This is a genomic window from Burkholderia cepacia (assembly GCF_001039005.1).
Lineage (GTDB): Bacteria > Pseudomonadota > Gammaproteobacteria > Burkholderiales > Burkholderiaceae > Burkholderia > Burkholderia theae.
Map to the genome: position 1 here is coordinate 1 of NZ_LDWR01000015.1, position 55,131 is coordinate 55,131.

Genomic DNA, 55,131 nt, shown 5'->3' on the forward strand with positions numbered 1-55,131 from the left:
ACGGTGATGGCAACGGCCACGGCAACGCCAGCGGCCATGGCGACGGTAATGGCAACGGCCACGGTAACGCCGGCAGCCATGGCGATGGTAATGGCAACGGCCACGGTAACGCCGGCAGCCATGGCGATGGTGATGGCCACGGCAACGCCGGCAGCCACGGCAAAGGCGACGGTAGTGGCCACGGTGACAGCGGTGGCAACAGCAACGGCGGTCACGGTAACGGCAGTGGTGCCGGCGGTAACGGCGGTGGCAACGGCAATGGCAACGGCGCTGGCCACGGCAATGGCGGCGGCCACGGCAACAGCGGATCGTCCGGAGGCAACCACTGACCTGGCGCGTTGCCAGGTGGCGAGCGGTCAGAGCATCTCGAGCGCGCGCTTGCTGCGCGGCGGACGGAAGTACGCGTCCAGCTGCGCGCGCTCGTCATCGCTCAACACGAAATCGAGCGCGGCGCGGTTGTCGCGCACATGTTCGATTCGCGACGCCTTCGGGATCGCGAAGACACCCGGTTGCGCAAGCACCCACGCAAGCGCGACGCGCATCACCGACACGCCGCGCTGCCGCGCGATCTCGTCGAGCGGCGAGCGCTTCGGCAGCCGCCCGTGATCGACCGGGCTGTACGCCATCGCCGGCATCCGGTGTTCGGCAAGCCACGGCAGCAGGTCGAATTCCGGGCCGCGCCGCGCGATGTTGTAGAGGATCTGGTTGGTCGCGCATGCGTCGCCGCCCGCTTCATCGACGAGTTCGGCCATGTCGGCCGTATCGAAGTTGCTCACGCCCCAGTGACGGATCTTGCCCGCGCGCCGCAACGTCTCGAAGCCTTCGACCGTCTCCGCGAGCGGCACCGAGCCGCGCCAGTGCAGCAGGTACAGGTCGAGGCGATCGGTACGCAGCCGCTTGAGGCTCGCGTCGCACGCGGCGACGACACCGCGCCGGCTCGCATGGTGCGGATAGACCTTGCTGACGAGGAACACGTCGTCGCGCAGCCCCGCGAGCGCCTCGCCAACGAGCGTCTCGGTCGCGCCGTCGCCGTACATTTCGGCGGTGTCGACCAGCGTCATCCCGAGCGCGACGCCCTCGCGCAGCGCGGCGATCTCGTCCGCGCGGCGGGCCGGTCGCTCGCCCATTTCCCAGGTGCCCTGGCCGAGCTTCGGAATCGTCTCGCCGTCCGGCAGGACGACCGTGGCGATCGTGTCTGTCATGCGTTCCTCGTTGCGGATTCGTGGCCGCGTACCGCGGCCGAAGCATGGAATACGACGCATCAGTGTAGTCAATCGGCACCGCGGCCGCCTATTGCACGGCAAAAACCGGCTATAACGGCGCCGCATGATGACTTAGAATGGCCGCAACCTGATCGATACCCACTCCTTGACTGCTCCCCTTCCCGAAGAAAGGGAATTCCCACTTCACTGAACGCAACCCGACATCGCCTCAAAGAGACATGGGAATTACACTTTCTCCATGGGCTGACACCGCCAGTCCGGCGGCCAAAACGTTGCACGCGGCGTTGATGTCGCGGTCGTGCGTCGCAACACATCTCGGACAGACCCACGCGCGGACCTTCAACGGCAGCTTGGCTACGGTATGCCCGCAGTCGGAACATCGCTTGCTGGACGGATACCAGCGGTCGATGCCGATCAATACGCGTCCGTACCACTCAGCCTTGTACGCTAATTGCCGCACGAATTCCGACCAGCCCGCATCGTCGATCGATTTCGCGAGCTTTCGATTCTTCAGCATGTGGCTGACGGCAAGACTTTCAATGGCGATCACTTGGTTTTTGTTGATCAGCCGAGTCGATAGCTTGTGCTGGAAATCCCTGCGGCAATCTGCTATCCGGGCATGCATGCGAGCGACTTTGAGCCTGGCCTTCCTGAAGTTGGCGGAACCTATTTGCTTCTTCGCAAGCCGCCGTTGCAGCTTGGCGAGTCTTGTTTCGTTCTTTCGAAGCGCGTTCGGTGCGGCAATCTTCTCGCCAGTCGAAAGAACGACAAAATCTGTCAACCCGAAGTCGATACCAATCTGGCCACTCGCCTCCGATTTTGCGGAAACTACATCGTCGCAAAGCATGGACACGTGGTATCGACCGGCAGCGTCTCTCGACACTGTGACGGTCGTCACCTTCGCGCCTTCGGGAATCGTACGCGACCAGCGAATCGCGAGTGGCGCATCCATCTTGGCCAGCTTCAGCGAAGTGCCGTCCCATCTGAAGGCGCTCCCCGTGTACTCGGCCGACTGCGCACCGTCCTTGCGCCGGAAGTTTGGATATTTCGCCCGCTTGGCAAAGAAGTTCGCGAATGCAGTCTGCAGATGGCGCAGGGCCTGTTGGAGCGGAACCGAACTGACCTCGTTCAGCCACGCATGCTCGGGGGTTTTCTTCAGCGCGGTGAGCGCAGCGGAGGTCTCGTGATAGCCGACACGTGCCTGACGCTGCTGCCACGCATCGGTGCGCATTTTGAGCATGTGGTTATACGCAAAGCGCGCGCACCCGAACGTCCGGGCGAGCATCGCTGCTTGCTCGGGCGTCGGGTAGAACCGGAATCGGTAGGCACGCTTGATGTCCATGTGTCACACCATGTCATAGGCCGGCGTCAGCCTCAAGCTTTGGAGTGGCAGTCATTTGACCGCGCTCCTTTCACGCCCCTACCTTCACCCCGAAGGAAGTCCCCTTGGGAAGAAGGACGGGGTTTCTCGGAACAAATCTGATGAAGTCACCCACGGACGACCGCTGGCAGGACCTGCGCCCCGACCCCGACAACGACACGCCGCTCTACCTGCAGCTCACCCGCAAGCTCGGTGACGCGATCCACGACAACCGCTGGACGGCCGGCGAGGCGCTGCCTTCGGAGCGCGTGCTGTCCGACGCGCTCGGCGTGTCGCGCATCACCGCGCGCAAGGCGATCGCGCTGCTGGTCGAACAGGGCTTGATCCGCCGCACGCAAGGCGCAGGCAACTTCATCCAGCCGCGCTACGAGGATCCGCTGTCGCGGCTGTCGAGCTTCAGCGAAATGCTCGAACGCCGCGGCTTCAAGCCAAGCTCGCAATGGATTGCGCGCGAGATCCAGCCCGCGAACCGCGACGAGGTCATCCAGCTCGGGCTGTCGCCCGCCGCATCGGTTACGCGCCTGAAACGCCTGCGCCTCGCCGACGGCATCGTGATGGCCGTCGAGAACTCGACGTTCCCCGCCACGCTGATTCCCGATCCGCAGGCGATCGGCGGTTCGCTGTACAGCTATCTCGAAGCGCGCGGCACGCCGATCGTGCGCGCGCTCCAGCATTTCCGCGCGGTCAACGCGACCGACGAGATCGCCGAACAGATGGGCATTGCGCCGCACGACGCGCTGCTGCTGATCACTCGGATCGGCTATACGTCGGACCAGCGCGCGATCGAACTGACCGATACGTACTGCCGCAACGACTACTACGACTTCGTCGTCGAGCTGCGCAAGTAACGCCCACCGCGCCGCCGGCGCTCACAGCCAGCGCGCTTCGTCGGTGCCGAGCGGCACGGGCGGGCACGCAAACGACGGCGGCGTCGCCGACAACCGCTCGGCCGGCCGCACCGCGTCGATCATGCCGAACGGCGACGCGGTGCGGTCGATCCGGTCGCGCACGTCGGCGGCCGAGAGGTCAGGTGCATGCAGGCCGTCCGGCACCGCACCGAACGACTGCAGCCAGCGCCCCGTCTGTGCGAGCGACAGCCGCACGTGCCAGCTTCCCCCTTCGCGCGCCCGGCGCGCGAGTGCGATCATCGCGCCGAACGCCGCGAGATAGCCCGTCGCATGATCGAGCGCCTGGCACGGCAGATGGCGCGGCCCGTCCGCATGCGCGGCCTGCTGCTCCTGCCACGCGATTCCGCTCGCCGACTGCACGAGGCTGTCGAAGCCGCGCCGCTTCGCCCACGGCCCCGCATGCCCGTAGGCAGACACCGACACGCACACGATGCCGGGCCGCAGCTGCGCCAGCGCCTGCGGCGCGAAACCGAGCGCCGCGAGCGCGCCGGGCCGATACGACTGCAGGAATACATCCGCATCGCGCGCGAGCGCGTGCAGCGTATCGACGCACGCCGCGTCGCGCAGGTCGATCCACGTCGAACGCTTGCCGCGCCCGTTGTCGATCACGAGCGGCGCGATATTCGGCAGGTGCGGGCCGTTGACGAGCAGCGTCTGCGCGCCGTGCGACGCCAGCGTGCGGCCCGCGACCGGCCCCGCGATGATGCGCGTGAGATCGAGCACGCGCACGCCGGCGAGCGGCTGACCGGCTTCGCCGCGGCCGATCGGCTCGACCGGCGCGTCGCCAATCCGCTCGATCTCGAACAGCGGCAGTGACGCGATGGCGCGCGCCTGTTCGTGCGCCGCCCATTCTTCAGGTGTTCTGATCAATGCCGCGCACAGGCCGGCCTCGGCCAGCGCGGTATCGAGCGCCGTGCCGTCCCACGTGCGGATCGCCGCCGCGACGTCGGCCGGCTGCGCGCCGCAGCCGAGCACGTCGAGGATCCCGTGCAGGTGATGCGGGAAGTTCGCGTGCAGTTGAATCCAGCGCCCGTCGCCCGTCTCGAAAAAACCCGTCACCGGATGACGCAGCTCCGGCGGCGGGCCGTCGTCGACACGCAAGTAACGTTCGCTGCGGAACGCGACCAGCGCGTCGCGCACCGATACGTCGACGGATTGCGCGACGCCCGTGCGAAGCCGATGGCATTCTGCCGCCGCGAGCCCGGCTGCCGCGATCGTCGCGGCAGCGAGCGTGCCGACGTGGAACGTCGACGGTAACGTCGGGTCCTGCCCCGTCACGGTCGCGCGAGCGAGCGCGTCGGGGTCGCCGTGTGCGAGTTGCCACAGATGCGTCAATGCGAGTTCGGGTGTCATGGCCGGATGCGTGCGGTAGTGGAGACGAAATCGAGTCTAGAATTCGCGACAGGCGCGATCAATCTTGATTGCGCGAATCAATACATAACGAATAGTTGTAGCGGAGCCGCCCTTCATGCGCTCCGACAGGAGCGATCGGCATGACCTCCCTCAGCGCGCAGGAAGCCTCCGGCATCCTCGGTATCAGCGTGAGCACCCTTTATGCGTACGTGAGCCGCGGCCTGCTGCGCTCGCTGCCCGACGGCACGACCAAGCGTCGCTGCTACGACGCGGACGAGGTGCGCCTGCTCGCGCGCCGCCGCGCCGACGCGAAACGCGCGGGCGGCGTCGCCGAGCGTTCGCTCGACTGGGGCGTGCCGGTGCTCGAATCGCGCATCACGCAGATCGCCGACGGCCGCCTGCGCTACCGCGGCGCCGATGCGATCGCGCTGGCCGACGATACGACGCTCGAAGAAACGGCCGCGAGGCTCTGGGATTGTCCGCCCGCGCGGCTTGCCGCCGCATCGCTCGCGTCGACCGGTTTCGACGCCGCGCAGTGGGACGACTGGGCGCGCCGCTGGGCGCATCTCGCGCCGCTCGAACGCACGCTGGTGCTGCTGCCCGCGGCGGCGGCATCGCTGCCGCGCCTGTGGGCGCAGGGGCGCGACGCGCAGCTCGATTCGGCCACGCTGCTGCTGCGTGTCGCCACGGCCGCGCTCGCCGGCATCGCGCCGGGCGACGCGCCCGTGCACCGGCAGCTTGCCGCCGCGTGGCGCGTGCGGCGGCGTACCGAAGTCGACCTGCTGCGCCGTGCGCTCGTGCTGTGCGCCGATCACGAACTGAATCCGTCGACCTTTGCGGTGCGCTGCATCGCATCGACCGGCACTCACCTGTTCGGCGCGATCGCGGGCGGACTCGCGGCGCTGTCGGGGCCGCGCCACGGCGGCGAGACGTTCCGCGCGGGCACGCTGCTTGACGAAGCGGCCCGCGCCGCCGACCTCGATCGCTACCTCGCGCTGCGGCTTGCGCACGACGAACGCACGGACGGCGGCCGCACGGCACTGTCCGGCTTCGCGCACCCGCTCTATCCCGACGGCGACCCGCGCGCGCTGGCGCTGCTCGACGCGCTGCACGACACGGCGCCGGACCGCCCGGCGTTGCAAGCGGCACGTGCGCTCGCCGCGCGCGTCGAAGCGGCGACGGGCCTGCGTCCGGCGATCGATTTCGCGCTCGCGGTGCTGGAGCGTACGCTCGCGTTGCCGGACGGCGCGGCGTTCACGCTGTTCGCGGCCGGCCGCACGGCCGGCTGGATCGCGCATGCGCTCGAGCAGTACGCGGACGGGAAGCTGATCCGGCCCCGCGCGCGCTACGTCGGCAGCGACGCGGCCGCGTGACGGCGGCCGTCGCGCCACGCGGCGAGCGGCCGCCACCACGCCTGCGCGGCGCGCGCGTCCGGCACCGCGAGCGGACCGAACGCGAACGTCGCGCCGTGCGGCCCCGCGCTGACCCAAACACGCATACCGGGCATGAACGTCAGCGAATCGCCGACGCCGAGCCAGTGATCGTCGGGCCGGCCCTCGATCGTCACCCATGCTTCGCCCCCGGCCACCTGCAGTGTGGTGCGATCGACGATCCGCCACCGCCCGGCCGGCTCATCGCCTTCGATTACGTAAAGTCGCAGTTCACGCATGGCAGCCTCCTGGTCGCACGGGTTCGATGGCACCAGTATTTCGGACAGTGGCAGCACACGGACAGATACGCCTGCAGACACTTTCGGCTGAACTGTACTGGTCAGTGAACGGACGGGCATCCGCCGGCCGGCGAGCCGGGTGCCGCACCCCGCGCCGAACCTGCACGGCGCGGCGGCTTTCCCTACAATGTCGGCTGTCCCGCGCCACCGCCCGTCTTCATGTTCCAACGCCCGCCCGCCGTCGCCCCCGGCGAAAAGAACCTCACCGTGATGCTCTGGCTCGTTGCGACGGGCTTCTTCATGCAGACGCTCGATTCGACCATCGTCAACACGGCGCTGCCGTCGATGGCCGCGAGCCTCGGCGAATCGCCGCTGCGGATGCAGTCGGTCGTGATCGCGTACTCGCTGACGATGGCGGTGATGATCCCCGTGTCGGGCTGGCTCGCCGATACGTTCGGCACGCGACGCGTGTTCTTCAGCGCGATCCTGGTGTTCTCGCTCGGCTCGCTGCTGTGCGCGAACGCGCATACGCTGACGCAGCTCGTCGCGTTCCGCGTCGTGCAGGGGGTCGGCGGCGCGATGCTGCTGCCGGTCGGGCGGCTCGCGGTGCTGCGCACCTTTCCGGCCGAACGCTACCTGTCCGCGCTGTCGTTCGTCGCGATTCCCGGCCTGATCGGACCGCTGATCGGGCCGACGCTCGGCGGCTGGCTCGTGAAGATCGCGTCGTGGCACTGGATCTTCCTGATCAACGTGCCGGTCGGCGTCGCGGGCTGCATCGCGACCTTCTATTCGATGCCCGATTCGCGCAACCCGGCCGTCGGCCGCTTCGACCTGAAAGGCTATCTGCTACTGACGATCGGCATGATCGCGATCTCGCTGTCGCTCGACGGGCTCGCCGATCTCGGGATGCAGCACGCGGCCGTGCTCGTGCTGCTGATCCTGAGCCTCGCGTGCTTCGTCGCGTACGGGCTGTATGCGGTGCGCGCGCCGCAACCGATCTTCTCGCTCGAACTGTTCAGGATCCACACGTTCAGCGTCGGGCTGCTCGGCAACCTGTTCGCGCGGATCGGTAGCGGCGCGATGCCGTACCTGATCCCGCTGCTGCTGCAGGTGAGCCTCGGCTACTCGGCGTTCGAGGCCGGGCTGATGATGCTGCCGGTGGCGGCGGCCGGGATGTTCTCGAAGCGGATCATCACGCGCCTGATCACGCAGCACGGCTACCGCAAGGTGCTGCTCGCGAACACGATCATGGTCGGGGTGATGATGGCGAGCTTCGCGCTGATGCGCGACACGGTGCCCGTCTGGGTGAAGGTCGTGCATCTTGCGCTGTTCGGCGGCTTCAACTCGATGCAGTTCACGGCGATGAACACGCTGACCCTGAAGGATCTCGGCACCGGCGGCGCGAGCAGCGGCAACAGCCTGTTCTCGCTCGTGCAGATGCTGTCGATGAGCCTCGGCGTCACGGTCGCGGGTGCGCTGCTCGCGACGTTCACCGGCATGCTGCGCACCGTGACGCCGAGCAACACGCTGCCCGCGTTCCATGCGACGTTCATCTGCGTCGGGATCATCACGGCCGCATCCGCGTGGATCTTCGCGCAGCTCGCGCCCGAGATCCGCGACACCGCGCGCAAGACCGACCCGTCCGAACGCGCGTGACGCGCGGCGCGCGCCGAACCGGAACGGTGCGCACCATGACGGTGCAACGCGCCCCTGCGATGCACCCGCCGTGCGCCGCGTGGCGGCCGCGACGGGCTGCCGCACGGGGCAGGATGTCGTGCATGCTTCTTGCTCGCCTATTCTCTAGGTAAACTGGCAGTCTTCCTTCGGCCGACATCATGAGCATGATCGACATCGATCCCCCTGGCTTTCAGCCGCCCCGCCCCGTCGCCGGTGACGACGGGAACCGGCGCACCGTGCTGTATGGCAGCTACACGGTGTTCAGCGTGTTCCAGCCCGTTTTTTCCGTGTCGCACCGCCGCGCGATCGGCTATCACGCATCGCTGCGCGCGCACGACGAGGAAAGCCGCCAGGTGGCCTCGCACGAGGTGTTCACGCAGGCGGCGCGGCGCGGCGACCTGCTCGAGCTCGGCCGGCTCGCCGAATCGCTGCATCTCGGCAACTTCCATGCGTTCGACAGCCACGACGAATGGCTCTTCCTGAGCCTGCATCCGGCCGCGCTGATGGACACCGTCTACGGCGACGCGCTGCTCGCGAACCTGAAAGCGCTCGGGCTGCCGCCGCACCGCGTGGTGCTCGAGGTGCCGGAACAGGCGGGCGGCGAGACGCCGCGCTACGCGGCGATCGTCGACGGGCTGCGCAAGGCCGGTTTCCTGATCGCACTCGTCGGTTTCGGCGCGAAGCATTCGAACATCGACCGCGTGTGGCACCTGCATCCCGATATCGTCACGCTCGACCGAGGCATCCTTGCGCAAGCGAGTGAGCACTCGCATCTCGAACGCGTGCTGCCGGGGCTCGTGTCGCTGCTGCACGAATCCGGCCAGCTCGTGCTGATGGGCGGGCTCGCGACCGAGCGCGACGCGCTGATCGCGCTCGAGTGCGACGTCGACTTCGTGCAGGGCCAGTATTTCGCGGGGCCGAGCGTCGACCCCGTGCAGCCGCAGGCCGCCGCGGGCAGCATGGATACGCTGTCGGCCGCGCTGCGGCTGCGCGTCGCGCAGCGCGAGCGCACCCAGGCGGAACGGCTCGCGCCGTACGTCGCCGCGCTCGAGGAAGCGAGCCAGAAGCTCAGCGCAGGCGCGCCGCTCACCGATGCGGCCGCCGCCGTGCTCGGGCTGCCCGAAACCGCGCGCTGCTTCCTGCTCGACGCGTCGGGCCGCCAGATCGGCGACAACGTGCTGGCACGCGGTAGCGTCTCGCAGCGCGCCAAGCGCTTCCGGCCGCTGCTGCATTCCGAGGGGGCGAGCTGGGAGCGCCGCCCGTACTTCATCGACGCGATGCGCGCGCCGGGCCGCGTGCACCTGACGTCGCCCTACCTGTCGATCAACGAGGCGCACCTGTGCGTGACCGCGTCGATCGCGGCACCCGTCGCGACCGGCATGCAGGTGCTCTGCGTCGACATCAACTGGGAAGCGGCGCTCAACCGCGAATGAACGCGCCGGCGCGCCGCATTCACGCGGCGCCGGCCTCCTTGCGCACGATCAGCCGGTGCACGCGCTTGCCGGACGAAGCGCTGACGACCTCATGCTCGTCGATCACGCGTATGCCGGCGCCGAGCGCCGCATGCATCCGCGCCGAGTCGAGCGGCGTATAGAGGCGGCCGCGCTCGTCGCGCAACACGCCGTTTCCGGCTACCCGCCAGCTCAGGTACAACGTGCCGCCCGGCATCAGCAGATCGGCCAGCCGCGCGGCGGCCGCCGACGCGTCAGCCTGTTCGAGGTGCATGACGACCGTTTCGCACAGCACGTTGCGAAACGCGCCGGACGGCACGCCGGCCAGCGCCGGCAACGCGGCCAGTTCGAAGGTCAGGTCCGGATGGTGCCTCCGCGCCTCGTCTAGCAGTGCAGTGCTCGCGTCGTAGCCGCGCACATCGAAGCCGCGCGAAGCGAGCCAGGCCGTGTCGCGCCCCGCTCCGCAGCCGACGTCCGCAGTCGGTCCGGGCGAGAAATGCTGTTCGAGCAGCGCGTACATGTCGTCGGGGGCGGCCTGGTCGAGCCAGTCCTGCGCGTATTGCGCGGCATGGGCATCGTAGGCGTCGAGAGTCGGGCGATCCACCATGGTGATTGCTCCGCATAGGCGTCGTATGGCGCACCTCGCATCTTAGCCGTTGCGCGACTGAAGTGACGTTGCGCCACCCCACCGGCGCGACGGCCGGTCAATCCCGCCGCTATGCGGCCCGCACGTCGCCCGCGCGCGGCGCCTGCGCGGTCAGCTCGGCCCACAGCGCATCGCCGTGCCACGTCGGGCGCGCCGCAGCGCTTTCCGCGTCGTGGACCAGCGCACACAGCCGCGCATTGACGGGCGCCTGCGCGCCGAAGCGCGCGGCCAGCCGCACGACCTCGCCGTTGATCCACTCGACTTCCGTCGCACGGCGCGCCGCGAGATCGTCGGACATCGACGAACGCGCGAGCGGATCGATCGCGAGCATCCGGCCGCCGAGCACGCGAAACGCGGTATCGGGAAGCTCGAGCACGGTCGGGATCCACGCAGCCGGCAACGGCGTCAGCCGCGCGGGCCGGATCGCGGCACGCGCCAGCCAGTGCAGCGCTTCGCGCTGCGCGAGCGCGACGCAGCGCCGGTACGCGCGTTGCGCGAGTTCGTCGCGCAGCGGCAGGTTCGCGAGCGCATTGACTGCGTTGTTCAGGTTGAGCAGCAGCTTCGCCCACTGCACGGCCGGCATGTTGCGATGCAGCGCGAGCGGCAGCCCGGCACGCGCGAATGCGCCGGCGAACGGTTGCAGCGCGGGCGACGCGTCGGCCGCGAGCGCACCGGCCGAACCCTGGTGAAATGCGCCGGGCTCGCGCTCGATCACGTTGAACGGCACCATGCCGGCCAGTACGGTCGCTTGTGGCAGCGCGTCGCGCAGCACGTCGGCGTTGTGCAGGCCGTTCTGGAAACTGATCACGACCGTGCCGGGCCGCAGCACGCCGGCGAGCTGCACCGCGGCATCGCGCGTCGCGGCCGACTTCACCGCGACGAGCACGAGCCGCGCGGTAGCCGCGGCCGCCGGATCGGTCGAGAACGCGACATCGGCCGGCGCGAGCGTCGCGCGATAGCCGCGCTGGTCGGTCAGCGTGAGCCCGTGCAGATGAATCGCGTCGCCAATCCGCGCGCGGCCGACGAGCGTGACGTCCGCACCGGCCGCCGCGAGCCGGCCGCCGAGATAACAGCCGACGGCGCCCGCGCCGAACACGCAGACCGGCGCGTCAGACATGCGAGTGCGCGCCGCCGTGTACGGGGCCGGCCCGCCGCTCGACTTCGCGGCGCACGTCGCCGCGCAGTCCCGCGAAGAACGCGACTTCGGCGACGACGAACAGCGGCCCGACCATCAGGCCGACCAAGTCGTCGACGAACGCGGGCTTGCGCCCTTCGAACCAGTGCCCGACGAACTGCACGATCCAGCCGACGACGAACGCGCCGATGCCGATCGCGAGCCATTGCGCGGTCGGCAGCAATGCGAGCGCCTGCGCGGCCCACAGGCCGAGCGCGAACAGCGCGGTCATCACGATCCCGAACCGCAGGTCGAGACGCAGGTAGAACGCCGCGAACGCGACGGCAAGCAGCAGCGCCGGCGACAGCGCGACGCCGGCCAGCATCCCGATCGCCGGCCGCGACAACAGCACCTCGACCGCGAACACGATCATCGGGATCCCGACCAGATGCGTCGCGATGTTGCGCGCGTCGCGATGGTAGGCCGCATACTGGGAAAGGTGGTCTTCGAGCGTCTTCATGGCGTCTCCTGGTCGGTCGTTGAGCGCTATGATGCGCGTCACGCCCGAGAACCTCTGTCAGCTACCCGACATCGCGTGCCCATGCCCTCGTCGCTCGCCCCCTACCTGCCGCAGATCGAAGCGAACCCGTGGTTCGCCGCGCTGCCGCCCGCGTTGCGCGCGGACCTGCTCGCCGGTGCGGCGCTGCGCCGCCTGCCGGTCGGCCACGCGCTGTTCCGGCGCGGCGACCCGCCGTGCGGGCTGTACGCGGTACTGGCCGGTTCACTCACGATAGGTGCGGTCGACCCGCAGGGCAAGGAAGCGCTGCTGACGGTGGCCGAGCCGGTCACCTGGTTCGGCGAGATCGCGCTGTTCGACGGCCAGCCGCGCACGCACGACGCGATCGCGCTCGACGATGCGCTGCTGCTGCACGTTCCGCAGGCCGCGCTGCTCGCGATTCTCGACGCGACGCCGCAATACTGGCGGCAATTCGCGCTGCTGATGGCGCAAAAGCTGCGCCTGAGCTTCCTGACCGTCGAAGCGATGAGCGTGATGCCGGCCGCGCAGCGGCTCGCCGCCCGCCTGCTGATGATCGCCGACGGCTACGGCGGCATCAGCGCCGGGCGCACGCGCGTCCGGCTGTCGCAGGAAACCCTCGCGTCGATGCTGTCGCTGACGCGACAGACCACCAACCAGTTGCTGAAGGCACTGCAGGCCGACGGCATCGTGCGCCTGCATGTCGGAGAAATCGAGCTCGTCGACGTCGACGCGCTGCGCCGCGCGAGCGGGCTCGGCGACACGCCGCGTTGAGGCCGCCGCCCGGCGGCCTGCTTCACGCCGGCCTATTGGTGCGTGTATTGCGCGCCGCCGTCCGCATCGATCACGACACCGCTCAGATACGACGCTCGGGCGGACGCGAGGAACACGACGAGATCCGCCATTTCCTCGGGTTTGGCCGGCCGGCCGAACGGCAAGTCGGCCAGCAGCTCGCGCCAGCGCGCGCGATCGCCGAACCGGGCCTCCGCGCGCGATTCGTAAAGACGAACCAGCCGGTCCGTCTCCGTCGGTCCGGGGTTCACGCCCACGACGCGCACGCCCTTGCGCGCGGTATGGCCACCCGTGGCGCGCGTGAACGCGATGAGCGCCGCGTTCGCCATCGATCCGCAGATGTAGTCGTAGCGGGGCGCGGCGCCCGCCATCCCGATCACGTTGACGATCACGCCCGAGCCTCGCTCCAGCATCGCCGGAAGCGCCTGCCGCGTCGCATTGATGTAGCCGTACACCTTGACGTCCCACGATGAGCGCCATGTCGCGTCGTCGACGTGGTCGAGCCCGCCGCCGGGAATCGCGCCGGCGTTGTTGATCACGATGTCGGCGTCGGCGATGTGCTGGCCCAGGACATCGCTGTTCGACGCGATCGACAGATCGAGCGCGAAACCATCGATGCGGCCCGGATGCTTCGCGCGCAGCGACCGCAGCGCGGCATCCACCGTGGCCGCGTGACTGCCGATGATCGTGACGTGCGCGCCCTCTTCCGCCAGCCGCTCGGCACACGCGTAGCCGATTCCGCGAGATCCGCCCGTGATTACCGCATGCTTCCGGTCAAGCTCCAGATTCATTGCCGATGCTCCTTTCGAATGCGTTGGGGGTTGCCGCCATGCCGTTCGTCGAGCCGCATGTCGACGAGCGTACGTCAACGCGCGTTCACGTCGATGTCCTTCGCGTGACGCGTCGCAGCCGGATTCCGGGCAATAAAAAAGCCTCCACGAGGGAGGCTTTTCAGACCGGCTGCGGCGCTGTCCATTCGGATAGCCGAACGTGATCGCCGTTTCCAGCGTGTCCTGACAGACCTTACGCGAAGTTCTTCGCTGCGAAGTCCCAGTTCACGATGTTCCAGAACGCTTCGACGAACTTCGGACGTGCGTTGCGGTAGTCGATGTAGTACGCGTGTTCCCACACGTCGATCGTCAGCAGCGCCTTGTCGGCGGTCGTCAGCGGCGTGGCGGCGTTGCTCGTCGACACGATGTCGAGCGAACCGTCCGCCTTCTTCACGAGCCATGCCCAGCCCGAACCGAACGTACCGACCGCAGCCTTCGTGAACGCTTCCTTGAATGCGTCGTACGAGCCCCACTTCGCGTTGATCGCGTCGCCCAGCGCGCCCGTCGGTGCGCCGCCGCCGTTCGGCGACAGGCTGTTCCAGAAGAACGTGTGGTTCCAGATTTGCGCGGCGTTGTTGAAGATGCCGCCCGACGACTTCTTGACGATCTCTTCCAGCGACAGGTTCTCGAATTCCGTGCCCGGGATCAGATTGTTCAGGTTCGTCACATAAGCCTGATGATGCTTGCCGTAGTGGTACTGGATCGTCTCGAGCGAGATGGTCGGCGCGAGTGCGTCTTCAGCGTACGGGAGCGGCGGGAGCGTATGAGCCATGGCGATTCCTTCGTTGAGTATGTAGGGGGGCTTGTGTTGAATGCTGCCGAGCGTCCGATTGTAGGCGAGGACGAATAACCCCGCAAACTCACGGGCCATTTATCCGCGGTATGCGGAAAAGCGATGTTTGCGCATCGTCCGGCAGGACGAACCGACGATGCGCGGCGTCCGTTCCCGTGCTTCGCGCGTGCGTTGCGGGACCTGCGTTTCGCTTACGCCGGCCCGCTCAGATCGTATCGGTCAAGCGCGGCTGCACGTCGGCGAGCGATACGTCGGCCGAACCTTCGGCCAGATGCACGGTCAGGCGGCGCTGCGGCTTCAGCGCGCTCGGCGCGCGCACCGCGCGGCCGGTCTGCGCGTCGATGAGCGCCGCATAACCGCGCTCGAGCGTGCGCTGCGGGCTCAGCACTTCGAGCCGTGCCGCACAGGCTGACACACGTGCCGTGTCGCGTTCGTGACGGCGCTGCAACGCAACCGCGAGACGCTGCGACAGCCCCGCGAGCGCCAGGCGCGCCTGCGACGGATCGGGCCGCGCGCGCTGCCAGCGCAACTGCGCGAGCGCAAAACGCGCGCGCGCGTCGCGCACCGGCCGCGAGGCCGCCGATGCGAGCCGCACCGCGAGCTGCTCGACATGCGTGCGCTGCCGCTGCAGCCGCTCGGCCGGGCTCACGAGCCGGCGCGCGAGCCAGTCGAGCTGCTGCGCACGCTGTTCCAGCATGCGTTCGATGCCGCGCGCAAGCGCACGCTGGCGCTCGTCCACCTCGCGCAGCAGCAGCGCGCGCTGCGGGCTCGCGAGCTCGGCCGCACCGGTCGGCGTCGGCGCGCGCAGGTCGGCCGCGAAGTCCGCGATCGTGAAATCGGTTTCGTGCCCGACGCCGCTGACGACCGGCAGCTCGCTCGCCGCGATCGCGCGCGCCAGCGCTTCGTCGTTGAACGACCACAAATCCTCGATCGAGCCGCCGCCGCGGCAGACCAGCAACACATCGACCTCGCGCCGCGCATTCGCGGCCTGGACGGCCGCGACGAGCTTTTCGGCGGAACCGGCGCCCTGCACGGGCGCCGGATAGACGATCACCGGGATGTGCGGCGCGCGGCGCGCGAGCGTCGTCAGCACGTCGCGCAACGCGGCGGCCTGCAGCGACGTGACGATGCCGATCGCGCGCGGGTGGGCCGGCAGCGGCCGCTTGCGCTCGGGCGCGAACAGCCCCTCGCTCTCGAGTTGCGCCTTCAGCCGCAGGAACGCCTCGTACAGGCGCCCCTGCCCGGTGCGCCGCACGGCCTCGACGTTGAGCTGGACTTCACCGCGCGGCTCGTACATCGTGACGACCGCGCGCACCTCGATCCGGTCGCCTTCGCGCGGCGTGAACTCCGCGTATTGCGCACGGCCGCGGAACATCACGCAGCGCATCTGCGCCTGCTGGTCCTTGATCGAGAAATACCAGTGGCCGCTCGCGGCACGCGTGAAATTCGACACTTCGCCCGATATCCACAGCAGCGGAAACGAGCGCTCGAGCATCGTCGAAATCGCGCGATTGAGCGCCGAAACGGGAATCACTTCGTCACCGCCGCGCGTCGCGCCGGGTGCGGAAAAAGGAGAGTCGGGAAGCATGGGCGGTCGGATGAATGCTGGCGGCGACACGATAGTCCGACACGCGCGCGACGTCCAGCGCCGACCGCATTCGCCGCGACGCGCGGAAGGTGTCCACATTCTGGCAATGATCCGGCTAAAACGCTTTGAAACCGCCTAAAAAACCAGACAATTCGTCATAACACATTGATTTTTATAGATTTTTAAACCTTTCGAAATCATTCGCATCCGATTCGATGCCCGCCCGACGGGCGTTTGAGGCGATCGAACAGGGAGTTTTTCACAGAGTTATCCACAAGCCGCCGCGATCCGGCCCCGCGGGCTGCGTCGGCCGGTCGCGCTTGCCGCGCCCGCCTGCGGCGCGCTAGAGTGCCGCCTTCCGCAGACCCCGCGGCATGCGCCGCCCAACGGAGAATCCGCCTTGACGAATCCGTCCCACGCCGCGGCGCACGACGCGCCGCGCCCGGCCCGATGAGCGCGCCCGGCGGCCCGCTCGCCCGGCTCGAAGCGCGCCTGACACGCGAATGGCAGCGGCGCGGCGCGCTCGCGTGGGCGCTCACGCCGTTCGCATGCGTGTTCGGCCTGTGCGCGGCGCTGCGGCGCACCGCGTATGCGCGGGGCTGGAAAGAGCCGGTCGACGTCGGCGTGCCCGTCGTCGTGGTCGGCAACGTGACCGTCGGCGGCACCGGCAAGACGCCGACCGTGATCGCGCTCGTCGACGCGTTGCGGGCGGCCGGCTTCACGCCGGGCGTCGTGTCGCGCGGCTACGGCGCGAACGTGACGGCGCCGACCGCCGTCACACCCGCGTCGCACGCAAGCGCGGCCGGGGACGAACCGCTGCTGATCGCGCGCCGCACCGGCGCGCCCGTCTGGGTGTGCCCCGACCGCGTCGCGGCCGCGCAGGCGCTGCGCGCCGCGCATCCGGACGTCGACGTGATCGTCAGCGACGACGGCCTCCAGCACTACCGCCTCGCGCGCACGGTCGAGCTCGTCGTGTTCGACCACCGGCTCGGCGGCAACGGCTTCCTGCTGCCGGCCGGGCCGCTGCGCGAGCCGCTGTCGCGGCACCGCGACGCGACGCTCGTCAACGATCCGTACAGCGGCGCGCTGCCGCCGTGGCCCGACACCTACTCGCTCGCGCTCACGCCGGGCGCCGCGTGGCACCTCGACCAGCCCGCGCTGCGCCGCCCGCTGTCGCAGTTCGCGCACGAACGCGTGCTCGCGGCGGCCGGCATCGGCGCGCCGGAACGCTTCTTCGCGACGCTGCGCGCGGCCGGTCTCGCGCCGGCAACCCGTGCGCTGCCCGACCACTACGCGTTCGCCGACAATCCGTTCGTCGACGACGCCGTCGACGCGATCCTGATCACCGAGAAGGATGCAGTAAAATTGGGGGCTTCCTGGCGCGACGCTCGACTGTGGGTCGTCCCCGTCGAAGCCGCGCTCGACCCTCGCCTCATTGCCCTCGTTGTGGAGAAACTCCGTGGACGCTCGCCTGCTTGAAATCCTTGTGTGCCCTATCTGCAAAGGCCCGCTCCACTATGACCGTGCCGCGCAGGAGCTGATCTGCAACGCGGACAAGCTCGCGTACCCGATCCGCGACGGCATCCCCGTGATGCTCGTCGACGAAGCGCGCCAGACCGTCGAAGGCACGCCGGTCGACCCGGCCGGCCGCTAAGCCGCCCGACGACGCCCCGGCCGCGGCCCATCCGCGGCCGGCTCGCCGAACCCGCCGGGCGACCGGCTCCCGACGCGCCGCCCGCCCCGACCTTCTCACCGCTCCCCCGATGACTCACCCACAACCCTTCATCGCCGTCATTCCCGCCCGGCTCGCCTCGACGCGGCTCCCGAACAAGCCGCTCGCCGATCTCGGCGGCAAGCCGATGGTCGTGCGCGTCGCCGAGCGCGCGCGCGAAGCGGGCGCGCAGCAGGTGCTGGTCGCGTCCGACGCGCAGAGCGTGCTCGACGCGGCGCGCGATCACGGCTTCGAAGCGGTGCTGACGCGCGCCGACCATCCGTCCGGCACCGACCGGCTCGCGGAAGTCGCGGCGACGTTCGGGTGGAGCGACGACACCGTCGTCGTCAACGTGCAGGGCGACGAGCCGCTGATCGACCCCGTGCTGGTGCGCGACGTAGCGTCGCACCTGGCCGCGCACCCGGCGTGCGCGATCGCGACCGCCGCACACCCGATTCACGCCGCGGCCGACGTGTTCAACCCGAACGTCGTGAAGGTCGCGCTCGACGCGCAGAGCGTCGCGCTGTACTTCTCGCGCGCGCCGATTCCGTGGAGCCGCGACGCGTACCAGCCGCACTGGCCCGACGTCGCGGCCATGCCGGCCCCCGCCTTTCCGGTCTACCGGCACATCGGCCTCTATGCGTATCGCGCGCGTTTCCTGCGCACGTATCCGACGCTCGCGCAGGCGCCGATCGAGCAGGCCGAGCAGCTCGAGCAACTGCGCGCGATCTGGCATGGCGAGCGCATCGCAGTGCTGATCACCGAGCAAGCGCCCGAAGCCGGAATCGACACGCCGGCCGATCTCGCGCGCGTGCAGGCCCTTTTTCAGCCGGGTTCAAAATAACCCGTGGCATAATCAGGCGATTGTGCGAGCCGTCCGTGACCAGCGCGTTCTCGCTTGACCCCGCCCGCGGCCCTGCCGGCAGCCGCGCGTCGCCGAAGCCGACGCGCCGCATCAGACCAGCCCGCCGCGCGCCAGGCAAGCCCCGCGCACGCTGTCGCCGACGCCTTCGAAGCTCGCCACACGAATCTACATACTTGGAGATATCACCATGCGTTTGATCCTGTTGGGTGCACCCGGCGCGGGAAAGGGCACCCAGGCAAACTTCATCAAGGAAAAGTTCGGCATCCCGCAAATCTCGACGGGCGACATGCTGCGCGCGGCCGTGAAGGCCGGCACGCCGCTCGGCATCGAAGCGAAGCGCTTCATGGATGAAGGCAAGCTCGTGACGGACGACCTGATCATCGGCCTCGTCAAGGAACGCCTGAAGGAATCCGATTGCGCGAACGGCTACCTGTTCGACGGCTTCCCGCGCACGATCGCGCAGGCTGACGCGATGAAGGAAGCCGGCGTCGCGATCGACTACGTGCTCGAGATCGACGTCCCGTTCTCGGAAATCGTCGAGCGCATGAGCGGCCGCCGCACGCACCCGGCATCGGGCCGCACGTACCACGTCAAGTTCAACCCGCCGAAGGTCGAGGGCCAGGACGACGTGACGGGCGAACCGCTGATCCAGCGCGACGACGACAAGGAAGAAACCGTCAAGAAGCGTCTCGAAGTGTACGAAGCGCAGACCAAGCCGCTGATCAAGTACTACGGCGACTGGGCGCAGCGCGGCGAGGAAAACGGCCTGAAGGCCCCGCAGTATCGCAAGATCTCGGGCCTCGGCAGCGTCGAGGAAATCCGCGAGCGCGCGTTTGACGCACTGAAGTAAGCAGCGCATCGCGCATCCGCAAGCCGCCCTTTCCGGGCGGCTTTTTTTCGGCCGCGCGACGACGCCCCGTACAATCGGTCGAACGGGTACGCCCGGCCAACCGGCGTGCCGGCATTTCCGGCGATCGCCCGGCATCGGACGGAGCTACCGCTTTGCATGGGACCTCCCTAAGCGCTAAAGCGCTAAGGGCGGTCGACAAAGGAGACAGTCATGGAGATTCGCGGCAACGTCTTTCTGATCACGGGTGGTGCATCGGGCCTCGGCGCCGGAACGGCCCGGATGCTCGCGCAGGCAGGCGGCAAGGTCGTGCTCGCCGACCTGAACGAGGCGGCGGGCGTCGCGCTCGCGACCGAGCTGGGCGGTGAGTTCGTGCGCTGCGACGTCTCGAGCGAGGCCGACGCTCAGGCAGCCGTCGACGCGGCGACGCGTGCGGGCACGCTGCGCGGCCTCGTGAACTGCGCGGGCATCGCGCCGGCCGCGAAAACGGTCGGCAAGGACGGCGCGCATCCGCTCGACGTGTTCGCGAAAACGATCAACGTGAATCTCGTCGGCACCTTCAACATGATCCGGCTTGCGGCCGCCGCGATGGCGGCAACCGCGCCGACGGCGGAAGGCGAGCGCGGCGTGATCGTCAGCACCGCGTCGGTCGCCGCCTTCGACGGGCAGATCGGCCAGGCCGCGTACGCGGCATCGAAGGCCGGCGTCGCGGGCATGACGCTGCCGATCGCGCGCGACCTGTCGCGCAGCGGCATCCGCGTGATGACGATCGCGCCCGGCCTGTTCGAGACGCCGATGCTGCTCGGCATGCCGAAGGACGTGCAGGACGCACTCGGCGCGATGGTGCCATTCCCGCCGCGGCTCGGCAAACCGGCCGAATACGCGATGCTGGTGCGCCAGATCGTCGAGAATCCGATGCTCAACGGCGAGGTGATCCGCCTCGACGGCGCGATCCGGATGCAGCCGAAGTAAGCGCCCATGAAAAAACGCCCGCGATGCGGGCGTTTTTTTCGAGGCGCCGGCAGTCGCGCGCCGGCTCAATCCTCGCCGTCGCGCTGCATCCGCTGCCGCAGTTCGGTGACCTGCGACTCGACGACGGTCGCGTCGTCCGCATCCGGCCGCTCGCCGAGATACAACTCGAGATCCTCGAGCGCGGGGCGCAGGTAGTCGAGCCGCGCATACGCGAAACCGCGATCGCGCACCTCGTCGAGCTGCTCGGGCAACAGGATCACGAGGCGCTGCTGCACCGCGAGCAGCCGCTGCCAGCGTTCCGTCTGCAGATAGATCGTCTTCAGGTTGCGCAGCATCCGCGCAATGATCTCGCGGCTCGTCGCGGGCTGCAGCAGCGCACGCAACGCGCTGTCGACCGCACCGGCCGCGCGCGCGACGTACGGCTCGAGCATCTCGACCATCTCGGCTTCGGACAGCGAATGGCCATTGGTCGGATCAATGATCAGGTCGCCGTCCGGCAGCGTGACGCGCAGCAGGAAGTGACCGGGGAACGACACGCCGCGCGCCGGTACGCCGATCTGCTCGGCGAGCTCCAGATACAGCACCGACAACGAGATCGGAATCCCGCGCCGCCGCTTCAGCACCGCGTTCAGGTGGCTGTTATCGGGGTCGTAGTAGTCGTTGTGATTGCACGCGAAGCCCAGTTCGCGGAAGAAGAAGTCGTTCAGCGCGGCGACACGGCCCTTCAGGTCCGCATCGTCGGCGAGCCGCCGGCTCAGCCGCGCTGCCAGCATGTCGAGTTCGGCCAGCGTGCCCTGCAGGTCGAGGTCGGGATACGCGTCCTGCGCCAGCGACAGCGCGGTTTCCGTGACGGGCAGGCTGTCGTCGTCCGCCACGAGCGTGCTGAAGTAGTCGAGGACGCGGGTCATAGCGGTCGTCACTTGGCGCGCCTTCTGAAGTAAGCGTATTTGAAGCCCATCACCCACAACATACCGAAATATAGTGCAGCGAACAGCACGAGGCACGCGGCCATCAGCGCGATGCGATCGAGCGGCTGCGCGCGCATCCCGGTCCAGTCGAAGCTGATCGAGAGCCAGTGCATCACGCCCGCGAGCACCAGCGTCGCGCCGATCAGCTGCATGAAGAAGCGCAGCCAGCCCGGCGACGGCTGGTAGATGCCGCGCTTGCGCAGCCCGATGAACAGCAGCAGCGAGTTCAGGCACGCGCCGACGCCGATGCTCAGCGTGAGGCCCGCGTGACCGATCAGCGGCACGAACACGTAGTTCGAGATCTGCGTGACGATCAGCACGCCGATCGCGATCTTCACGGGCGTCTTGATGTCCTGCTTCGCATAGAAGCCCGGCGCGAGGATCTTGATCAGGATGATGCCGACGAGGCCGATCCCGTAGGTCGCGAGCGCGCGTGCGACCATCGTGACGGTATGCGCGTCGAACTTGCCGTAGTTGAACAGGGTCGCGGTGAGCGGCGTCGCGAAGAAGAACAGCGCGAGCGCGCTCGGCGCCGCGAGCAGGAACGTGACGCGCAGCCCCCAGTCGAGCAGCGCCGAATATTCGTGCGAATCGGCGTCGACGTGCGCCTTCGACAGGCTCGGCAGCAGGATCGTGCCAAGCGCGACGCCGAGCAGCGCCGTCGGAAATTCCATCAGGCGGTCGGCGTAGTTGATCCACGACACGGCGCCCTGCCCGAGCCGCGACGCGATGTTGGTGTTGATGATCAGCGACAGCTGCGCGACCGACACCGCGAACGTCGCGGGCACCATCTTCGCGAGCACGCGCTTCACGCCGGGGTGACGCAGCGCGCGCAGCGGGTTCAGGCCGATCAGCGGCACCATGTCGATCTTCTTCAGGCCCGGCAGCTGCACGAGGAACTGCAGCACGCCGCCGACGATGACGGCCCACGCGAGCGCGTATACCGGCACCTTCAGGTGCGGCGCAACGAACACGGCGGCGCCAATGAACGCGACGTTGAGCAGCACCGGCGCGAACGCGGGCAACGAGAAGCTCTTGTACGTGTTCAGCACGCCGGACGCGAGCGTCGTCAGCGAAATGAACACGATGTACGGGAACATGATCCGCGTCATCGTGACCGCGAGCGGGAACGCCTGCCCGTCGGTGTGCAGGCCGGACGCGACCGCGAACACGACCCACGACGCGCCGAAGATCCCGAGGACCGACAGCACGGCAAGCGCCCACGCAAGCACGGTCGACATCGCGTCGACGAGCGCCTTCGTGGCATCGTGCCCCTGCTGGTTCTTGAACTCGGCGAGGATCGGCACGAACGCCTGCGAGAACGCGCCCTCGGCGGACAGGCGGCGCAGCAGGTTCGGGATACGGAAGGCGACGTAGAACGCGTCGGTGTATTGACTGGCGCCGAACGCACGGGCGATCAGCGTCTCGCGGGCCAGTCCGGTCACGCGCGACAGCAGCGTGAAGCCGCTGACCGTCAGCAGGGCTCGGAATAGATTCATGGGGCGCTTATTATACGGACGTTGCGTGGCCCAGCACGGACCGAAGCCGAAAAGCACGCACGCCACCGGCGTCCCTCCCGACGGGAATCACTTCAAGCTTGCCACTCGCTTGATTTTGTTGCTATAATCGCCGGTTTCTGGGCTCGTACATGCACGGCAACTGCCGTTTTCATGTCCCAGCCTCGGTTAAACTCACCGTTTTTTTATGCGCCCCTGGGCAATCGTTCTCAGGGGACGGATCGAAAAGCAGCGCTTGGCCGTCAGGCTCCAAGCTCTGGAAACAGGACAGGATAAGGAACCGTCATGGCTAACTCCGCACAAGCACGCAAGCGCGCCCGCCAGGCCGCGAAGGCAAACTCGCACAACTCGGCGCTGCGCTCGAAATTCCGTACCGCGATCAAGTCGGTTCGCAAGGCTGTTGAAGCCGGCGACCACGCAAAGGCTGCCGATCTGTTCAAGGCTGCCGTGAAGACGATCGACACGATCGCCGACAAGAAGATTGTTCACAAGAACAAGGCCGCTCGCAGCAAGAGCCGCCTGGCCGCAGCCGTCAAGGGCCTGCAGGCAGCAGCGTAAATCTGGTGCACCCGCTCACGCGGGCGCTCCTGTTTCCTGCGATCGCAAAAAAGCCCGCCTAGGCGGGCTTTTTTGTCGTCTGTCGTCCGGACATCACACCGGCCGACGACAGCCAGGGCGGGCGCAGCAGGCGCCCTCGCCCGTCGGCATCATTTCTTCGCGCTGTAGTCCGGCAGTTCGCACGCCTCGGTGACGACGAGGTTGTTGTCCTTCGCGAAATTCAGCACGAAATCGAAAGCCATCGGCTCGATGTCGCGCAGCCGGGAATCGAGGATCACGCACTTCAGGTCGCCGAGCATCGTCGGGCGCACGTACAGCGAATACTTGAGACGCGCATTCGGCCCGCTCGCCCCCGGCCCGAAGCAGGCCATCACACCGGCCAGACGTTCCGACCAGTCGCTCGGGCGAAACTTTTTCCCGTCTTTCGTGATGCCCTGGATGAAAAATTCGGTCGGAGGGGTTTCAGCCATGTGGTTACCCAAGTGACGGCCCGGCGATGCCCAGGCGACGGCGCCTGGATACGCGAACACAAAGCTGGAATGAACGGCGGCACAAGCCATCCGATATCCCGAAAACGGGGCGTCGGAGCGCGCCGCCGGTGTACTGCACCGGATTTGTGCAGCGCACGGCTTGTGTCCGGCAGAGCGCGATGAGGCTTGCCTGCCGGGCTGGAGAAAACTTTTGGATTATACCGCAGCGCGCCATCGCGCGTCGTTCCGAGGCCCCGCTTCGCGTGCCGCCGACGGCACGACGAGATCGCGCCCCGTTTCTCTCCGTGGCTCGTCAAAGCACAGAAAATCCTTTATGCTGCTTTGAGTTATCCACACCCGACGGTGGCGCCGTCCGGCCTCGCTGCCGGGTGAAACCCACCGTATCTCGCTTCATGACCGCCAAAACCATTCGTCACTACCTGCAGTTCAAGGATTTCTCGCTGGAAGACTACGAGTACGTGCTCGAACGCACGGGTATCCTGAAGCGCAAGTTCAAGAACTACGAGACCTATCACCCGCTGCACGACCGCACGCTCGCGATGATCTTCGAGAAGAACTCGACGCGCACGCGCCTGTCGTTCGAAGCCGGGATCTTCCAGCTCGGCGGCCACGCCGTGTTCATGAGCACCCGCGACACGCAGCTCGGCCGCGGCGAGCCGGTCGAGGATTCCGCGCAGGTGATCTCGCGGATGGTCGACATCATCATGATCCGCACGTTCGAGCAGGAGATCATCCAGCGCTTCGCGGACAACTCCCGCGTGCCGGTGATCAACGGCCTGACGAACGAATACCACCCGTGCCAGGTGCTCGCCGACATCTTCACGTACTACGAGCACCGCGGCCCGATCGCCGGCAAGACCGTCGCGTGGGTCGGCGACGCGAACAACATGCTCTATACGTGGATCGAAGCCGCGCAGATCCTCGGCTTCAAGCTGCGCCTGTCGACGCCGCCCGGCTACGCGCTCGACATGAAGCTCGTGGCGCCCGACAGCGCGCCGTTCTACGAGGTATGCGACGACCCGAACGAAGCGTGCAAGGGTGCCGATCTCGTGACGACCGACGTGTGGACGAGCATGGGCTTCGAGGCCGAGAACGAGGCACGCAAGCAGGCGTTCGCCGATTGGTGCGTCGATGAGGAAATGATGGGCCACGCGAACCCGGACGCGCTGTTCATGCACTGCCTGCCCGCGCACCGCGGCGAGGAAGTGACGGCCGGCGTGATCGACGGCCCGCAGAGCGTCGTGTGGGACGAGGCGGAAAACCGCCTGCACGTGCAGAAAGCGCTGATGGAGTTCCTGCTGCTCGGCCGGCTGAAGCACTGACACGCGCGGCCTCGCCGCAAGCGACAAGCGCCGGCACAGCCGGCGCTTTCTATTTTCCCGCCACCCGCGCGGCAGGCGCGCTCATGCCGATGCCCCCATCAGCCCGGCGCCGGCTGCGTCGCGGCGAAGCTTGGCCGCTCGCGCATCACCGCCTGCGCACGCGTGACGTTCGGGTATTTCCGCAGCAATTCCGCCCCTTCGGGGAACATGCTCACGTACGCCAGGATCGGCGCCAGGAACAGATCCGCCATCGACAACTCGCTGCCGGCCAGGTAATCGCGCCCGCCGTACGCGGCGTCGAACACCTGCAGATGCTTGTCGATTTCAGGCAGCGCCGCGTCGATCACAGCGCGATCAGGCTGGCCATTCTCGCCTTTCGGGAACACGTACTGCAGCACGTAGCGGCGCACCATCGCGTCGTACGCGTAGCAGTTGATCACGCTGATCCATTGCTCGCCGCGCGCGTGCGCGGTGGCGCCCCACCGGGGCAGCAGGCTCGGGCCGTCGAACGCTTCGTCGATATAGCCGAGGATCGCACGCGTTTCGTAGAACTCGATCGGACCGTCGCAGAATGCCGGGATAAGCCCGAACGGGTTATGCGCGAGCACTTCCGGCGAATGCGGCGGCAACGGCTGCAACGTGTACGCGACACCCTTTTCCGCGAGCGCCATCCGCACGGTCCGGCAATAGCTGCTGCGCGGATCGCCGATCACGACGACGGTACCCGCGCTGCCCTCCGGGTCCAGCAGATCGTTGAGCCGGTTGAACACCGATTGCCACCCGCCCATGTGCGAATCGCGCTCGGCCTCGCTCGGAAAGCCGCTGTGACGCATGTGCAGATGCGTGCCACCGTCCTGGTCGGTGAACGTGACCTCGATCAGCGTCTTCAGGTCGGCCGGCATCGCGCCGGCCTCCCAGGCCCACGTGTACGCCAGAAAGTCGACGCGATCGACCTTCTGGTATTCGCCGCCCGCGATGTGGCGCGAACCGTCGCGCCCGCCCATCACGATGCGGTACTTGCCGCCGACCCGCGCATCGGCGCTTGCTTCGATCACGCCCATCCCGCGCGGACAATGCCAGGTCGCCAGCGCGGTTTCGTTCGTAAACGCGTCAAAAACACGTTCGCGCGGCGCGCGGATGAACCGGTTCAATTCGAGATGAAACGTCGCTGCCTGACTCATGACTTCTCCCGCCGAGGTGGGGCGTCGTCGCCGGCCGTGCCGCCCGCGCACGATTGTTCGACGAACGCCGTCAGTCGATCGAGGCTCTCTTCCCAATATTGCCGATAGGCTTCGAGCCACCCGTGCGCATCGCGCATCCCGTCCGCGCGCAACCGGCAGATTCGCCAGCGCGCATTGACTTCCCTCTCGATCAGCCCGGCCTCCGACAGCACGCGAAGGTGCTTCGAAATCGCCGGCGCCGACATGTCGAACGGCCGGGCCAGTTCGCCGACGGGCGCCGCGCCCTCGGCCAGCCGCACCAGGATCGCGCGCCGGGTAGGGTCGGCCAGCGCGGCGAACACCGCGGACAGGGGATCGGATGTGGAGTGCATGATCTCATTTAACTTCAAGGTTAAATGAGAGTCAAGGGGATGATGAGTGTGGCGGCGTGGCGGCGTGGAAGGACGGGCAGCGGGACGGAACGACGCACGCATCGCAGCCGAGCGGTGCAGCGCGATGCGGGGCATGACGGCGTGCTTCGAGAAAAATGGACGATTCGCCGTGTGGAACCGGCAACAGCCGGCACGGTTCCGTTACGCGGGTGTCCTGGCCCGGCTTACAGGCAGACCGGCTCCGGCTCCAGCTCGACGCCAAATTTCGCGAACACGTCGTGCTGGATCGCCTGCGCCAGCGCGAGCACGTCGGCGCCGGAGGCGCCGCCGCGATTGACGAGCACGAGCGCCTGGCGGTCATGCACGGCCGCCGCACCCAGCGCACGCCCCTTCCAGCCGCAGCGGTCGATCAGCCAGCCGGCCGCGAGCTTGACCTGCCCGTCCGGCTGCGGATACGACACGACCTCGGGCGCGCGGGTGCGCAACGCATCGAACTGCGCGGCATCGATCACCGGATTCTTGAAAAAACTGCCCGCGTTGCCGAGCACGAGCGGATCGGGCAGCTTCGCGCGGCGGATCGCGACGACCGCGTCGAACACGTCGCGCGGCGTCGCCGCATCGGGCGCGATACCGCGCGCGTCGAGCTCGCGCGTGACGTCCGCGTAGCCGAGCCGCGGCGTCCATTGCCTGGGCAGCCGGAACGTCACCGACACGATCGCGTACCGGCCGCGCCCTTCCCGCTTGAAGAAACTGTCGCGATAGCCGAACGCGCAGCGCACGGCGTCGAAGCGCTCGCTGCGCCCCGTCGCCAGCTCGACCGCGACCAGCGAGTCGAAATACGCCTTCATCTCGAGGCCGTACGCGCCGATGTTCTGGATCGGCGCGGCACCGACGGTGCCCGGGATCAGCGCGAGGTTCTCGAGGCCCGGCATCCCGTGCTCGAGCGTCCACGCGACGAATGCATGCCAGTTCTCGCCTCCGCCGGCCTCGACGTACCACGCGTCGTCGTCCTCGCGCACGACGCGGCGGCCCGCGATCTCGTCGAGCAGGACGACACCGTCGAAATCGCGCGTGAACACGACATTGCTGCCGCCGCCGAGCACGAGCCGCGGCAGGCTCGCGACGCGCGGGTCGCGATGCAGCGCCTCGAACTGCGACGCGTGCGTGACGCGCGCGGCAAAGCGCGCCGTCGCGGCGATGCCGAACGTGTTGTGCGCGGCGAGCGGATGGTCGGGAAGCAGCGACAGGGCGGAATCGTCAGGGGGCATCGGCATTCGCGGTCACGTCCGCCCGAGCGGCGCATGGCCGGCCTTGGGCAAACGGAGGGGCATCGGTAAAATGGCAAACAGTCCGCAATTATAGCGAGTGCCCGCGCGCGAGCCGGGTGCCCGCATCTCAAGGGAGAAAACCATGCCATCGTTCGACGTCGTTTCCGAAGCGAACATGATCGAAGTGAAGAACGCCATCGAGCAGTCGAACAAGGAAATTTCGACGCGCTTCGACTTCAAGGGCTCCGACGCGCGCGTCGAGCAGAAGGAGCGCGAGCTGACGCTGTTCGCCGACGACGATTTCAAGCTCGGCCAGGTCAAGGACGTGCTGATCAACAAGCTGGCCAAGCGCAACGTCGACGTGCGCTTCCTCGACTACGGCAAGGTCGAGAAGATCGGCGGCGACAAGGTCAAGCAGATCGTCACCGTGAAGAAAGGCGTGACGGGCGATCTCGCGAAGAAGATCGTGCGGCTCGTGAAGGACAGCAAGATCAAGGTGCAGGCGAGCATCCAGGGCGACGCCGTGCGCGTGGCGGGCACGAAGCGCGACGATCTGCAGAGCGTGATCGCGATGCTGCGCAAGGACGTGACCGATACGCCGCTCGACTTCAACAACTTCCGCGACTGATCGGCCGCCGATCCGTCATCACGCCGGGCCCCGCACACGCGGCGCGCCCGGCACGCGGCAACCGCCGCTGCGTCAGGCTTTCCCGCCGTCCTGCGCGCCGCCGTCCGCGGCCGCCTTCTTCTTGTCGCCGATCCGGCTCTCCTGCCCCGCGAGCAGCTTCGAAATATTGCCGCGGTGACGCCAGATGAGCAGCACGCTCATCGCGAGCACAGCCCACGCGACCGGGTTGTGGCCCGTGCCGAACAGGAATACGTCGAACACCGGCGCGAACACGGCCGCCGCCAGCGCCGCGAGCGACGAATAGCGGGAGAAGAACGCGACGATCAGCCAGGTCAGCGCGGTCGCGAGCCCGAGCACCGGGTGCACGGCGAGCAGCACGCCGGCCGCGGTCGCGACGCCCTTGCCGCCCTGGAAGCGGAAGAACACCGGATACAGGTGGCCGAGGAACACGGCGATCGCCACCCATGCGACCGCGACGTCGGGCAGGCCGAAGTGCCGCGCGAGCCAGACGGCGATCCAGCCCTTGAACGCGTCGCCGACGAGCGTCAGGATCGCGGCCTTCTTGTTGCCGCTGCGCAGCACGTTGGTCGCGCCGGGATTCTTCGACCCGTACGAACGCGGGTCGGCCAAGCCCATCGCCCCGCTGACGACGACGGCGAACGACACCGAACCGATCAGGTAGGCAACGAGGGCGGCGAGCAGGATCTGCATGCGGAGGACTCTTCTTTCAACGTATCGGTAAAGGGAAGGCTATGTGCGGCAAGCCGAAACGGCGCCCATTCTACCGAACGAGCACGGCCTGCCACGAAGGTGAAACCCTCAGTCGACGCTCGCGCACTGCACGGGCTGCGCGCCGAGCAGCGACGTGAGCACCGCCGGCTCGAGGCTGACGAGATAACCGCGACGCCCGCCGTTCAGGTAGATCGTCGGCAGTTCGAGGATCGTCGCCTCGACGTAGACGGGCATCGTCTTGCGCGTGCCGAACGGCGACGTGCCGCCGACGAGATAACCCGAATGGCGGTTCGCGACGTCGGGCTTGCACGGCTCGACGCGCTTCGCGCCGATCTGCCGCGCGAGGTTCTTCGTCGACACGGTGCGGTCGCCGTGCATCAGCACGATCAGCGGCTTCGCGTGTTCGTCTTCCATCACGAGCGTCTTCACGACGCTGTGCTCGTCGACGCCGAGCTGGCGCGCCGATTCGCCGGTGCCGCCGTGCTCGACGTATTCGTACGGATGCTCGCCGAACGCGACGCCGTGGCGGCGCAACAGCTGGGTCGCGGGGGTTTCGGACACGTGTCTGGATTTGCTCATGGCGGCATTCTAATGGTGAACGACCGGCGCTCGCGCGATGGCGCGCCGGCGCCGGCGGTATACTCGCGGCCCGTTTTCCGCCGGGCGGCCCGCGGCATCGCCGCAACGATCCCGCCCATCATCATTGCGGACATCGCGAAGCGCTATTGCCCGATTGGCCGATTGTGGCGCGCGCGTCGTCATGGCACGATCGTTCGCAAACATCGTCACGCCGCCGCCCGCCCCTTTTCTGGAGACGCCATGCCCTCGTCCATCCGTTCCTCCGAGCCGCTCGACGTCGATGCGCTGCTCGCCGCGCTGCCGAGCCGCATCGCCGACGTGCCCGCGCGCTGGGCCGCGCAGGCGCCCGCGCACCCGGCGCTGATCGAGGACGCGCGGTGCCTGTCGTATAGCGACCTGTCGCGGGCCGTCGACGCGGCGGCCGTGCTGCTCGCGCGCCTCGGCGTGCAAGGCGGCGACCGCGTGATGATCGTCGCAGAAAACTGCGTCGCGCAGATCGTGCTGCTGTTCGCGGTCGCCCGCCTCGACGCGTGGGCACTCGTGTCGAACGCGCGGCTGTCGGCCGGCGAACTCGACGCGATCGCCGCGCACGCGCGTCCGAAGCTGATCGCATTCGCGACGGACACCTCGCCCGACGCGCGCGCGCATGCGGCACGGCACGGCGCGACGCCCGCCGGCGCGCTGCCGGTCGACATCGGCGCGTGGTCGTATCACGTCGACGCGAGCGCGCCGTGCGAAGCGGTGGCCGCCGACGGCGCCGCGCAATGCGCGGCGCTGATCTACACGACCGGCACGACGGGCGCGCCGAAAGGCGTGATGCTGTCGCACCGCAACCTGCTGTTCATCGCGGCGACGTCGAGCACACTGCGCCGCGTGTCGCCGGACGACGTCGTCTACACGGTGCTGCCCGTGTCGCATGTGTACGGGCTCGCGTCGGTCTGCCTCGGCAGCCTGTACGCAGGCGCGACGCTGCGGCTCGCCCCGCGCTTCTCCCCGGAAGCCGTGCGCGTCGCGCTTGCCGACGAAAGCGTCACGATCTTCCAGGGCGTGCCCGCGATGCACGCGAAGCTGCTCGAACACCTGCACACGCACGGCCACGCATGGCACGCGCCGCGCCTGCGCTTTGCCTATTCGGGCGGCTCGCCGCTCGACGCGAACCTGAAGGCGCGCGTCGAGCGCCTGTACGGCGTGCCGCTGCACAACGGTTACGGGATGACCGAAAGCAGCCCGACCATCACGCAGACGCCGCTCGATGCGCCGCGCGCCGACAGCTCGGTCGGCGTGCCGATTCCGGGCGTGGAGATGCGGATCGTCGCACCGGACGGCACCGACGTGCCGCCGGGCGAAGTCGGCGAGATTCGCGTGCGCGGGCCGAACGTGATGCTCGGCTACTACCGCAACGCGGACGCGACGCGTGCGGCCGTCTCGCCCGACGGCTGGCTGAGCACCGGCGATCTCGCGCGGCAGGAGGCGGACGGCGCCGTGACGATCGCGGGCCGCAGCAAGGAACTGATCATCCGATCGGGCTTCAACGTGTATCCCGTCGAAGTCGAACAGGTGCTGAACGCGCATCCGGACGTCGTGCAGGCGGCCGTCATCGGCCGTGCAGTCGAGGGCAACGAGGAAGTGCTCGCGTTCGTCGAGCTGGTGCCCGGCGCGGCGGCGGACGAAGCCGCGTTGCACGCATGGTGTGCGGAGCGGCTCGCGCCTTACAAACGCCCTGCGCGAATTCGCGTGCTCGACGCGCTGCCCGCCGCGTCGACGGGCAAGGTGCTGAAGCACAAGCTGCGCGAGCTGGCCTGACGCCGGCCGGCGCGCACGGCGCAGTGCCGTGCCGTGCCGGATTCGCGCTAACCGCGCGGGTGGTGTTGCGCGTGCAGCGTCTTCAGCCGCTCGCGCGCGACGTGCGTGTAGATCTGCGTGGTCGAGATGTCGCTGTGACCGAGCAGCAATTGCACGACGCGCAGGTCGGCGCCGTGGTTCAGCAGGTGCGTCGCGAACGCATGCCGCAGCGTGTGCGGCGACAGGTGCGCGCGCACGTCGGCGTGCTGTGCGTGGCGCTTGATGATGTTCCAGAACTGCTGGCGCGTCATCCCGTCGCCGCGCGCAGTCACGAACAGCGCATCGGCCGCACGCGCGCCGAGCAGCGCCGGCCGCGCGTCGCGCAGGTAGCGCTCGATCCAGCCGTGCGCGACTTCGCCGAACGGCACGAGCCGCTCCTTCGAGCCCTTGCCCATCACGCGCACGACACCCTCGTTGAGGCCGACCTCGACGGTCTTCAGCGTCACGAGCTCGCTCACGCGCAGCCCGCTCGCGTACATCAGCTCGAGCATCGTGCGATCGCGCAGGCCGAGCGGCGTGCCGACGTCGGGCGCACCGAGCAGCGCCTCGACCTGCGCCTCGGACAGCGTCGACGGAAACCGGGCCGCCTGTTTCGCGGACGTGATCCGCAGCGTCGGGTCGGCGCTCGCGCGATGCTCGCGCACGGCCCAGCCGTAATAGCGACGGAACACCGACAGCCGCCGGTTCGACGACGTCGCCTTGCCGTCGCTGCGCGCCGCGATGTAGCCCGTCACCGTCGCCTCGTCGGCCGAATCGAGCGGCGCATCGTGGGTCGCGGCCAGCCATTGGGAAAACAGCACCAGATCGCGCCGGTACGCGTCGAGCGTGTTGCGCGAGAGCCCGTGCTCGAGCCACAGCGCATCGCAGAACACGTCGATCGACGCGCGGCTCGCGAGCAGCGCGGGTGATGCGGCCGCGGCATCGCCGTCGGCTTCGGGGGAAATCAGCGGTTCGCTCATCAGTACGGCACGCCCTCGTGCGCCAGCAGCCAGCGCTTCACTTTCTGGTAATAGCCGTTGTCGTCGTGGTTCGCGAAGCCGCCGAGACCGCCCGCCGCGACGACGCGATGGCACGGGATCACAAGCGGAAAGTAGTTCGCGCCGCACGCCTGGCCGACCGCGCGCGGCGCGCTGCCGATCCGCTTCGCGACCTGGCCGTAGGTCAGCACGGTGCCCGGTGGAATATCGCTGATCACGTTCCACACGCGATGCTGGAACGCGCTGCCGACTTCGGCGAGCGGCAGGTCGAAGCGCGCCGACGCACGCTCGAAATAACGTTCGATCTGCTTGACCGCGCGCTTCGCGAGCGGCGAATCCGGATCGACCGACTTCACCGACTCGGGCAGATAAACGATCTCGCGCACCACCGCGGCGTCCGTGCGGATGCCGACCTTGCCGAACGGCGCGTCGATGACTGCATTGAACATGGCCCTCTCCTGACCGATGAATGCGCGCGGTACCGCCGCGCGCCGACGACACTTTACGCCGCCTTCACGCGCCACGCAGCGCCCATTCGACATGCTCGCGCACGACCGGCGACGGATCGTCAGCCCGCGCGCGCAACGCGGCAATGATCGCGTCGCGCGCCTGCGGCGCAAGCCGATCCGCGTCCGCGCGCAGCGCGTTGCCGAGCCCGACGGCGAGATTGCGCAGCCAGCTTTCGTAGCCGATGCGCCGGATCGCGCTGCCCTGCATCCGCGTGTCGAACGCGTCGGCGTCCCACGCGAACAATTCGACGAGCGTCGCACGGTCGAGGCCGTGCCGCACGTCGAAATCGGCGACCGGTGCGGCCTGTGCGAACTTGTTCCACGGGCACACGAGCTGGCAGTCGTCGCAGCCGTACACGCGATTGCCGATCATCGGCCGCAGCGGCTCGGGGATGCTGCCTTTCAGTTCGATCGTCAGGTACGAGATGCAGCGGCGCGCATCGACGCGGTACGGCTCGACGATCGCGCCGGTCGGGCATGCGTCGATGCAGCGCGTGCAGCTGCCGCAATGCGCGCCGGGCGTCTCGGGCGCGGTGTCGGGCGACGTGCGCGCATCGGTCGGCAGCGGAATGTCGACGTAGATCTCGCCGAGGAAGAACAGCGAACCGGCATCGCGCTGCAGCAGCAGCGTGTGCTTGCCGCGCCAGCCGACGCCGGCCTTCTGCGCGAGCTCGACCTCGAGCACGGGCGCCGAATCGGTGAACACGCGATAGCCGAACGCGCCGATCTCGTGCTCGATGCGCTCCGCGAGCGTCTGCAGCCGGTTGCGCAGCACCTTGTGATAGTCGCGGCCGCGCGCATAGATCGACACGACGGCCGCCTGCGGATCGTCGAGCCGCGCCCGTTCGCGCGCGCGCCAGTCGTGCGGCACGAGCGCGCCCGGCTCGCCGTCGGGTGCGGCGGCGGCGAGCGTTTCGGCCGGCAGGTAGGCGAGCCGCACGGAAATCACGCGTCGCGTACCGGCCACAAGTTCGGCCGGCCGCGCGCGTTTCATCCCATGTTTCGCCATATAATCCATTTCGCCGTGGTATCCGGCTTCCAGCCAGGCGGCGAGGCCTGCTTCGGCATCCGAGAGATCGGTATCGCTGATGCCGATCGCCCCGAAACCCAATTCGCGCCCCCACGCCCTGATGCGAGCGGCGAGCGCAGTCAACGCCGCATCATCGAGCGCGCACGGCGCCGCGCCTTCGGCTTGAGTCGAAGGCCTGTCGGATGCGGCGAGTTCCGGTAATCGGTTCATCGCACTATTTTACGAGAATGCCAGCCACGTCCCATACGCCTCATGCCGCCACGCTGCCTGCCCCGTTCGCGGAGCGCGTGATCGCACTCGCCGACGAAGCGGCGACCGAGGCCTTCGGCACCCGCTTCGCGCACGCGCTCGACGCGGCACGCGTCGATCTCACTCGCGCACACGCGTTCGACGGGCTGCAGATCCAGCTGGTCGGCGATCTCGGCGCGGGCAAAACGACCCTCGTGCGCGCGATCCTGCGCGGCCTCGGCCACCCGGGGCGCGTGCGCAGCCCGACCTATACGCTCGTCGAGCCGTACGCGCTCGAACGCGGCGATGGGGAACTTGAGGTCTATCACTTCGATCTGTATCGATTCAATGATCCGGCCGAATGGTCCGACGCAGGCTTTCGCGAGTATTTCAATTCCAGCGCGATCTGCCTCGTCGAATGGCCGCAACAGGCGGGCGCGCTGCTCGGCGTGCCCGATCTGGTTTTCTCGCTCGACGTGGATGGCGACGGCCGCGCCCTCACCGTCCGGGCGTATAGCGCTTCAGGAAAGGCATGTCTCGAAAGATGTTGATCAAACCGTTCCGCTCGATCGAATCGGCGGCCACCGCGACGCACAACTGGCGGCGCCGCCAGATCCTGCGCGCGGGCGCGTCGACGCTGGTGCTCGGTCTCGTCGCGCCGCGGCTCGCGCACGCGTCGTCGGTGCTCGGCGTGCGCGTGTGGCCCGCGCGCGATTACACGCGCGTCACGATCGAATCCGACCAGCCGCTGCAGAATAGCCAACAGCTGCTGCAGGGTCCCGACCGTCTCGTCGTCGACCTGAGCGGTCTCGATCTCGACCAGGCGTTGCGCGACCTCGTGTCGAAGATCGCGCCGAACGATCCGCAGATCCAGTCGGTGCGCGTCGGCCAGTATCAGCCGCACGTCGTGCGCATGGTGTTCGACCTGAAAGGCTCGGTGAAGCCGCAGGTGTTCACGTTGCCGCCGGTCGGCACCTACAAGTACCGGCTCGTGTTCGACCTGTATCCGGCCGTCGCGCCCGATCCGCTGACCGACCTGATCGCGCAGACGGAACGCAAGGAGCAGGCGCTCAACGACACGGCGCGCGCGCAGCAGATGCAGCCGCCGACCGCGCTGAACGGGCCGGCCACGCCGCCGCCGAGCGCCGCCGGCGACAACAGCGACGCGTTCTTCCAGCGCTTCGCGCAGAACACGCCGGCCACGCCGCACACGCCGCCCGCCGCCGGCGCGCCTGCAACGCCCGCGAAGCCGGCCGTCAAGCCGCCGCCCGTCATCGCGCGCCGCGACGACAGCGACGACGACGGCGACACCTACAAGTTCACCGCGCCGAAATCCGGCAAGGGCGGCACCGTCCGCCTGCTGACGGTCGCGATCGATCCGGGCCACGGCGGCGAGGATCCGGGCGCGATCGGCGGCGGCGGCACGTACGAGAAGCACATCGCGCTCGACATCGCGAAGAAGCTGCGCGCGAAGATCGACGGTGCGCCGAACATGCGCGCGATGATGACGCGCGACGCCGACTTCTTCGTGCCGCTGAACGTGCGCGTGCAGAAGGCGCGCCGCGTGGGCGCCGACCTGTTCGTGTCGATCCACGCGGATGCGTTCACGACGCCGTCCGCGCGCGGCTCGTCGGTGTTCGCGCTGTCCGACCACGGCGCGACGAGCGCCGCGGCACGCTGGATGGCCAACAAGGAGAATTCGTCCGACCTGATCGGCGGCATCAACATCAAGACGGCGGACGCGGCCGTGAACCGCGCGCTGTTCGACATGTCGACGACCGTGCAGATCCGCGACTCGCTGCGCTACGGCAACTACGTGCTGAAGGAAGTCGGCGGCATCAACAAGCTGCACAAGGGCTCGGTCGAACAGGCCGGGTTCGCGGTGCTGAAGGCGCCCGACATCCCGTCGATCCTCGTCGAGACCGCGTTCATCAGCAACCCGGAAGAAGAGAGCCGGCTCAACGACGACAGCTATCGCGACCAGATGGCCGACGCGATCTTCCGCGGCATCAAGCGCTATTTCGCCGCGAATCCGCCGCTCGCGAAGAACCGGATGGCCTGACGCCTCCCTGGCCGTCCCCTCCCTGCCGCCGGCACGCAGCGCGTGCCGGCGCGTCACGATGCCGCGAAGCGGCGCATCAGTTTCCCGCCGAACACGTTCACCGCGAGCCCGCCCATCACGAGCGCCGTGCCGATCAACTGCGTGCGCGTCAGATGCTCGTCGAGCAGCAGCGCCGACGACGCGAGCCCGACGATCGGCACCAGCAGCGAGAACTGCGCGACCTGCGCGGCCGGGTAGCGCGACAGCAGGCGGCTCCACAGCCCGTAGCCGAGCAGCGTCGCGACGAACGCGAGATAGACGACCGCGAAAATCGATGCGCCGTTCAGGCCGGCGAGCGCGGTCGCGATCCGCTGCGGTCCTTCGAACCACAGCGACAGCAGGAAGAACGGCACGGGCGGCACGAGGCTCGCCCACACGACGAGCGACACGAGGTTCGCACGGCCGACCTTCTTCGTGACGATGTTGCCGAACGCCCACATCGCGGCCGAGCAGATCGTCAGCAGGAAGCCCGCGAGCGTCATCGCATGGCCGCCCTGCGCCGCGATCACGACGAGGCCGCCCGCGGCAATCGCGAGCCCGATCAGGTTCTGCACGTGCAGCCGCTCGCCGAGGAACAGCATCGCGAACACGAGCGTGAAGAACGCCTGCGACTGCAGCACGAGCGACGCGAGGCCGGCGGGCATGCCGACGTACATGCCGGTGAACAGGAACACGAACTGGCCGAGCTGGATCGTCGCGCCGTACAACACCAGCAGGCGCCACGAAATCTGCGGCCGGCGCACGAAGAACACCGCGGGCACGGCCGCGAGCGTGAAGCGCAGCGCGCCGAGCAGCATCGGCGGCATGCCGTGCAGGCCGACCTTGATCACGACGAAGTTCACGCCCCACGCCAGGATCACGACCAGCGCGAGCAGCAAGTCCTTCGGTGCCATCATCGGCGTCTCCTCGATTGTCGAATCATCGTTATGCAGCCGGTCAGTCTACCGGGTTTCGCCCCCCGGCCCGATACCCGCGCGGCGCGAATGGAATCGCCGGCGGGCGGCTATTACAATGACCGGCATCACCGCCGCCGCCCCCACAGGAACCGCCATGAACGATCCGATCAAAGCCCTGCTGAAGCCGCACGTGCGCGACATCGGCAACCTGCAGGTGCGCCGCACGCTGCCCGCGCTCGCCGCGCGCCTCGTCGGCCCGTTCATCTTCTTCGATCACATGGGGCCCGCCACGCTGCCCGCCGGCACCGGGCTCGACGTGCGCCCGCATCCGCATATCGGGCTCGCCACCGTCACCTACCTGTTCGACGGTGCAATCCTGCACCGCGACAGTCTCGGCTCACGGCAGGAAATCGTGCCGGGCGACGTGAACTGGATGACGGCCGGCCGCGGGATCGTCCACTCCGAGCGCACGCCCGACGCGCAGCGCGCCAGCGGCCACACCGTGCACGGGATCCAGACCTGGGTTGCGCTGCCGCGCGCGCACGAAACCACCGGGCCGTCGTTCGAGCACCATGCGGCCGACACGCTGCCGAAGCGCGACGAAGACGGCGTGGCGCTGACGGTGATCGCCGGCGACGCATTCGGGCTGCGCTCGCCGGTCACGACGTTCTCGCGCACGCTGTATGTCGCGGCCGAATTCGCGGCCGGCGGCCGCATCGAACTCGACGCGTCGCACGAGGAGCGCGCGGTCTACGTGGTCGACGGCGATCTCGCGATCGACGGCACGCCGGTTCCGGCCGAGCAGATGGCCGTGCTGGCGCCGGGCGCGACGGTCACGCTGACGAGCGCCGGCGGCGCGCGCGCGATGCTGCTCGGCGGCGACAGGATCGATGGCGAGCGCTTCATCGAATGGAATTTCGTCGCGAGCAGCCGCGACGCGATCGCGCGCGCGAAGGAAGCGTGGACGCGCCAGGAAATGGGCAAGGTGCCGGGCGAGACCGAGTGGATTCCGCTGCCCGAATCGAAGCCGCGTTGAAAAATCGGCGCGCCGCCCCCATCCTGACGACATTCGAACGAAAGAGAACGACATGGACACCACGCTTGCCACATTCGAGAAAGACGTCATCGAGGCGTCGCTGGACATGCCCGTGCTGGTCGACTTCTGGGCGCCGTGGTGCGGCCCCTGCAAGACGCTCGGCCCGCTGCTGGAAAAGCTCGAAGGCGACTACGAAGGCCGCTGGAAGCTCGTGAAGGTCAACGTCGACGAGAACCAGGAACTCGCCGCGCACTTCCAGACGCGCAGCATCCCGCACGTGATCGCGTTCGCCGACGGGCGCCCGGTCGACCAGTTCGTCGGCGTGCTGCCCGAAGGGCAGTTGCGCGCGTTCCTCGACCGGCTGCTGCCGGCGCCCGAGGAAGCCGAACACCGCGCCGCGCAATACGCGATGGCCGAGGAGCGCTACGACGACGCGCTCACGCACCTCGAAGCGGCGCTCGCGCTGAACCCCGGCTTCGACGACGCGCGTCTCGACCTGATCGAACTGCTGCTCGCGAGCAACCAGGTCGACGCCGCACGCGCCGAGACCGAACGCCTGTCGCCGGAGATCGTGCAGGGTGGCGATCCGCGCTACCAGGCGATCAAGACCCGTTTCGACGCGCTCGAAGCGACGGCCGACCTGCCGCCGACCGACGCGCTCGAGGCACGCATCGCGGCAAACCCGGGCGACCTCGACGCGCGCTTCGACCTCGCGCAGAGCCTGATCGCGCGGCGCGCGTATGAAGGCGCGCTGGAACAGTTGCTGGAAATCGTGACACGCGATCGCGCGTACGGCGACGATCTCGGCCGCCGCACGATGATCTCGGTGTTCGAACTGGCCGGCGATCGCCCCGACCTCGTCGCCGGGTGGCGGCGCAGGCTGAGCATGGCGCTCAACTGACGTTCAACTGACACGCGACCGGCCGGGCCTTACGGTCCGGCCGCATCGCTTGCGGCGCGTTGCCCGCGCCGCACCCTTCTTCGATACCCGCGATTCGCGGATCAGCCGGCGGCCTGCGCCGCGATCGCGCGCAACGCATGCGCAGCGGCCGCGAAGCCGAAGCTCGCGGTCACGCACACGCTCGACCCGAATCCCGCGCAGTTGAGCCCCGCGACGTGCGCGGCCGTGGACGGCTCGGCGCCGTCCTCGATGTCGCATGCGGCCGCTTCCGGATAGATCAGCGGCTCGTCCGAATACACGGCGCTGACCTTGAAACGCGCCTTCGGCCCGCGCGGAAAGCCGTGCTGCTTGCGCAATTGCGCGCGCACCTTCGACAGCAGCGGATCCTGGATCGTCAGCGCGAGATCGTCGATCCGGATGCGCGTCGGGTCGAGTTGCCCGCCCGCGCCGCCGACCGTGACGAGCGGTTGCCGTTTCTCGACGCACCATGCGATCAGCGCGACCTTCGTGCGCACGCTGTCGATCGCGTCGATCACGTAGTCGAAGCCGCCGCCGAGCAGCGCGTCGAAGTTGTCGGGTTCCGCGAAATCCTCGATCCGGTTCACGCGGCACGCGGGATCGATCAGCGCGATCCGCTCGGCCATCGCGTCGACCTTCGGCTTGCCGTAATTGCCGTCGAGCGCGTGGATCTGCCGGTTCGTATTGCTTTCGGCGACGTTGTCGAGATCGATCAGGGTCAGCGTGCCGATCGCACTGCGTGCGAGCGCCTCGGCCACCCACGACCCGACGCCGCCGATCCCGATCACCGCGACATGCGCACGTTCGAAAGCGGCGGCCGCCGGCGCGCCGTACAGCCGCGCGACGCCGCCAAAGCGCCGCGCGCGATCCACGTCAAGCTGGATTGTCGAGGTCGGGGTAACATCAGAAGAACTGGGCGGGGCAGTATCGGCGGCAGACATGGCAGCAAGGAAAACGTAAGTCGTGCAGCCCTCTATTTTGCCTGAACTCCCCGCTCTCACGCGCCACTGTGCACGCACGTTTCTCGCGCGTTCGCTATACTGGCCCCAGATTGAAGCGTTTGCATAACATGACGACTCTCGCCGATCTCCGCATCAACTATTCACGTGCTTCGCTCGACGAAGCCGATGCCGCCCCCGACCCCTTCGCCCAGTTCGACCGCTGGTTCAAGGAGGCGCTCGCCGCCAAACTGCCCGAGCCGAACACGATGACGCTCGCGACCGTCGGCGACGACGGCCGGCCGTCGGCCCGGATCGTGCTCATCAAGGGCGTCGACGAACGCGGGTTCGTCTTTTTCACCAATTACGAAAGCCGCAAGGGGCGCGATCTCGCCGCGCATCCGCAAGCGGCGCTGCTGTTCTACTGGATCGAGCTCGAGCGCCAGGTGCGCATCGAAGGCCGGATCGAGAAAACCAGCGCCGAAGAAAGCGACCGCTATTTCGCGTCGCGCCCGCTCGGCTCGCGCATCGGCGCATGGGCGTCGGAGCAGAGCGCCGTGATCGACAGCCGCGCGACGCTCGAAGCGCGCGAAAGGGCCATCAGCGAACGCTATGGCGACGCCCCGCCGCGCCCGCCCCACTGGGGCGGCTACCGCCTCGTGCCCGACGCGATCGAGTTCTGGCAGGGGCGCCCGTCGCGGCTGCACGACCGTCTGCTCTATACGCGCGACGCCGACACGTCGCCGGGCTGGACGATCTCGCGCCTGTCGCCGTAAGCGCGGCGCCGGCGCACGCCGGTCGTGTCTCGTGTTGCATCCGGGCGCACGCTTCGCAAGCGGCGGGCGCCGGTCAAGATACTTGGCTGTATTCGATTCAACGAACAAACGGAGAATCCAAATGTTCTGGGAAAAGAAGCTGGCACAGTGGGCGGACGAAGTACGGGCGAAAGCGAACATACCGGCGCGCCTGGTGCTGTGGAACGGCGAACAACTCGATTTCGGCACCTTCAGCGCACCGCAGGTCACGCTGAAGGTGAACAGCGCGTCGGCGTTGCCGCTCTTGCTCGAACCGAGCCTCGACAATCTCGGCGAGGCGTACGTGAAGGGCAAGATCGACATCGAGGGCAAGGTGTCGGACATCATCAACATCAGCTACTCGCTCGCGCGCAGCACGGTGACGAGCGCGAGCAAGCTCGCGCGCGTGAAGCGCTACTTCACTCACACGAAAAACACCGACAGGAAGGCGATCCAGTACCACTACGACGTCTCGAACGAGTTCTACCGGCTGTGGCTCGACGAGAACATGGTGTACTCGTGCGCGTACTTCGAAAACGGCGACGAGGATCTCGCGACCGCGCAGGTCAAGAAGATCGATCACATCCTGACGAAGATCCAGCTCGAGCCCGGCCAGCGCCTGCTCGACATCGGCTGCGGCTGGGGTGCGCTCGTGCTGCGCGCCGCGCAGAAATTCGGCGCGACGTGTCTCGGCGTGACGCTGTCGCAGAACCAGTTCGATCTCGCGACCGCGCGCGTGAAGGCCGCGGGGCTGGAGAACCAGATCGAGATCCGCCTGCAGGATTACCGCGAGATAGACGGCCAGTTCGACCGCATCACGAGCGTCGGTATGTTCGAGCACGTCGGCCGCAAGAACCTGCCGCTCTATTTCTCGCGGGTCCATGACCTGCTCGCCGACGACGGCATTGCGATGAACCACGGGATCACGTCGACCGACGCGGAAAGCGGCGAGACGGCGCTCGGCGGCGGCGAGTTCATCGACCGCTACGTGTTCCCGGACGGCGAGCTGCCGCACATCAGCCTCGCGATCGAAGCGGCGCAGCGCGGCGGCCTGGAAGCGGTTGACGTCGAAAGCCTGCGGCGGCACTATGCGCGCACGCTCGAGATCTGGACGGAGAATTTCGAGGCGAAGGCCGAAGAAGCGCGACAACTCGTCGACGACGAAAAATTCCGCATCTGGCGCGTGTATCTCGCCGGCTGCGCGTATGCGTTCGAGCACGACGACGTGTCGATCTTCCAGATCGTGTGCCGCAAGGCCGGACGCAGCGCGAAAACGCTGCCGTGGTCGCGGCGCTATATGTACGAACACGCGCTGCCGCGCTAGGCGGCGCTCCACGCTGGGCATGCATGGGTGACGGCAGGACGCGGCGCAAGGCGCCGCCGGAACGACAGCAACGCGACGACACGGACGGGTCGCACGCCGACGGACAATTCGACCTGTTCGGCGTGCCGCCCGACGCCGCTCGCGCGTCGCCGGCCGCGCACGCCGACCTCCGTGCGGACGCCGATGAACCCATGACGCCGGGCGCACCTGACGATGCGCGGCCGGCGCCACCCGCCCGCGCAGCCTCCCGCTCTGCCGACGAAGCACCGTCCGCATCCTCCGGGCTGCTGTGGGACGAACCGTCCCCACCTGCCGCGCCGCCGAAGAAAGGCAGGCGCCAGCGTGGCGTGCCGCCCGCGCCGATCGCCGCGGACGTCGCCGACGCAGCGGCCGGCCTGCCGCCGAACGTCCGGCTCGGCACGTCGTCGTGGTACTTCCCCGGCTGGAACGGCATCGTCTACGACGGCGATTTCGCGCAGACGAAGCTGTCGCGCGAAGGGCTCGAAGCGTACGGCGCGCATCCGCTGCTGAAAAGCGTGAGCCTCGACCGGTCGTTCTACGGCCCGCTGTCCGTCGCCGACTACCTGCGTTACGCACAGCAGGTGCCCGACGACTTCCGCTTCGTCGTGAAGGCACCAGCCTCGGTGACCGACGCAGTCGTGCGCGGCCGGCGCGGCGAGCCGTCGGGGCCGAACCCGACCTTCCTCGACGCGCAACTCGCCACCCGCGAATTCGTCCAGCCATGCATCGAAGGGCTCGGCCGGAAAGCCGGCGTGCTCGTGTTCCAGTTTTCGCCGCTGCCCGAACCACTGCTCGCCGAACCGGCCGCGCTGATCGACCGGCTGGCCGCGTTCTTCGCGGCGCTGCCGCCGCTGCCGCCGGAAGCCGACGGCCCGCGCTACGCGATCGAGATCCGCGATGCGAGCCTGCTCACACCGCGTTTCATCCGTGCGCTCGCGTCACTCGGCGTGCGCTACTGCGTCGGCCTGCACGCGCGGATGCCCGACCCGCTGCGCCAGGCCGCCGCGCTCGCGCTGCTCGACGGCGATGCACCGGGTCCGCTGATCGTGCGCTGGAGCCTGCACGGCGGCTTCAAGTACGAACAGGCGAAAGCGAAGTACGAACCGTTCGACAAGCTCGTCGACGAGGATCCGGCCACGCGCTCGGCGCTCGCCGAACTGGCCGCGCGTTATGCGCTGGCCGGGCAGCCGGTGATCATCACGATCAACAACAAGGCGGAAGGCTCCGCGCCGCTGTCGTGCATCGCGCTCGCGCGCGAGATCGCCGCCGCGTGCGCGCAGTGGCGCAACGAGGCGGCGTAACGCCGGTTCCTGCCGTTCAAATACTCACGCGCCGCGCAGCGACTTCAGCCGGTGCGAGAACTTCTGCCGGAATTTCGCGAGCTTCGGCCCGATCACGACCGAGCAGTAGCCCTGCCCCGGATTGCGCGCGTAATAGTTCTGGTGATAGTCCTCGGCCGGCCAGTAGTTGCCGTCGAGCGGCACGACCTGCGTGACGATCGGCTGCCCGAACACCTGCTCGCGTTCCAGCTCGCGGATCACGTCGAGCGCGGTGTCGCGCTGCGCGTCCGAATGCGTGAACACGACCGACCGGTATTGCGTGCCGACGTCGTTGCCCTGCCGGTTCAGCTGGGTCGGATCGTGCGTCGCGAAGAAGATCTCGAGGATCTCGCGATAACCGATGCGCGCCGGATCGAACGTCACGTTGACGACTTCCGCGTGACCCGTGTCGCCTTCGCAAATGTCGCGGTAGCCGGGATTGCGCGTATGGCCGCCCGCGTAGCCCGACTGGACGGCCGTCACGCCGTCGACGTCGAGAAACACGGCCTCCGTGCACCAGAAACACCCGCCTCCCAACGTCGCGGTTTCAAGCATCTCGTTCACCATGAAATCAAACCCTCGTTGATGACGGCGGCCGGCCTGCATGCGCCGGCGCCACCGGTCCGTCTCGCCGCTGCCCGTCCGTGAGGCGGGACGATGCGGCACCTCGGCAAGTATCTCACTCGCACGCGAACCTGGCAGATTGCCCAGGTGCCGCGCGCGACCCGTCGCCCGCTTTCTCGTCTACACTTAGCCACGCGAGCGCAGCGGCAAACCCGCTGCCTCGCGCAAAGCGCCCGATGCGTGCCCGACCCTGATGCAAACATCATCTGCCGGAACATCGATATGCATGTGTTAACAGACACCGCCCGCGTCACTCGCCCGGCCGTCGCCGCGTCGCGGGCCACCGCTTCGACGGTGCCGCCCCCTTGCCGTGCATCCGTCCCGCCCCGCGCGCGGCGATCCGGCACACCGCCTTTATCCGCTTTCACGATCTGATGCACGGCGCCGCGCGTGTCATCGACGCGTGCATGCGCCTGCCGATCGCTCCCGCCGGCGTGATTCGCGCCGCGCGGCAACCCCGACCCGCACGCCCGCATCGTACGGCCGTGCGTTCATGATCCGATACCACTGAGAGGGCATTACCATGAGCATGCGGCCTGACCCGACGTTTCACGCTTCGCCGGAGCTTGCGATGCAGGCGCCGGCGGAAGAATTTGCCTATACGTTGTTGCTGAGCCCCGATTTTTCCAGACCCGACGCGCTCGCCGTGATCGACGTGAAGCCCGGCTCGTCGACCTACGGAAAGATCGTGCATACGGTGACGATGCCGAACACCGGCGACGAGTTTCATCACTTCGGCTGGAATGCGTGTTCGTCTTCGCTGTCGCCGCTGACCGGCCATGCGTTCCTCGAACGCCGCTTCCTGATCATCCCCGGCCTGCGCTCGTCGCGCATCTACGTGATCGACACGAAGCCGCACCCGACGCAAGCGCGTATCCACAAGATCATCGAGCCCGGCGAGATCTTCGCGAAGACCGGTTATTCGCGGCCGCACACCGTTCACTGCGGCCCCGAGGGCATCTACGTGAGTACGCTCGGCGGCGCGGGCGAGGACGGCACCGACGGCGCGCCCGGCATCTTCATCATGGATTGCGAAACCTTCGACGTGCTCGGCCGCTGGGAAATCGACCGCGGCCCGCAGGACAAGCATTACGACTTCTGGTGGAACCTGCCGCGCGACTACATGGTGTCGAGCGAATGGGCGCTGCCGCCGCAATTCGAGAACGGCATCGTGCCCGAGGACCTGCTCGCGAACAAATACGGGCACCGGCTGCATTTCTGGGACCTGCGCGCGCGGCGCAACGTGCAGACGATCGATCTCGGCGCGCAGCACCAGATGGCGCTCGAGGTGCGGCCCGCGCACGACCCGGCGCGCGAATACGGGTTTGTCGGCGTCGTGGTCGACACGACGAATCTCGAAGGCTCGATCTGGACCTGGTGGCGCGAAGACGGCAAATTCCACGTGAAGAAGACGGCGACGATCCCGCCCGAGCCGGCCGCGGCCGACGAACTGCCGCCGCTCCTGAAAGCGTTCGGCGCGGTGCCGCCGCTCGTGACCGACATCGACCTGTCGCTCGACGACCGCTTCCTCTACGTATCGTGCTGGGGCACCGGCGAGATGCGCCAGTACGACGTGTCGGACCCGCACAACCCGGTGCTCGTGGGGTCGGTGCGGATCGGCGGGATCGTGCGCCGCGCGCCGCACACGAACGGCCGCACGTTCGCGGGCGGCCCGCAGATGGTCGAGATCAGCCGCGACGGACGGCGCGTGTACTGGACCAACTCGCTCTATTCGACGTGGGACGACCAGTTCTATCCGGACGGTGTGCCGGGCGCGCAAGTGCTCGCTCACGCGGGGCCGGACGGCGGGCTGACGCTTGCGGACGACTACTGGGTCGAGTTCCCCGACGGCTATCGCGCGCACCAGATCCGGCTCGAAGGCGGCGACTGCTCGACCGACTCGTTCTGCTATCCGTCGGTCAAGCGTTGAACACCGGTCTTCACGCCCAGTTCGCGCTATGGGCGGCCGTGCTCGCGAGCGGCATCTATCACGGGCTCAACCCCGCAATGGGCTGGCCGCTCGCGGTGTCGAACGCGCTGATGACGCGCCGCGGCGGCGCGCTCGTCGCGGCGCTCGGCTATCTCGCGCTCGGCCATACGCTCGCGGTATTCGCGGTGATGCTGCCGTTCGGGCTGCTCGCCGCGCTGCTCGCGTGGCAGTCGGCGATCCGGATCGGCGCGAGCGCGCTCGTGATCGGCTTCGGCGCCGTGCTGCTGATCCGGCGCCGGCATCCGCGCGCGCTTGCGCGGATCCCGCCCGCGCGGCTCGGCCTGTGGTCGTTCGCGGTCGCGCTCGCGCACGGGGCAGGGCTGATGCTGGTGCCGATCTACCTCGGGCTCTGCGGGCTCGACAGGGACGCCGGCCACCGGGCGGCGGCCACGCTCGTCGATGCGCATCTCGGGATGGCGCTCGTCGTCGCGGCCGTGCATGCGGCCGCGATGATCGCCGCCGGCGGCGGGCTCGCGTGGCTCGTGTACCGCTATCTCGGGCTGAAGTTCGTGTCGCGGAGCTGGTTCAATCTCGATGCGGTCTGGGCGTCGAGCCTGATCGTGACGGGCGCGCTGTCGCTCGGGTTCGCGGCGGCGCGATAGCGCGGGCGGGCTCGATGGCTGGCATGGCGAATCGGTGGATGAGCGGACAGGCAGATGGACGGGCCGACGGCACGGCACGAAAACGCGACAGGACGGCCGTGCCGATCCGCCCGCCGTCGCGAACCCGGCATCGCGCCGCAGTGTTCGCTACGCCACCCTGGCCGTCCGGCCGGGCCCGGCGGCCCCGATTCCGCTAAAATCGGGCCATGCGCACCACTTCCCAATCGACCGCCTTGTCGCCTTCCGTCCGCCGCGCCTGCCGCACCCGCGTCGCGCCGCGCCCGCCCGTTTCGTTCCGGATGGCCGCCCGATGACCCGCGCCAACCCGCCGGATTTCGACACGGCCGCCTTCCGCCAGGCGCTCGGCCAGTTCGCGACGGGCGTCACGGTGATCACGACGCGCGCGCCGTCCGGGCAGCTGATCGGCATCACCGCCAGCTCGTTCAACTCGGTATCGCTCGATCCGCCGCTGGTGCTGTGGAGCCTCGCGCACAAATCGGCATCGACACCCGTCTTCCGCGGCAACAGCCATTACGTGGTGAACGTGCTCGCGGCGTCGCAGCTCGACCTGTGCAAGCGCTTCTCGACCTACAAGGGCGATCGCTTCGAAGGGATCGCGCATGCGGCCGGCAACTCGGGGATGCCCGTGCTCGACGGCGCGCTCGCGTGGTTCGAGTGCCACAACCGCAGCCGCTATGACGAAGGCGACCACGTGATCTTCGTCGGCGAAGTGGAACGCTGCGGCGTGCGGGCCGCATCGGATACGACACCGCCGCTCGTGTTCCACGGCGGCGGCTTCCACGGCCTTACACAGCTTTGATCGCGCCCGTGCGCGCCAGCCCAACCGGCGCGCCGGCTTCGTCCTTCAGCGTCTGCAGCACGATGTTCGAGCGTATGTCCATCACGCCCGGCGCCTTGTAGAGCCGGTTCAGCACGAAATCCGAATAGTGCTTGAGGTTGTGCGCGAGCACGCGCAGCAGATAGTGGCTCTCGCCCGTGACGACGAACGCGCCGACCACCTCCGGCCATTCGCGCAGCGCTTCCGCGAAGCGCTCGTGCCACTGGTTTTCCTCGTTGCGCATCGATACCTGCACGAACGCCTCGAGCTCGAAGCCGAGCTTCTCGCGGCTCAGGCACGCGCGATAGTGCTCGATCACGCCCTGCTCCTCGAGCAGGCGCATGCGGCGCAGGCAGGCGGATGGCGAAAGCGAAATACGTTCCGCCAGGTCGAGATTGCTGATTCTGCCCTCCTCCTGCAGTACCGCCAGAATCCGGCAGTCGGTGGCATCGAGCGTGATCGCATGCATTTTTGGTCCCCGTTTTCCCTCTGAGTCGAATTATCTGCCAATCCGGCGGATTGTCCATGTTTATTTCGCAAGCACTTTCTGCGAGCGTCCACCTATCATTCGAAGCATCGACTTACCGCTTCGTCATGCCATGGACACACTCTGGGACATCTCGCCGCCTGTCAGCCCCGCCACTCCCGTGTGGCCGGGCGATACGCCGGTTTCCGTCGAACGCGTGTGGCGGATGGAGGCCGGCTCGCCGGTCAACGTCGCACGCCTGACGCTATCGCCCCACACCGGCGCGCACTGCGACGCGCCGCTGCACTACGACGCCGACGGCGCGCCGATCGGCGCCGTGCCGCTCGACACCTACCTCGGCCCGTGCCGCGTGATCCATTGCATCGGCGCGTCGCCCGTCGTGCAGCCGGCCGACATCGCGGCCGCGCTCGACGGCGTGCCGCCGCGCGTGCTGCTGCGCACCTGTGCGCAAGCGCCGGTCGCGCAGTGGGACCCCGGCTTCTGCGCCGTCGCGCCCGACACGATCGACCTGCTCGCCGCGCGCGGCGTGAAGCTGATCGGCATCGATACGCCGTCGCTCGACCCGCAGGAATCGAAGACGATGGACGCGCATCATCGCGTGCGTGCGCACCGGATGGCGATCCTCGAAGGCATCGTGCTCGACGACGTGCCGCCCGGCGACTACGAACTGATCGCGCTGCCGCTGAAGTTCGCGACGCTCGACGCGAGCCCGGTGCGCGCGGTGCTGCGCGCGCTGCCCGTGCGTTCCTCCTGATTACCCCGACCTACGACCCGACATCATGATCAAGACCCGTGAAGACGCGCTCGCGCTCGACCGCGACGACCCGCTCGCCCCGCTGCGCGACCAGTTCGCCCTGCCCGACGGCGTGATTTACCTCGACGGCAATTCGCTCGGCGCGCAGCCGCGTGAATCGGCCGCCCGCGCGCAACAGGTGATCAGCGCCGAATGGGGCGAAGGCCTGATCCGCAGCTGGAACACGGCCGGCTGGTTCGCGCTGCCGCGCCGGCTCGGCGACAAGCTCGCGACGCTGATCGGCGGCGCGCCCGGCGAAACGGTCGTGACCGACACCATCTCGATCAACCTGTTCAAGCTGCTGTCGGCCATGGTGCGCCACCAGGCCGAGCGCGCGCCCGAGCGCCGCGTGATCGTGTCGGAACGCTCGAACTTCCCGACCGACCTGTATATCGCGCAGGGGCTGATCGAACAGCTCGGCGGCGACTACGAGCTGCGCCTGATCGACGATCCGGCCGACCTGCCCGATGCGCTCGGCGCGGACACGGCCGTCGCGATGATCACGCACGTGAACTACCGCACCGGCTACATGCACGACATGCCGGCCGTCACGCAGCTCGTGCACGACGCGGGCGCGCTGATGCTGTGGGATCTCGCGCACTCGGCCGGCGCGGTGCCGGTCGACCTGAATGGCGCGCGCGCCGACGGCGCGGTCGGCTGCACGTACAAGTACCTGAACGGCGGCCCCGGTTCGCCCGCATTCGTGTGGGTGGCGCAGCGCCATCACGCGCATTTCTCGCAGCCGCTGTCCGGCTGGTGGGGCCACCGCGCACCGTTCGCGATGCAGCCGGGCTTCGCGCCCGATCCGGGCATCGCGCGCTTCCTGTGCGGCACGCAGCCGATCGTGTCGATGTCGATGGTCGAATGCGGGCTCGACGTGTTCCTGCAGACCGACATGCACGCGATCCGCCGCAAGTCGCTCGCGCTGACCGATGCGTTCATCGCGCTCGTCGAGTCGCGCTGTGCAGGCCTGTCGCTGAAGCTCGTCACGCCGCGCGCGCATCACCAGCGCGGCTCGCAGGCGAGCTTCGAGCATCCGCACGGCTACGAGGTGATGCAGGCGCTGATCGCACGCGGCGTGATCGGCGACTACCGCGAGCCGTACGTGCTGCGCTTCGGCTTCACGCCGCTCTATACGCGCTTCGCCGACGTGTGGGATGCCGTCGAGACGCTGCGCGACATCCTGGCCACCGAAGCGTGGAAGGCGCCCGAATTCGCCGAGCGCGGCGCGGTGACCTGACCGGTTCTGCCCGGCGCGCAGCGCAGTGACATGCGGATAACGCGCCGCGCCCCCGTCATTCAATCCTGGAGAAAGTCGTGAATTCTGGTCATATGCAGCCACCCGGCGACGACACGCCGGCGGGCTGCCCGTTCTCGGGCGCACGCCCCGCGCAAGCGGCACACGAAGCGCCGCACGTGCCGGGCGAAACCTCGGGCCAAGCCGGCTGGCACAACGCGCAGCTCGATTTCTCGAAGTCGATGAGCTACGGCGACTACCTGTCGCTGAATGCGATCCTCGACGCGCAGCATCCGCTGTCGCCCGATCACAACGAGATGCTGTTCATCATCCAGCATCAGACGAGCGAGCTGTGGATGAAGCTCGCGCTGTTCGAGCTGCGCGGCGCGCTCGATGCGGTGCGCACCGACGCGTTGCCGCCCGCATTCAAGATGCTCGCGCGCGTGTCGCGCATCCTCGAGCAGCTCGTGCAGGCGTGGAGCGTGCTGTCGACGATGACGCCGTCCGAGTATTCGGCGATGCGGCCGTATCTCGGGCAGTCGTCGGGATTCCAGTCGTACCAGTATCGCCAGCTCGAATTCCTGCTCGGCAACAAGAACGAGCAGATGCTGCAGCCGCATGCGCACCGGCCCGATATCCTCGAACAGGTGCGCGCGACGCTCGAGGCGCCGTCGTTCTACGACGAGGTCGTGCACCTGCTCGCGCGGCGCGGTTTCCCGATCGCGGCGGAGCGGCTCGAGCGTGACTGGACGCAGCCGACGCGGCACGACGAAACGGTCGAGGCCGCGTGGCTCGAGGTGTACCGTCACCCGCAGCAGCACTGGGAGCTGTACGAGATGGCCGAGGAGCTGGTCGATCTCGAGGACGCGTTCCGTCAGTGGCGCTTCCGTCACGTGACGACCGTCGAGCGCATCATCGGCTTCAAGCAGGGCACGGGCGGCACCAGCGGCGCGCCGTATCTGCGCAAGATGCTCGACGTCGTGCTGTTCCCCGAGCTCTGGCACGTGCGCACCACGCTGTAACGCACGTGATGCGCCCGCACGTCACGACGATGTGCGGGCCAGCTCCTCTCCTTCGCGCGGCACCGACTGCGCGCGCGACAGCCGCGGAATATGCCGCCGCACCGCGAGCAGCGCGACGCACACCACGCCCATCGCAGCGGCGAGCATCGTCAGGTACGCGCTCGCCCCGCCCGTCGTGATCACGATCGCGCCCGCGAACGCGCTGAGGATCGCGCCGAGCCGGCCGAACGCGAGCGCGCTCGCAGTGCCCGTCGCGCGCACCGCCGTCGGGTAGATGTACGCGCAGAGCGCATACATCGTCGACTGCACCGCGTTGACGAACAGCCCGTGCAGGCCGAGCCCGACGATCAGCCAGCCCGTGTGACGGCTCGCATCGACGCCCATCAGCCACACCGCGCTCGCCGCGCCGCCGATGCTGCACAGCGCGAGCGGCCAGCGCGACCCGGCATGCGCGATCGCCCACGCGCACAGCAGCGCGCCGATCACGCCGCCGAGGTTGTACGCGGTGAGCCCCGCGCCCGCGACCGACACGCTCAGCCCGCTCGCCGCGAGCATCGTCGGCAGCCAGCTGAACGCCGCATACACGGCGAGCAGACACATGAAGAACGCGCACCACAGCGCGATCGTGTCGCGCGCCTGGCCGCTCGCGAACAGCGCGCCGAAGCCGCTGCGTCCACCGGGCACGCGTGCGTCCTTCATATCGGAAAACACGGTGCCCGGCGCGACCGGCCGCTGCATCCGCGCGAGCAGCGCGCCGAGTTCCGGCCAGCGCGCGGGGCGCCGTGCGAGATAACGCGGCGATTCGGGCAGTGCACGCACGAGCACGAAACCGAGCACGAGCGGCAGTGTGCCGCCCGCGAAGAACAGCCCGCGCCAGCCGTAGCGCGGCAATACCTCGTGCGCGAACAGGCCGGCCAGCATTCCGCCGAGCGGCACGCAGACGATCGTCGCCGTCACCATCATCGTGCGGCGCCGCGCAGGCGTGTATTCGGCCGTCATCGTCGTGGCCGTCGGCAGCGCACCGCCGATACCGAGCCCTGCGAAGAAACGCAGTATCGCGATCGCGGTGACATCGGGCGCGAAGCCGATCGCGCAGGTCGCGATGCCGAACAGGAACACGCTGCCGATCACGGCCTGGCGGCGGCCGAAGCGATCCGCGACGATGCCCGCGCACGCGCTGCCGATGCCCATCCCGATCAGCCCGGCCGCGACCGCCGGTGCGAACGCGCCGCGCGTGATGCCCCATTCGCGGATCAGCACCGGAATCGCAAAGCCGATCAACTGGCCGTCGAAACCGTCGAGCACGATCGCGAGCGCGGCGAGCAGCACCACGCAGCGCTGCATCGTCGTGAACGGCCCGTCGTCGAGCGTCGTGCCGATGTCGACCGACGGCGGCGGCACTCCGTCGCACGTGCTCATGCGACCTCCCGTGCGCCGCGCATGCGCGGCAACGTGCGCGAGCGGCGCGCGGCAAGACAACGGCATTCGATGGCTTTCATCCGCTTTTGCTCCGAGAAACCCCGTCATTCATGGCGACGAGGAAAGGAGTGCCGTTGACAGACGACGCTCCACCGTTAAAGTGACCAGCATGATTCTTGTCTACCGCTACCGCGTGAAGTCGCTCAACGGACTGCTTAACAAACAGAGCCGCGCGGTGAACTATGTCTGGAACTTTTGCAACGACACGCAAAAGCACGCGATCAAGTGGAGCAAGAGGTGGCCGACGGGTTTTGATCTGAACGTGCTGACAACCGGTAGCAGTAAGGAACTCGGCATCCACTCCGGCACGGTCAACGCAACGTGCGAGCAATACGCGAAGTCTCGCAGCCAGAACCGACGCCCTTACTTGCGCTATCGCGGCAGAAAATCGCTCGGCTGGGTACCACTGAAGGGCCGTGATCTGAAACGCGAGGGCGACGCGTTTCGTTTCGCCGGCAACACTTTCCGCGTGTTCAGCAGCCGTCCGCTTCCCGACGGCAAGATCAAGGACGGCACCAATTTCGCGCAGGACGCGCGCGGCAACTGGTTCCTGAACATCGTGATCGAAATACCCGATGTTCAAGCGCGCCCGATCCGTACCGGCGTCGGAATCGATCTCGGCCTGAAAGACTTCGCCACACTTTCGACCGGCGAAAAGTTGCCCAACGACCGGTTTGGTCGGCGCGCGGCTGCAAAGCTGGCGAAAGCCCAACGCGCGCGAAAGCACAAGCGGCATATCGCGAAGCTGCACGCCAAGGTGGCGAACGCCCGCGCCGATTTTCAGCACAAGCTCGCACTCGATCTGGTGCGGCGCTTCGATTACCTCGCGGTTGGCAATGTGTCGGCTGCGAAACTCGCCAGAACCAGGATGGCGAGAAGCGTCTATGACGCATCCTGGTCGTCCTTCCGAGACAAGCTCCGCTACAAGGCGATCGCGCACGGAGTCACATTCGAGGAAGTCGACGAAAGAGGTTCTACCCAGTCCTGTTCGGCGTGCGGGTCGAAAGACAGCACGACGCGGCCGAAAGGTATCGCGGGGCTGCGAATAAGAGAGTGGACCTGCAGTGAGTGCGGTGTCTTGCATGATCGAGATACCAACGCTGCGTTGAACATTCTCCGATGCGGACGTGCATCGCCAAGTGTGGGAATCCCCTGCCTTTAGGCACGGGAGGACGTCAAGGCGTCTCCAGTTGCCCGGGCTGGCCCGTTGGCGCGTGCCCGGATCTCGTACTGCGCGGTCGGCCGGGCGCAACGCGTCAGCGCCGGCTCCGGTGTCTTGTCCAATCCGTCCCGAGCCGGCGCCATCGCACACGCGCGGCGCGCTCGTATCGTCGTGCGGCGCAAGCCGGCCGCCGGCCTGATGCTCAGTTCACCCGTGCGTCGATCAGCCGGACGAGCGCGAGCAGCGTCTCGGCGTGCGGCACCGCGACGCCCGCTTCGCGCGCGGCCGCGACGACCTTGCCGCTGATCGCGTCGATTTCCGTGCGGCGGCCCGCGAGCACGTCCTGCAGCATCGACGGGCGATGGCCGCGATGCGCGTGGATCGCATACTCGACGTTGCGTGCGATGCGTTCGCCGTCGACCTCGATACCCTTCGCTCGGGCGACGGCGGCCGTCTCGGCCGCGATCGCGAGCGCGAGCCGCGGCCCGTCGTGATGGTTGCCGAGCTGGTCGACCGTGCAGCCGGTCACCGCGCACAGCGTGTTGAGCGCCGCGTTGAACGCCACCTTCTCCCAGATCGCGGCCCACACGTCGGCATCTAGCGTGCACGCGAGCCCCGCGCGCGACAGCGTGTCGGCCACGGCCGTCGCGAACGGGCGTGCCACGCCGTCGGCCGTCATCATGCGGATCGTGCCCGCGCCGTGCGAGCGAACGTGCGCGGGCCCCGCGGCGTCGGCCGGCCACGTCGTCACACCGACCAGGATCCGTTCGAGCGGCACGAACGCATTCAGCGTCTCGACGTTGCCGAGCCCGTTCTGCAGCGTCAGCACGTACGTTCGCGACGTCAGCGACGCGCGCACGCCGTCGAGCGCGCTGCGCGTATGCAGCGATTTCGTGAAAACGATCAGCAGGTCGAACGGTGTGTCGGGCGACGCGGCCGCGGCCGCATTCGCGGCGTCCGGCCGCACGGCCTGCAAATCGCGGATGCGCCGTT

General features: G+C 68.2%; 56 protein-coding genes (1 of these 56 only partly in view). 28 read left to right on the forward strand and 28 right to left on the reverse strand.

Annotated features, from left to right (window positions below):
- From VL15_RS09185 to VL15_RS09195, 3 genes are all read right to left on the reverse strand, one after another.
- Positions 1-296 (reverse strand): hypothetical protein (locus tag VL15_RS09185; protein ID WP_196319565.1); only part of this gene is annotated, 296 nt, incomplete at its 3' end.
- 60 nt (positions 297-356) lie between these two features.
- Positions 357-1,202: an aldo/keto reductase gene (locus VL15_RS09190; RefSeq protein ID WP_048245116.1), complete on the reverse strand. Its 846-nt coding sequence runs from the start codon at positions 1,200-1,202 to the stop codon at positions 357-359.
- Between the two features lie 229 nt (positions 1,203-1,431).
- Positions 1,432-2,565 carry an RNA-guided endonuclease InsQ/TnpB family protein gene (locus tag VL15_RS09195; protein ID WP_048245118.1) on the reverse strand — a complete coding sequence of 378 codons (1,134 nt, stop codon included), beginning with the start codon at positions 2,563-2,565 and terminating at the stop codon, positions 1,432-1,434.
- A 140-nt stretch (positions 2,566-2,705) separates the two neighbouring features.
- Here VL15_RS09195 and VL15_RS09200 point away from each other — a divergent pair, with 140 nt between their 5' ends.
- A complete protein-coding gene (locus VL15_RS09200) occupies positions 2,706-3,452 on the forward strand; it encodes a GntR family transcriptional regulator (RefSeq protein ID WP_048245120.1) in 747 nt (248 codons plus the stop codon).
- 21 nt (positions 3,453-3,473) lie between these two features.
- Here the strand turns inward: VL15_RS09200 and VL15_RS09205 are convergent, their stop codons facing one another.
- Complete coding sequence (locus VL15_RS09205) at positions 3,474-4,865, reverse strand: CoA transferase (RefSeq protein WP_048245122.1); 1,392 nt, start codon at positions 4,863-4,865, stop codon at positions 3,474-3,476.
- A 140-nt stretch (positions 4,866-5,005) separates the two neighbouring features.
- Here VL15_RS09205 and VL15_RS09210 point away from each other — a divergent pair, with 140 nt between their 5' ends.
- Entirely contained in the window at positions 5,006-6,238 is a 1,233-nt protein-coding gene (locus tag VL15_RS09210) for a citrate/2-methylcitrate synthase (RefSeq protein WP_048245123.1), read from the forward strand.
- On the opposite strand, the gene VL15_RS09215 is transcribed toward VL15_RS09210, so the two are convergent.
- Positions 6,211-6,534 carry a DUF2917 domain-containing protein gene (locus VL15_RS09215; protein ID WP_048245125.1) on the reverse strand — a complete coding sequence of 108 codons (324 nt, stop codon included), beginning with the start codon at positions 6,532-6,534 and terminating at the stop codon, positions 6,211-6,213. The genes VL15_RS09210 and VL15_RS09215 overlap by 28 nt on opposite strands.
- 219 nt (positions 6,535-6,753) lie before the next feature.
- Here VL15_RS09215 and mdtD point away from each other — a divergent pair, with 219 nt between their 5' ends.
- A complete protein-coding gene (mdtD, locus tag VL15_RS09220) occupies positions 6,754-8,190 on the forward strand; it encodes a multidrug transporter subunit MdtD (RefSeq protein ID WP_048245127.1) in 1,437 nt (478 codons plus the stop codon).
- Between the two features lie 179 nt (positions 8,191-8,369).
- The gene (locus VL15_RS09225) at positions 8,370-9,644 is read left to right on the forward strand and encodes an EAL domain-containing protein (protein WP_048245129.1); all 1,275 of its coding nucleotides are present in this window, start codon (positions 8,370-8,372) and stop codon (positions 9,642-9,644) included.
- Positions 9,645-9,663: 19 nt separating this feature from the next.
- Here VL15_RS09225 and VL15_RS09230 read toward each other — a convergent pair whose 3' ends face one another.
- From VL15_RS09230 to VL15_RS09240, 3 genes are all read right to left on the reverse strand, one after another.
- Positions 9,664-10,269 carry a class I SAM-dependent methyltransferase gene (locus tag VL15_RS09230; RefSeq protein WP_048245131.1) on the reverse strand — a complete coding sequence of 202 codons (606 nt, stop codon included), beginning with the start codon at positions 10,267-10,269 and terminating at the stop codon, positions 9,664-9,666.
- 109 nt (positions 10,270-10,378) lie between these two features.
- Positions 10,379-11,425: a 2-dehydropantoate 2-reductase gene (locus tag VL15_RS09235; RefSeq protein WP_048245133.1), complete on the reverse strand. Its 1,047-nt coding sequence runs from the start codon at positions 11,423-11,425 to the stop codon at positions 10,379-10,381.
- A complete protein-coding gene (locus VL15_RS09240) occupies positions 11,418-11,942 on the reverse strand; it encodes a DUF962 domain-containing protein (RefSeq protein ID WP_048245135.1) in 525 nt (174 codons plus the stop codon). The genes VL15_RS09235 and VL15_RS09240 overlap by 8 nt, the downstream gene beginning before the upstream one ends.
- An 81-nt stretch (positions 11,943-12,023) precedes the next feature.
- Between VL15_RS09240 and VL15_RS09245 the strand changes: the two genes are divergently transcribed.
- Entirely contained in the window at positions 12,024-12,731 is a 708-nt protein-coding gene (locus VL15_RS09245; RefSeq protein ID WP_048245139.1) for a Crp/Fnr family transcriptional regulator, read from the forward strand.
- 32 nt (positions 12,732-12,763) lie between these two features.
- Here the strand turns inward: VL15_RS09245 and VL15_RS09250 are convergent, their stop codons facing one another.
- The 3 genes from VL15_RS09250 to xseA all read right to left on the reverse strand — a co-directional run bounded on the left by VL15_RS09250 (position 12,764) and on the right by xseA (position 15,960).
- The gene (locus VL15_RS09250) at positions 12,764-13,540 is read right to left on the reverse strand and encodes a short-chain dehydrogenase/reductase (protein WP_048245141.1); all 777 of its coding nucleotides are present in this window, start codon (positions 13,538-13,540) and stop codon (positions 12,764-12,766) included.
- 232 nt (positions 13,541-13,772) lie between these two features.
- The gene (gene sodB, locus VL15_RS09255) at positions 13,773-14,351 is read right to left on the reverse strand and encodes a superoxide dismutase [Fe] (protein WP_011352986.1); all 579 of its coding nucleotides are present in this window, start codon (positions 14,349-14,351) and stop codon (positions 13,773-13,775) included.
- Positions 14,352-14,577: 226 nt separating this feature from the next.
- Positions 14,578-15,960 (reverse strand): exodeoxyribonuclease VII large subunit, encoded by a 1,383-nt coding sequence (gene xseA / locus VL15_RS09260; protein ID WP_048245143.1) that lies wholly within the window; start codon positions 15,958-15,960, stop codon positions 14,578-14,580.
- Positions 15,961-16,410: 450 nt separating this feature from the next.
- Between xseA and lpxK the strand changes: the two genes are divergently transcribed.
- The 5 genes from lpxK to VL15_RS09285 all read left to right on the forward strand — a co-directional run bounded on the left by lpxK (position 16,411) and on the right by VL15_RS09285 (position 20,355).
- Positions 16,411-17,439: a tetraacyldisaccharide 4'-kinase gene (gene lpxK, locus VL15_RS09265; RefSeq protein ID WP_048245145.1), complete on the forward strand. Its 1,029-nt coding sequence runs from the start codon at positions 16,411-16,413 to the stop codon at positions 17,437-17,439.
- Positions 17,420-17,614, forward strand: a complete 195-nt coding sequence (locus VL15_RS09270) for a Trm112 family protein (protein WP_010090898.1) — start codon at positions 17,420-17,422, stop codon at positions 17,612-17,614. Before lpxK ends, VL15_RS09270 begins: the two co-directional genes overlap by 20 nt.
- A 109-nt stretch (positions 17,615-17,723) precedes the next feature.
- On the forward strand, positions 17,724-18,515 hold the full coding sequence (gene kdsB, locus VL15_RS09275) for a 3-deoxy-manno-octulosonate cytidylyltransferase (protein WP_048245146.1): 792 nt from the start codon (positions 17,724-17,726) through the stop codon (positions 18,513-18,515).
- A gap of 208 nt (positions 18,516-18,723) precedes the next feature.
- On the forward strand, positions 18,724-19,386 hold the full coding sequence (gene adk / locus VL15_RS09280) for an adenylate kinase (protein WP_048245147.1): 663 nt from the start codon (positions 18,724-18,726) through the stop codon (positions 19,384-19,386).
- Between the two features lie 210 nt (positions 19,387-19,596).
- A complete protein-coding gene (locus tag VL15_RS09285; protein ID WP_048245149.1) occupies positions 19,597-20,355 on the forward strand; it encodes an SDR family NAD(P)-dependent oxidoreductase in 759 nt (252 codons plus the stop codon).
- A 65-nt stretch (positions 20,356-20,420) separates the two neighbouring features.
- Here VL15_RS09285 and VL15_RS09290 read toward each other — a convergent pair whose 3' ends face one another.
- The gene (locus VL15_RS09290; RefSeq protein ID WP_048245151.1) at positions 20,421-21,263 is read right to left on the reverse strand and encodes a SirB1 family protein; all 843 of its coding nucleotides are present in this window, start codon (positions 21,261-21,263) and stop codon (positions 20,421-20,423) included.
- Between the two features lie 8 nt (positions 21,264-21,271).
- Positions 21,272-22,888, reverse strand: coding sequence for a murein biosynthesis integral membrane protein MurJ (gene murJ / locus VL15_RS09295; RefSeq protein WP_329955940.1), 1,617 nt, complete (start codon positions 22,886-22,888; stop codon positions 21,272-21,274).
- 237 nt (positions 22,889-23,125) lie between these two features.
- Here murJ and rpsT point away from each other — a divergent pair, with 237 nt between their 5' ends.
- Positions 23,126-23,398: a 30S ribosomal protein S20 gene (rpsT, locus tag VL15_RS09300; protein ID WP_047898858.1), complete on the forward strand. Its 273-nt coding sequence runs from the start codon at positions 23,126-23,128 to the stop codon at positions 23,396-23,398.
- Positions 23,399-23,547: 149 nt separating this feature from the next.
- Here rpsT and VL15_RS09305 read toward each other — a convergent pair whose 3' ends face one another.
- Positions 23,548-23,868, reverse strand: coding sequence for a DUF3579 domain-containing protein (locus VL15_RS09305; RefSeq protein ID WP_048245154.1), 321 nt, complete (start codon positions 23,866-23,868; stop codon positions 23,548-23,550).
- 413 nt (positions 23,869-24,281) lie between these two features.
- On the opposite strand from VL15_RS09305, the gene argF reads away from it, so the two are divergent.
- Positions 24,282-25,211: an ornithine carbamoyltransferase gene (gene argF, locus VL15_RS09310; protein ID WP_048245156.1), complete on the forward strand. Its 930-nt coding sequence runs from the start codon at positions 24,282-24,284 to the stop codon at positions 25,209-25,211.
- Positions 25,212-25,309: 98 nt separating this feature from the next.
- Here the strand turns inward: argF and VL15_RS09315 are convergent, their stop codons facing one another.
- From VL15_RS09315 to murB, 3 genes are all read right to left on the reverse strand, one after another.
- Positions 25,310-26,392: an SRPBCC domain-containing protein gene (locus VL15_RS09315; RefSeq protein WP_048245157.1), complete on the reverse strand. Its 1,083-nt coding sequence runs from the start codon at positions 26,390-26,392 to the stop codon at positions 25,310-25,312.
- A complete protein-coding gene (locus tag VL15_RS09320; protein ID WP_048245161.1) occupies positions 26,389-26,763 on the reverse strand; it encodes an ArsR/SmtB family transcription factor in 375 nt (124 codons plus the stop codon). The genes VL15_RS09315 and VL15_RS09320 overlap by 4 nt, the downstream gene beginning before the upstream one ends.
- A 224-nt stretch (positions 26,764-26,987) precedes the next feature.
- Positions 26,988-28,037 (reverse strand): UDP-N-acetylmuramate dehydrogenase, encoded by a 1,050-nt coding sequence (murB, locus tag VL15_RS09325; RefSeq protein ID WP_048245163.1) that lies wholly within the window; start codon positions 28,035-28,037, stop codon positions 26,988-26,990.
- A 136-nt stretch (positions 28,038-28,173) separates the two neighbouring features.
- Between murB and VL15_RS09330 the strand changes: the two genes are divergently transcribed.
- The gene (locus VL15_RS09330; protein ID WP_006762345.1) at positions 28,174-28,659 is read left to right on the forward strand and encodes a YajQ family cyclic di-GMP-binding protein; all 486 of its coding nucleotides are present in this window, start codon (positions 28,174-28,176) and stop codon (positions 28,657-28,659) included.
- Positions 28,660-28,731: 72 nt separating this feature from the next.
- Here the strand turns inward: VL15_RS09330 and plsY are convergent, their stop codons facing one another.
- Positions 28,732-29,370, reverse strand: a complete 639-nt coding sequence (gene plsY, locus VL15_RS09335) for a glycerol-3-phosphate 1-O-acyltransferase PlsY (RefSeq protein ID WP_048245165.1) — start codon at positions 29,368-29,370, stop codon at positions 28,732-28,734.
- Between the two features lie 108 nt (positions 29,371-29,478).
- On the reverse strand, positions 29,479-29,970 hold the full coding sequence (ybaK, locus tag VL15_RS09340; protein ID WP_048245167.1) for a Cys-tRNA(Pro) deacylase: 492 nt from the start codon (positions 29,968-29,970) through the stop codon (positions 29,479-29,481).
- Between the two features lie 240 nt (positions 29,971-30,210).
- On the opposite strand from ybaK, the gene VL15_RS09345 reads away from it, so the two are divergent.
- Positions 30,211-31,773, forward strand: a complete 1,563-nt coding sequence (locus VL15_RS09345; RefSeq protein ID WP_048245238.1) for a class I adenylate-forming enzyme family protein — start codon at positions 30,211-30,213, stop codon at positions 31,771-31,773.
- Between the two features lie 47 nt (positions 31,774-31,820).
- Here VL15_RS09345 and xerD read toward each other — a convergent pair whose 3' ends face one another.
- From xerD to queG, 3 genes are all read right to left on the reverse strand, one after another.
- Positions 31,821-32,771, reverse strand: coding sequence for a site-specific tyrosine recombinase XerD (xerD, locus tag VL15_RS09350; protein ID WP_048245169.1), 951 nt, complete (start codon positions 32,769-32,771; stop codon positions 31,821-31,823).
- Positions 32,771-33,238, reverse strand: coding sequence for a methylated-DNA--[protein]-cysteine S-methyltransferase (locus tag VL15_RS09355; RefSeq protein WP_048245171.1), 468 nt, complete (start codon positions 33,236-33,238; stop codon positions 32,771-32,773). Before VL15_RS09355 ends, xerD begins: the two co-directional genes overlap by 1 nt.
- 64 nt (positions 33,239-33,302) lie before the next feature.
- Positions 33,303-34,538 carry a tRNA epoxyqueuosine(34) reductase QueG gene (queG, locus tag VL15_RS09360; protein ID WP_048245172.1) on the reverse strand — a complete coding sequence of 412 codons (1,236 nt, stop codon included), beginning with the start codon at positions 34,536-34,538 and terminating at the stop codon, positions 33,303-33,305.
- Between the two features lie 17 nt (positions 34,539-34,555).
- Between queG and tsaE the strand changes: the two genes are divergently transcribed.
- Together tsaE and VL15_RS09370 are read left to right on the forward strand one after the other, a co-directional pair.
- Positions 34,556-35,107, forward strand: a complete 552-nt coding sequence (gene tsaE / locus VL15_RS09365; protein ID WP_048245174.1) for a tRNA (adenosine(37)-N6)-threonylcarbamoyltransferase complex ATPase subunit type 1 TsaE — start codon at positions 34,556-34,558, stop codon at positions 35,105-35,107.
- Positions 35,089-36,618 (forward strand): N-acetylmuramoyl-L-alanine amidase, encoded by a 1,530-nt coding sequence (locus tag VL15_RS09370; protein ID WP_048245175.1) that lies wholly within the window; start codon positions 35,089-35,091, stop codon positions 36,616-36,618. Before tsaE ends, VL15_RS09370 begins: the two co-directional genes overlap by 19 nt.
- Before the next feature lie 53 nt (positions 36,619-36,671).
- Here the strand turns inward: VL15_RS09370 and VL15_RS09375 are convergent, their stop codons facing one another.
- Positions 36,672-37,550, reverse strand: a complete 879-nt coding sequence (locus VL15_RS09375) for an EamA family transporter (RefSeq protein WP_193099496.1) — start codon at positions 37,548-37,550, stop codon at positions 36,672-36,674.
- A 157-nt stretch (positions 37,551-37,707) separates the two neighbouring features.
- On the opposite strand from VL15_RS09375, the gene VL15_RS09380 reads away from it, so the two are divergent.
- A complete protein-coding gene (locus VL15_RS09380) occupies positions 37,708-38,589 on the forward strand; it encodes a pirin family protein (protein WP_048245178.1) in 882 nt (293 codons plus the stop codon).
- A gap of 52 nt (positions 38,590-38,641) precedes the next feature.
- Positions 38,642-39,490 (forward strand): thioredoxin, encoded by an 849-nt coding sequence (gene trxA, locus VL15_RS09385; RefSeq protein WP_048245181.1) that lies wholly within the window; start codon positions 38,642-38,644, stop codon positions 39,488-39,490.
- A 101-nt stretch (positions 39,491-39,591) separates the two neighbouring features.
- Here the strand turns inward: trxA and tcdA are convergent, their stop codons facing one another.
- The gene (gene tcdA / locus VL15_RS09390; RefSeq protein ID WP_048245183.1) at positions 39,592-40,449 is read right to left on the reverse strand and encodes a tRNA cyclic N6-threonylcarbamoyladenosine(37) synthase TcdA; all 858 of its coding nucleotides are present in this window, start codon (positions 40,447-40,449) and stop codon (positions 39,592-39,594) included.
- Between the two features lie 128 nt (positions 40,450-40,577).
- On the opposite strand from tcdA, the gene pdxH reads away from it, so the two are divergent.
- The 3 genes from pdxH to VL15_RS09405 all read left to right on the forward strand — a co-directional run bounded on the left by pdxH (position 40,578) and on the right by VL15_RS09405 (position 43,886).
- The gene (pdxH, locus tag VL15_RS09395; RefSeq protein ID WP_048245185.1) at positions 40,578-41,222 is read left to right on the forward strand and encodes a pyridoxamine 5'-phosphate oxidase; all 645 of its coding nucleotides are present in this window, start codon (positions 40,578-40,580) and stop codon (positions 41,220-41,222) included.
- Between the two features lie 121 nt (positions 41,223-41,343).
- Positions 41,344-42,564, forward strand: a complete 1,221-nt coding sequence (locus tag VL15_RS09400; protein ID WP_048245187.1) for an SAM-dependent methyltransferase — start codon at positions 41,344-41,346, stop codon at positions 42,562-42,564.
- Positions 42,565-42,587: 23 nt separating this feature from the next.
- Positions 42,588-43,886, forward strand: coding sequence for a DUF72 domain-containing protein (locus VL15_RS09405; protein ID WP_048245190.1), 1,299 nt, complete (start codon positions 42,588-42,590; stop codon positions 43,884-43,886).
- 24 nt (positions 43,887-43,910) lie between these two features.
- Here the strand turns inward: VL15_RS09405 and msrA are convergent, their stop codons facing one another.
- Positions 43,911-44,471, reverse strand: coding sequence for a peptide-methionine (S)-S-oxide reductase MsrA (gene msrA, locus VL15_RS09410; protein ID WP_041492935.1), 561 nt, complete (start codon positions 44,469-44,471; stop codon positions 43,911-43,913).
- Positions 44,472-45,051: 580 nt separating this feature from the next.
- On the opposite strand from msrA, the gene VL15_RS09415 reads away from it, so the two are divergent.
- From VL15_RS09415 to VL15_RS09425, 3 genes are all read left to right on the forward strand, one after another.
- Complete coding sequence (locus tag VL15_RS09415; protein WP_048245192.1) at positions 45,052-46,458, forward strand: selenium-binding protein SBP56-related protein; 1,407 nt, start codon at positions 45,052-45,054, stop codon at positions 46,456-46,458.
- Entirely contained in the window at positions 46,455-47,120 is a 666-nt protein-coding gene (locus tag VL15_RS09420) for a hypothetical protein (protein WP_048245194.1), read from the forward strand. The genes VL15_RS09415 and VL15_RS09420 overlap by 4 nt, the downstream gene beginning before the upstream one ends.
- Positions 47,121-47,430: 310 nt before the next feature.
- The gene (locus VL15_RS09425; RefSeq protein WP_048245196.1) at positions 47,431-47,940 is read left to right on the forward strand and encodes a flavin reductase family protein; all 510 of its coding nucleotides are present in this window, start codon (positions 47,431-47,433) and stop codon (positions 47,938-47,940) included.
- On the opposite strand, the gene VL15_RS09430 is transcribed toward VL15_RS09425, so the two are convergent.
- Positions 47,927-48,427, reverse strand: a complete 501-nt coding sequence (locus tag VL15_RS09430; RefSeq protein ID WP_006477992.1) for an Lrp/AsnC family transcriptional regulator — start codon at positions 48,425-48,427, stop codon at positions 47,927-47,929. The two genes, VL15_RS09425 and VL15_RS09430, sit on opposite strands and share 14 nt — an antisense overlap.
- Before the next feature lie 130 nt (positions 48,428-48,557).
- Here VL15_RS09430 and kynB point away from each other — a divergent pair, with 130 nt between their 5' ends.
- From kynB to kynA, 3 genes are all read left to right on the forward strand, one after another.
- Positions 48,558-49,199 carry an arylformamidase gene (gene kynB / locus VL15_RS09435; RefSeq protein ID WP_048245198.1) on the forward strand — a complete coding sequence of 214 codons (642 nt, stop codon included), beginning with the start codon at positions 48,558-48,560 and terminating at the stop codon, positions 49,197-49,199.
- A 25-nt stretch (positions 49,200-49,224) separates the two neighbouring features.
- The gene (gene kynU, locus VL15_RS09440; protein ID WP_048245200.1) at positions 49,225-50,478 is read left to right on the forward strand and encodes a kynureninase; all 1,254 of its coding nucleotides are present in this window, start codon (positions 49,225-49,227) and stop codon (positions 50,476-50,478) included.
- Positions 50,479-50,570: 92 nt separating this feature from the next.
- A complete protein-coding gene (gene kynA, locus VL15_RS09445) occupies positions 50,571-51,497 on the forward strand; it encodes a tryptophan 2,3-dioxygenase (RefSeq protein WP_048245203.1) in 927 nt (308 codons plus the stop codon).
- Positions 51,498-51,518: 21 nt separating this feature from the next.
- Here the strand turns inward: kynA and VL15_RS09450 are convergent, their stop codons facing one another.
- Entirely contained in the window at positions 51,519-52,916 is a 1,398-nt protein-coding gene (locus VL15_RS09450) for an MFS transporter (protein WP_048245239.1), read from the reverse strand.
- 169 nt (positions 52,917-53,085) lie between these two features.
- On the opposite strand from VL15_RS09450, the gene VL15_RS09455 reads away from it, so the two are divergent.
- Positions 53,086-54,138, forward strand: coding sequence for an RNA-guided endonuclease InsQ/TnpB family protein (locus VL15_RS09455; protein WP_048245240.1), 1,053 nt, complete (start codon positions 53,086-53,088; stop codon positions 54,136-54,138).
- A gap of 202 nt (positions 54,139-54,340) precedes the next feature.
- On the opposite strand, the gene VL15_RS09460 is transcribed toward VL15_RS09455, so the two are convergent.
- Positions 54,341-55,131, reverse strand: the 3' portion of a protein-coding gene (locus VL15_RS09460) for a ketopantoate reductase family protein (RefSeq protein ID WP_048245241.1). Its footprint extends 154 nt past the window's final position; only the last 791 of its 945 coding nucleotides appear in the window; its start codon lies off the right edge, out of view — the gene reads right to left on this strand; its stop codon occupies positions 54,341-54,343.

Bases quoted from the DNA above. Each gene is read 5' to 3' on its own strand.
- VL15_RS09190 (WP_048245116.1), bottom strand. From the start codon at position 1,202: ATGACAGACACGATCGCCACGGTCGTCCTGCCGGACGGCGAGACGATT.
- VL15_RS09195 (WP_048245118.1), bottom strand. From the start codon at position 2,565: ATGGACATCAAGCGTGCCTACCGATTCCGGTTCTACCCGACGCCCGAG.
- VL15_RS09200 (WP_048245120.1), top strand. From the start codon at position 2,706: ATGAAGTCACCCACGGACGACCGCTGGCAGGACCTGCGCCCCGACCCC.
- VL15_RS09205 (WP_048245122.1), bottom strand. From the start codon at position 4,865: ATGACACCCGAACTCGCATTGACGCATCTGTGGCAACTCGCACACGGC.
- VL15_RS09210 (WP_048245123.1), top strand. From the start codon at position 5,006: ATGACCTCCCTCAGCGCGCAGGAAGCCTCCGGCATCCTCGGTATCAGC.
- VL15_RS09215 (WP_048245125.1), bottom strand. From the start codon at position 6,534: ATGCGTGAACTGCGACTTTACGTAATCGAAGGCGATGAGCCGGCCGGG.
- mdtD (WP_048245127.1), top strand. From the start codon at position 6,754: ATGTTCCAACGCCCGCCCGCCGTCGCCCCCGGCGAAAAGAACCTCACC.
- VL15_RS09225 (WP_048245129.1), top strand. From the start codon at position 8,370: ATGAGCATGATCGACATCGATCCCCCTGGCTTTCAGCCGCCCCGCCCC.
- VL15_RS09230 (WP_048245131.1), bottom strand. From the start codon at position 10,269: ATGGTGGATCGCCCGACTCTCGACGCCTACGATGCCCATGCCGCGCAA.
- VL15_RS09235 (WP_048245133.1), bottom strand. From the start codon at position 11,425: ATGTCTGACGCGCCGGTCTGCGTGTTCGGCGCGGGCGCCGTCGGCTGT.
- VL15_RS09240 (WP_048245135.1), bottom strand. From the start codon at position 11,942: ATGAAGACGCTCGAAGACCACCTTTCCCAGTATGCGGCCTACCATCGC.
- VL15_RS09245 (WP_048245139.1), top strand. From the start codon at position 12,024: ATGCCCTCGTCGCTCGCCCCCTACCTGCCGCAGATCGAAGCGAACCCG.
- VL15_RS09250 (WP_048245141.1), bottom strand. From the start codon at position 13,540: ATGAATCTGGAGCTTGACCGGAAGCATGCGGTAATCACGGGCGGATCT.
- sodB (WP_011352986.1), bottom strand. From the start codon at position 14,351: ATGGCTCATACGCTCCCGCCGCTCCCGTACGCTGAAGACGCACTCGCG.
- xseA (WP_048245143.1), bottom strand. From the start codon at position 15,960: ATGCTTCCCGACTCTCCTTTTTCCGCACCCGGCGCGACGCGCGGCGGT.
- lpxK (WP_048245145.1), top strand. From the start codon at position 16,411: ATGAGCGCGCCCGGCGGCCCGCTCGCCCGGCTCGAAGCGCGCCTGACA.
- kdsB (WP_048245146.1), top strand. From the start codon at position 17,724: ATGACTCACCCACAACCCTTCATCGCCGTCATTCCCGCCCGGCTCGCC.
- adk (WP_048245147.1), top strand. From the start codon at position 18,724: ATGCGTTTGATCCTGTTGGGTGCACCCGGCGCGGGAAAGGGCACCCAG.
- VL15_RS09285 (WP_048245149.1), top strand. From the start codon at position 19,597: ATGGAGATTCGCGGCAACGTCTTTCTGATCACGGGTGGTGCATCGGGC.
- VL15_RS09290 (WP_048245151.1), bottom strand. From the start codon at position 21,263: ATGACCCGCGTCCTCGACTACTTCAGCACGCTCGTGGCGGACGACGAC.
- rpsT (WP_047898858.1), top strand. From the start codon at position 23,126: ATGGCTAACTCCGCACAAGCACGCAAGCGCGCCCGCCAGGCCGCGAAG.
- VL15_RS09305 (WP_048245154.1), bottom strand. From the start codon at position 23,868: ATGGCTGAAACCCCTCCGACCGAATTTTTCATCCAGGGCATCACGAAA.
- argF (WP_048245156.1), top strand. From the start codon at position 24,282: ATGACCGCCAAAACCATTCGTCACTACCTGCAGTTCAAGGATTTCTCG.
- VL15_RS09315 (WP_048245157.1), bottom strand. From the start codon at position 26,392: ATGAGTCAGGCAGCGACGTTTCATCTCGAATTGAACCGGTTCATCCGC.
- VL15_RS09320 (WP_048245161.1), bottom strand. From the start codon at position 26,763: ATGCACTCCACATCCGATCCCCTGTCCGCGGTGTTCGCCGCGCTGGCC.
- murB (WP_048245163.1), bottom strand. From the start codon at position 28,037: ATGCCGATGCCCCCTGACGATTCCGCCCTGTCGCTGCTTCCCGACCAT.
- VL15_RS09330 (WP_006762345.1), top strand. From the start codon at position 28,174: ATGCCATCGTTCGACGTCGTTTCCGAAGCGAACATGATCGAAGTGAAG.
- plsY (WP_048245165.1), bottom strand. From the start codon at position 29,370: ATGCAGATCCTGCTCGCCGCCCTCGTTGCCTACCTGATCGGTTCGGTG.
- ybaK (WP_048245167.1), bottom strand. From the start codon at position 29,970: ATGAGCAAATCCAGACACGTGTCCGAAACCCCCGCGACCCAGCTGTTG.
- VL15_RS09345 (WP_048245238.1), top strand. From the start codon at position 30,211: ATGCCCTCGTCCATCCGTTCCTCCGAGCCGCTCGACGTCGATGCGCTG.
- xerD (WP_048245169.1), bottom strand. From the start codon at position 32,771: ATGAGCGAACCGCTGATTTCCCCCGAAGCCGACGGCGATGCCGCGGCC.
- VL15_RS09355 (WP_048245171.1), bottom strand. From the start codon at position 33,238: ATGTTCAATGCAGTCATCGACGCGCCGTTCGGCAAGGTCGGCATCCGC.
- queG (WP_048245172.1), bottom strand. From the start codon at position 34,538: ATGAACCGATTACCGGAACTCGCCGCATCCGACAGGCCTTCGACTCAA.
- tsaE (WP_048245174.1), top strand. From the start codon at position 34,556: ATGCCAGCCACGTCCCATACGCCTCATGCCGCCACGCTGCCTGCCCCG.
- VL15_RS09370 (WP_048245175.1), top strand. From the start codon at position 35,089: ATGTCTCGAAAGATGTTGATCAAACCGTTCCGCTCGATCGAATCGGCG.
- VL15_RS09375 (WP_193099496.1), bottom strand. From the start codon at position 37,550: ATGGCACCGAAGGACTTGCTGCTCGCGCTGGTCGTGATCCTGGCGTGG.
- VL15_RS09380 (WP_048245178.1), top strand. From the start codon at position 37,708: ATGAACGATCCGATCAAAGCCCTGCTGAAGCCGCACGTGCGCGACATC.
- trxA (WP_048245181.1), top strand. From the start codon at position 38,642: ATGGACACCACGCTTGCCACATTCGAGAAAGACGTCATCGAGGCGTCG.
- tcdA (WP_048245183.1), bottom strand. From the start codon at position 40,449: ATGTCTGCCGCCGATACTGCCCCGCCCAGTTCTTCTGATGTTACCCCG.
- pdxH (WP_048245185.1), top strand. From the start codon at position 40,578: ATGACGACTCTCGCCGATCTCCGCATCAACTATTCACGTGCTTCGCTC.
- VL15_RS09400 (WP_048245187.1), top strand. From the start codon at position 41,344: ATGTTCTGGGAAAAGAAGCTGGCACAGTGGGCGGACGAAGTACGGGCG.
- VL15_RS09405 (WP_048245190.1), top strand. From the start codon at position 42,588: ATGGGTGACGGCAGGACGCGGCGCAAGGCGCCGCCGGAACGACAGCAA.
- msrA (WP_041492935.1), bottom strand. From the start codon at position 44,471: ATGGTGAACGAGATGCTTGAAACCGCGACGTTGGGAGGCGGGTGTTTC.
- VL15_RS09415 (WP_048245192.1), top strand. From the start codon at position 45,052: ATGAGCATGCGGCCTGACCCGACGTTTCACGCTTCGCCGGAGCTTGCG.
- VL15_RS09425 (WP_048245196.1), top strand. From the start codon at position 47,431: ATGACCCGCGCCAACCCGCCGGATTTCGACACGGCCGCCTTCCGCCAG.
- VL15_RS09430 (WP_006477992.1), bottom strand. From the start codon at position 48,427: ATGCATGCGATCACGCTCGATGCCACCGACTGCCGGATTCTGGCGGTA.
- kynB (WP_048245198.1), top strand. From the start codon at position 48,558: ATGGACACACTCTGGGACATCTCGCCGCCTGTCAGCCCCGCCACTCCC.
- kynU (WP_048245200.1), top strand. From the start codon at position 49,225: ATGATCAAGACCCGTGAAGACGCGCTCGCGCTCGACCGCGACGACCCG.
- kynA (WP_048245203.1), top strand. From the start codon at position 50,571: ATGCAGCCACCCGGCGACGACACGCCGGCGGGCTGCCCGTTCTCGGGC.
- VL15_RS09450 (WP_048245239.1), bottom strand. From the start codon at position 52,916: ATGAGCACGTGCGACGGAGTGCCGCCGCCGTCGGTCGACATCGGCACG.
- VL15_RS09455 (WP_048245240.1), top strand. From the start codon at position 53,086: ATGATTCTTGTCTACCGCTACCGCGTGAAGTCGCTCAACGGACTGCTT.